The following is a 56,099-nucleotide window of genomic DNA, read 5'->3' on the forward strand; positions in this document are numbered from 1 at the left end:
AAGAGTTGATCTCAGCTGATCACAACATAAACGGAGTGCTCACATCCGTAGCCCAAGCGTTTCCGCTCAAGGCACGGTGAGCTTTCCGAAACGTTAGACAGCTTCATCTCTCACGGTCCAGCCTCTCAGCCGAACCCGCAAGGACTTGAACAAGCCGCCCACGTTTCTCTTTCTCGATATCAACTTGTCAAAGAGCGTGAAGCCTACACCCTAGGGGCGCAACCTTCTGCCGAAAACGCGCCGATGGCCCGGTTGCCCGGCCCATGCAGCCCCGTCCTCAGCGATCGTTCCGCGGCGGCCCCAGTGTGGCAGCGATCCGTGTCGCTGCCGGGAAGTCCGCCCGAGCGGTCCGCGGCGTCTAGAGCCGGCGAACCGTCCTGTCAACCGTCCGATCCGACACCGAAGCGCCGATCCGGTCGACCGTCCCGAGACACGAAGGACAGCGATCGCCCGATCCAGTCGCCCGGATCAGCCGTGCCGCTCAAACAGTCCCGAAACCCTCAGGAGCCCCGAACCACCAGAGAGGTGGACCGCCGCGCCCCGTCGGTGAGGGAGCGTTTACGGGAGCCATCGGGGCCCGTCAATCGAAAAATCGAAAAAGTTCCGCATCTCACCACAACCGGATCACGGCGGTGTGACGGGACGGCAGGGCCTCGCCCGCGAGGATCGGGCACGCATCGCCGCGTCCGCCTCAATCTGGACATGCTGGACCCGGACATCCCAGCCTCCCGGTGCAGGTCGCCGGGTCCAGGCGTTTCTGGTAAGCCTGACGCCGATCTTGGCCGGACCGGATCCAGACATCCGGTCCCGAGCGCCGATGCAGAGGAAGCCCGTGACGCGCGAGCGGCTGAAGATCGGTGGTACATCCGGAGTGCAGAGGCGCTCAGGCAACCTGCCGCGCGGTGTCGAACCGCCGCTCAATCTCCTCGGCGCCCATGCCCCCCAGATCGATCGGCGCGACGTCAATTTGCGCTGGCTCTGCGCCAGCGCGCTCACGGGGATCACCGGGGCGCTCCTGATCGGTGCCGCGATCCACGTCTCGCTGCAGGGCGACGTGTCGCTCGCGGCGATCTCCGACAAACCGGCGCAGATCGCCCGCCCCCAACCGGCCGAGGAGGCCGCGATCGCCCTCGCGCACAAGGGTGACCGGTTGGTGCGCAACCTGATGATCGCTTCGGCCAAGCAGAGCTTTCGTGCCCCGGTGACGGTGCGGCTCGGCGATCGCGAGATCATCAAGGTGAAGCCGTTCGTGCGGATCGCCTCGACGCTGTCGATGCAGACGGGCGTGTTCGCCGCCGACGTGCCGCGCTTCGATCCGATGAAGTTCGTCTCCGACGAGCCGCAGGAGCGCGCCCCCGATCCCGGGACGGCGGACGCGCCGGGTGCCGAGGTCAGCGTCATCAAGCGCGATCTCGGCGATGTTGCCCTCGATCCGAACGCGCCCGCCCTCTCCGACGAGGACGTGACGGCCCAGGTCGAGGAGGAGCGCCGCCTCACCGCGGAAGCCGGCCGGCGCACCGCCCTGCCTCTGGCGCCGCAGATCATGCTCTCGCGCACCTTGCGGCAGGGCTCGGCCTTCCCCGGCTTCGACGACAAGAAGAGCGGGGAGGACGGCAGCCCGTTCAAGTCGATCGAGGTCCTGGTCGTCCCCGAGAACGTCACCAAGCTCGCCAAGGTCGAGCTGCGCTCCGGCGAGGCGCCGCTGGTGGAGGAACGCGACCTCGCCCTGAAGCGCGGCGACACCGTCGAGGCGATGCTCAAGGCGACCGGCCATGCCTCGGACGCAGCCATCGCCGGCATCGTCGCGGCGCTGGGCGGCAAGGCCAAGGTGTCGGGCCTGTCGGAGGGGCAGCAGTTCCGTGTCCAGGTCGCGCCGGGGCCGAAGCCGGGAGACGGGCGGCAGGTGACGCGGGTCGTTCTCTACGGTGAGAGCGGTGTGCAGGCGATCGCCGCGATCAACGACCGCGGCGGCTTCGTCCCGGTCGCGCCCCCGGTCGACGAGACCAAGGCCCGGACTCAGCCCGCCCAGGCGGACACGCAGGACGGCGACGACGAGGAGGACGAGGGCACCGGCCCGCGGCTCTACCAGAGCCTCTACGAGACGGCCGCGCGCCACGACGTACCGCGCCCCACGGTCGAGGATATCGTCCGGGTGTTCAGCTACGATATCGATTTTCAGCGCCGCATCTCGGCCGGCGACGGGCTCGACCTGTTCTACACCTACGATGAGGATGCCGGCCCCGCCGCCGCCGACCGACCGGAACTGCTCTACGCCGCGCTGAATCTCGGCGGAGAATGGCGCAAGGTCTACCGGTTCCAGTCCCCGGACGACGGCTCGATCGATTATCTCGACGACCAGGGGCGGTCGTTGAAGAAGTTCCTGATCCGCAAGCCCATCGCCGACGGCATCATGCGATCGGGCTTCGGCTACCGGCGCCACCCGATCCTCGGCTACGCCAAGCTCCATACCGGCGTCGATTGGGCCAACCCCATCGGCACGCCGATCGTGGCGGCGGGCAACGGCACAGTGATCAAGGCGGAATGGGATTCCGGCTACGGCCGCCGTGTCGAGATCCAGCACATCAACGGCTACGTCACGACCTACAATCACATGTCCCGGTTCGCCCGCGGCGTTTCGGCGGGGGCACGGGTGCGGCAGGGCCAGGTGGTCGGCTATGTCGGCTCGACCGGACTCTCTACCGGCGCCCACCTCCACTACGAGGTGATCATCAACGGCCACTTCGTCGATCCGATGAAGATCCGTGTGCCGCGCGGGCGCGAACTCGACGGACGCCTGCTCGCCGAGTTCAAGCGTCAGCGCGACCAGATTGAGGGGACGATGCAGAAGTCGAAATCGGCCACCGCGATGGCCCAGCGCGACGCGATGCGGTAGCCGACCCTGGCTGCACGCCTTTCTGTCACTGGATGTTGTCGAAAATCTCCATGAGATGGATCGCTCTGATGGCGATCTTGTCCATGTCACATTCGCCGGAGAGCGCTCCGCCGAAAGAGCCACCTCGGTAGACGTGATACGACCAACCGCAGGCGTGTTTCCGGAAGTGCAACCAAGCCTGCTGGGCCTTCTTCAAATCCGCTCTGCCCTCGTCGTCCAAGGCGGCCGATAGCTGACGGTACTGACAATTGAGGATCGTGTCCCAGATCCCGCCTTCGCGGCCGATACAGGCGTTTCTGCCGAGTGTCGTGGCACCGTCCTGCGTGGCACGGTATGGGTCGACAACCAGACCGATGCACCGTCGTCGCTTCACGACCCCGATCTCCTTTTTCAGGCAGGACTCGATCGCGGCCAATTCCTGGGCATTAGGCTCCGACCGCATCCAATCTTCTTCTGCAGCCAGGACACCAGAAGACAATCCTGCCAAAATCAACAGCCATACAACCAATCTCAAAATCAATACCCTTTTACAAGCAGTAACGATATTTAACTTACATCGCCACGCAATAAAGTAGAGACATCAAGCGAAGTGGCGGATCTAAAATCCGAGAGTTTCGAGAACGGTATCGGCGGAGACTCCCTGGCCATGCAGATCGGCCAGCGACTGCGAACCCTTCGACTTGGCGAGCTTCTCGCCGCCCTCGTCACGGATCAGCGGATGATGGTGATAGGCCGGGCTCGGCAGGCCGAGCAGGTGCTGCAACAGCACGTGGAGGTCGGTCGCCGCCTCCAGATCCTGGCCGCGCACCACGTGGGTGATCCCCTGCAGGGCGTCGTCGCAGACCACCGCGAGATGGTAGCTCGTCGGCACGTCGCGGCGGGCGATGACCGCATCGCCCCACCGGGCCGGATCGGCCCGCACTCGCTCCTCGGAACCGTCGAGGGTGAACCGGCGGATGACGAGGGTACCGGGGATGTCCCGGCAAGCCGCCGCCATGTCGAGGCGCCACGTATGCGGCTCGCCCGCCTCGATCCGGGCCTCGGTCGCGCCGCGGGGTAACGCGCGACACGTGCCTGGATAGAGCGGCGCCCCATCGGGGTCGCATCGCCCCCCCTCCCCTCTCGCCCTCCGCTCGGCCACCTCCGCGGCGATGCGGCCCCGGGAGCAGAAGCACGGATAGATCAGACCGCGCGCGGAGAGGCGGGCCCGGGCGGCCACGTAATCCGCGAAATGCTCGGACTGACAGCGAACCGGGGTTTCGAACCGGAGCCCGAGCCAAGCGAGGTCGTCGAGAATACCCTGCACGAATTCCGGGCGGCTGCGGCCGAGATCGATATCCTCGATCCGGAGGAGAAGCCGACCATCGAGGCGCGCGGCGATGCGGGCGTTGGTGAGGGCGGAGAAGGCGTGGCCGAGATGCAGCCGTCCGTTCGGGCTCGGCGCGAATCGCAGGACCGGTCGGCTCACGGCTCTCCGGTGCCGCGCAGGCAGGCCATGGCGCCCGGCGTGCAGGCGATCCCCGGCAACGAACAGGCGAACCCGCTCTCGAGACGGCGGCAGACCTTGCAGCCATCGCCCCACTCGGCGCAGGCCGGGTCCTCGGCGGGGGCAAGGGCAGGAGGCTTCGTCCGGGCAGGCCCGAACGTACCGATCAGCACGGTCGCCGCGATGAGGCCGACGATGCCCCAGACGATGCGCTTGTCGCGGCGGGTGGTCTGCGGATCGGTGAGCGGAAGGGCGGACATGGAGTGGTCGTGACGCGGATGCGGCCGCGCTGTCAACACGGGCCCACGACCCGCTGTTGCCCTGCAACAACGGCAGAGCCCTCCCGCATTTCGTACCCGGCTTACGGGAACCTTCGGCACGCCGATTGCGATGTGCTTGCTCGGCAAACGATCAAGAAACGGCCCGGGAGGCGATGCTCACGACGTCACGGAGCCTCATCGCATGCTCTACGGCCTCTACTTCCTGACCTGCATGGTTTCCAACCCGACCCATTGCGTGATGCGGGTGCACCGCTTCAACGAGGACATCGTCACCCCGCAGCAATGCCTCGCGGTGGCCCAGCCGCAGATGGCAGCGTGGCAGAACAGCCACGGCGACCGCTGGCGGGTCGCCCGCTTCCGCTGCGGCTCGCCGCCGAGGGACGACGGAACGCGGATCTGATCCGCCTCCCGTCGCCCGAGGATCTTAAGCCGAAGGCGCCGACGTCCCCGCGAGCGCGGTCGCAACCGCGCGGGCGAAGGCGACCGGATCGCGCGGCGTGTCGCCGTCCTGAACGCGGGCGAGGTCGAGCAGAGTCCCGGCCTCGGACGTGAGATCGTCGCCGGCCTCGGCCCGGGCGTCGAGCGACCGGATCAGCGGATGGCGCGGGTTGATCTCCAAGATCGGTGCCGAACCGCCGAAGCCGCGGCCGGCCCGGCGCAGCAGGCGCTGCATCTGGAGATCCGGCCCCGAGCCGGAGGCGGCGAGCACCACGGCGCTGTCCACGAGGCGGTCGGTCGTGCGCACATCCGACACGTCGGCGCCGAGGGCCAGCTTGAGCGCGGCCACCAGCTTGTCCGCGGCCGGAATCTCGCCCGCCTCACCCTCGGGCTTGAACTTCGACAGGTCGGCCGCGCCCTGGGTGACCGAGCGCAGCGGCTTGTCGTCGAACTTGCCGAGTTGCTCCGGCCAGAACGCGTCGACGTGGTCGGACAGCAGCAGCACCTCCACGCCGCGGGCGCGAAACCCCTCGAGCTGGGCCGAGTTCTTCAGGGCCTCCACGTCGTCGGCGACGAGGTAGTAGATCGCCTCCTGTTCGGGCTTCATCCGCGACACGTAATCGGGCAGCGAGGTCCAGCCGTCTTCCGTGGACGAACGGAAGCGCAGGAGCGGCGCGATCTCGGCGCGGCGCTCGAAATCCTCATAAATGCCTTCCTTGAGGATCGGACCGAAATTCTCGAAGAATTTCTGGTACTCCTCCGCCTTCTCGGTGTTCTTGGAACGACTCGTCAGTTCGTTGATGACGCGGGTGGTGACAGCACGGCGGATCTTCTGCAGCGTCGGCGTCGATTGCAGCATCTCCCGCGAGACGTTGAGCGGGAGGTCATCGGTATCGACCACGCCCTGGACGAAGCGCAGCCAGTTCGGCAGCAGCTCGGCCTCGTCGGTGATGAACATGCGCCGCACGTGCAGCCGCACCTTGGAGCGGCGGTCGTCCTCCATTGCCATGAACGGCTTCATGCTCGGCACGAACAGGAGGCCGGTGAATTCGAGCGCGCCCTCCGCCCGCCAATGCAGGGTCGCCCACGGCTCGTCGAAGCCGTGGCTGACGGTGCGGTAGAACTCCTTGTACTGCTCGTCCGTGATCTCGGATTTGGGCTTGCGCCAGAGCGCGGTGCCGCGATTGGCGGTCTCTTCCTTGCCCTCCTCGTCGCGGATCGCGATCGGAACGGCGATGTTGTCTGCCCATTTACGGACCACGTGATCGAGCCGGTAGCTCTCCAGGTACTCGTCGGCGTCGTCCTTGAGATGGAGGACGATGTCGGTGCCGGCTTGCTCGCGGCTTGCGGGTTCGAGGGTGTAGCTGCCCTTGCCGTCGGAGGCCCAGGTCCAGGCTTCTTCGGTGCCGGCGCGGCGGGAGGTGACGGTGACGCGGTCGGCAACCATGAAGGCGGAGTAGAAGCCGACGCCGAACTGGCCGATCAGGCTCGGTCGAAGGTCCTCGCCCTCGGTCGCCTTCTCTTCACCTGCCTTGGCTTCGCCCAGGGCCTGCGAGAAGGCGCGGGTGCCGGAGCGGGCGATGGTGCCTAGATTTTGAGCAAGATCGTCCTTCGCCATGCCGATGCCGGCATCGGAAATGGTGAGGGTGCGCGCCGCCTTGTCGGGGGCGATCAGCACCTTGGCATCGGCGGGCAGAGCCAACGCTTCGTTGGTCAAAGCCTCGAACCGCCGCCGGTCCGTCGCGTCGGCGGCGTTCGCCACCAATTCGCGCAGGAAGATCTCGCGGTCGGAATAGAGCGCGTGGACCACAAGGTCCAACAGCCGCCCGACTTCGGCACCGAATTCGTGCCGCTCCACCGTCTCACTCACGCCAATGCCTCCCCTGTTTGGACATGTCCCCGCGAAGCACCCGGTCCGAGAGCCCGGCACCCCGCCGCCCTCTCGAGGCACGGCGGGTCCGGTGAGCGCTTCGCGTGGGACACTCGAAAAAGCGGGGGCGATATGCCCATGACGGCGCGGCAATTCAATCGCCGCGGCGAGGAGGAAGACGGAAAGTTGCGGGGGACGCGCTGTCGTCAGGCGGCGAGCGCCGAAGCCGGGGCCGCCTCGATGCGCTGATGGACCGTATCGAACGCCGCGCGGATGACCGTCACCGCATCCTCGACCGCAATCAGGGTCGCCAGCCGAACATCGCCCGGCATCTCGCCGACCCGGCGGGTGGCGCCGACAACGGCGTGTTCCAGCTTGATCAAGTCTTCTTCGGCCATGGCGCCGGAGAGATCCGCAACACGTTGCAGCGCCGCTTCGAGCGCATGGCGCAACACAAGTGTTCTCACGCGCTCCTGAAGAAGCGCCCGCTCATTCTGCTTCATATTACTGGATGTCCGCCGATTCGCCGCGTTGCATCATGTCATTTGCTCCACGGCTCCACAGTCCCTTTTCCGCCACATCCGGAAAAAGCTGTGCCTCTGGCGGAACCTTCTCCCGCACCGTTCGGGCGAGCGGTTCGGGATCGCGGGGCATTCGGCCACCTAATGCGTGGCGTGCGCGCGGCACGGATGCCGCCGCCCCAGTTGCCGTCGGCGCCGGCGCATGGTCCTGATCCTGCCTAGGGCGCCCCGACCACCCGCAGGAAACCGAGTTCCGTTCATGCCAGAAACCCCCGTCTTCGCCCACGCGGCCGTCGCCGCACCCCACGCGCTCGCGGCCAAGGCCGGCCAGAGCGTGCTGGCCCAAGGCGGCAACGCCATCGAGGCGATGGTCGCCATGGCGGCCGCCATCGCGGTGGTCTACCCGCACATGAACGGCACCGGCGGGGACGGGTTCTGGCTCATCCGTGAGAAGGGCGGGCGCGTCCGCGGCATCGAGGCCTGCGGGCCGGCGGGGGCGCTGGCCACGCGGGCGCGCTACCGGGAGAAGGAAGTCGACGCGATCCCCTCCCGCGGGCCCGATGCAGCGGTGACGGTGGCGGGCACGGTCGGCGGGTGGGACTTGGCCCTGGCCATGGCCCGCGCCTTCGGCGGGCGGTTGCCCCTCGACGCCATCCTGGGCGACGCGATCCGCCACGCCCGCGAGGGCTGCCCGGTCTCGGCCTCGGAGGCGCGCTACGTGCCGAAGGAGCTCGACACGCTCCACGATGCGCCAAATTTTGCCGCCACCTACTTGAACGACGGCAAACCCTACGCCGCGGGCGCGATACGGCGGCAGCCCAAGCTCGCCGACACGCTGGAGCAGCTGGCCCATGCCGGGCTCGCCGATTTCTACCGTGGCGACATCGCCCGCGAGATCGCCGCGGACCTGGAACGCCTCGGCGCGCCGGTCACCCGGGCCGATCTTCAGGCCTACCAGGCACGGGAACGGACGCCGCTCTCCCTGCGCCGCCGCGACGCGACGCTCTACAACTTCCCGCCGCCCACCCAGGGCATCGCCGCCCTGATCATCCTCGGAATCTTCGAACGGCTGAACGTGCGGCAGGCGGAGAGCACGGCGCATTACCACGGGCTGATCGAGGCGACGAAGCGGGCCTTCGCGATCCGCGACCGGTACGTCACCGACTTCGATCGCCTGGCGGGCGATCCGTCCACCTTCCTCGACCCGCACCGTCTCGACCGGGAAGCGGCCCTGATCGACATGAAGCGCGCGGCGAGCATTCCCGTGCGCTCCGGCGAGGGCGACACGGTGTGGATGGGGGCGATCGACGGCGACGGCCTCGCCGTGTCCTTCATCCAATCGGTCTATTGGGAATACGGTTCGGGCTGCGTGCTGCCCTCGACCGGCATCTGCTGGCAGAACCGGGGGATGTCGTTCTCTCTGGACGCGAACGCCGTCAATCCGCTGGAGCCGGGCCGCCGCCCGTTCCACACCCTGATCCCGGCCCTGGCCGCCTTCGACGACGGCCGGGTGATGTCCTACGGCTCCATGGGCGGAGACGGGCAGCCGCAATTCCAGGCGCAGATCTTCTCCCGCTACGCCGATTACGGAATGTCCGTGGCCGATGCGGTCGATGCCCCGCGCCTGCTCTACGGCCGGACCTGGGGGGCAGAATCGCTCTCGGTGAAGGTCGAGGATCGGTTCGATCCCGCCTGCATCGCCGCGCTCCGGAACATGGGCCACGACATCGAGGAGCTCGGCGGCGCGTATATCGACTCGCTCGGCCATGCCGGCATGCTGGTGCGCCATCCCCGGGACGGCCGCATCGAGGCGACCCACGATCCGCGCTCCGACGGGGGCGCCGAGGGTCTGTGACGACAGCGGAATCCGAAGGACCACCCCCTTCGGTGGAACCAGGGCGGAACCCTGGACGACGGCAGGACGGACGACATGGTGACCGGCAACCAGGCACAGATCGATTACTGGAACGGTGAGGTCGGACAGCGCTGGGCGGACAACCACTCGGCGCTGGATACCGCCTTCACCCCCTTCACCCAGGCCCTGTTCGCGGCCGCCGGTCTCGCGCCCGGCGAGCGCGTGCTCGATATCGGCTGCGGCGCGGGCGAGACGTCACTCCTGGCCGCGCGACAGGTCGGGCGCGAGGGTCGCGTGACGGCGGCCGACGTGTCCGGGCCGCTCTTGGAGGCCGCACGGGCGCGGGAGGCGGCGGAGCCGACCGGCGGTGCCTCGATCGAATGGTTGCAGGCGGACGTTCAGAGCCACCCCTTCGAAGAACGGTTCGATCGTGCTCTGTCACGCTTCGGCGTGATGTTCTTCGACGATTCCGCGGCCGCCTTCGCCAATATTCGAGCCAGCCTCGTGGAGGGTGGGCGCCTGCACTTCCTCTGCTGGCGGGCGATGGCCGAGAACGCCTGGGTCGCCCTGCCCCGCGCGGCGGTGATGCCCCTCGTTCCCGAGTCGGAGCCCCCGGCGCCGGACGCGCCCGGCCCGTTCCGCTTCGCCCTGCGGGAGACCGTCCAGGCAATCCTGGCGGAAGCGGGCTTCCGCGACATCGCCATCACGCCGGTCGATCACCCGATGACGATGGGGCCGACGCCGGAGGCCGCTGCGGAATACGCCGTCCGTCGCAGTCCCGTCGCCCGCCTGCTCCAGGGTTGCAACCAGACCGTGCAGGACGCGGCCCTGCGCACCCTCGCCGATCTGTTCGTGCGCCTCTCCGGGAACGGACCGGTCGAACTCGGCGCCGCCTGCTGGCTCGTCTCGGCGCGGGCCTGATCGCCCGATCCGGCGCTTTCGGCCAACCCCTGAGCGGCGCGCCGCCGACCATCCGCCTCCATCGACAGATTGGCACATCCCTTGCGGACGTGCCGGCGCCGTCAAGGAGTGAATGATGGATACGATTTCCAACCGGACCCGCTGGATCCAGCTCGCTTTGGGCTTGATCGTGATGATGACGATCTCCAGCCCGCAATATGTCTGGACCCTGTTCGTCAAACCGTTCCAGGCGACCACCGGGGCGAGCCTGCCCGCGGTGCAGGTCGCCTTCACCATGCTCATCGTCCTCCAGACGTTCTTCTCGCCGGTCCAAGGCTGGCTGATCGAGCGCTTCAGCGCGAAAGTGATGATCGCGCTCGGTGCGGCGCTCTCCGGTCTCGGCTGGGTCGCGGCCTCGAAGGTCGACAGCCTGTGGGGCCTCTACGCCACCTACGGCCTGCTCTGCGGGCTCGGCACCGGCATCGTCTATGTCGGCGTCGTCGGCCTCGTGGTGCGCTGGTTCCCCGAGCGGCGCGGCTTCGCCGCCGGCATCGTCGCGGCGGGCTACGGCATGGGCGCCATCGCCACGACCTTCCCGATCACCGATATGATCGCCGCCTCCGGCTACCGCCACACGCTCCTCGTGTTCGGCGCCATCATGGCCGTCATCGGTGTCGTGGCCGCGCTCGGCCTGCGCAATCCCAAGCCCAGCGAGATTCCGGCCATCCCCGCCGACAAGGTCGCGAGCGCCGCCCGCGACGTGGCCCCCTCGGTCATGCTGAAGACCCCGCTCTTCTGGCTGATGTTCGCCATGATGGCGATGATGTCGACCGGCGGTCTGATGGTGGTGGCGAACTTCGCCTCCTTCGCCAAGGAATTCGGCGTGGCCGACGCGATCGTGTTCGGCTTCGCCGCCCTGCCCTTCGCCCTGACCTTCGACCGCATCACCAACGGCCTGACCCGTCCGTTCTTCGGTTGGGTGTCGGACCATGTGGGCCGCGAGAACACCATGGCGGTCGCCTTCGCCCTCGAAGCGGTGGCGATCTGCATGCTGCTGATGTTCCGCGAGAACGCCTACGCCTTCGCCCTGCTCTCGGGGCTGGTGTTCTTCGCCTGGGGCGAGATCTTCTCGCTGTTCCCCTCCACCCTCACCGACACGTTCGGAACCAAGCACGCCACGACGAATTACGGCTTCCTCTACATGGCCCAGGGCGTGGGCTCGCTGCTCGGCGGCCCGGTCGCGGCGCTGATCCACGACAGTGTGGGCAGCTGGGTGCCGGTCTTCGGCATCGCCATCGGCCTCGATCTCGTCGTGGCGGCCCTGGCGTGGTTCGTCCTCAAGCCTGCCCGTCGCGCCTATCTCGGCGTCGAGGGTCCGGCCGTTCCGGCGGTCGCCGCCCCGCTCGCCGCCCGGCCGGCGGTCTGACACGAGCGCGGGCCGGCTCCGGTACGGAGTCGGCCCGCCGCCTCGGTTCGTCATAAGTCGATTTGACGAGCCGGATCGGTTGCAGGCAGGGAGAGCGACCTTGTCCCACCTCCCCCTCTCCTGAGAAGGACGGCGGGAGGCCCTCAGGCGAACAGACTCCCGCGATGCCCATCCCCGTGCGGCGGCACCGGCCATGACGGCACCGCTCGCCCCCGAGCCCGGCCGCACCCCTTGGCTCACCATCGTCGGGATGGGTGAAGATGGCCGCGCCGGGCTTTCGCCCGCCGCCGCCGCCGCCCTCGACGGGGCGGACATCGTCTATGGCGGCCGGCGCCATCTCGCCCTCGCCGCTCCGCTCTCCGGCGAGGGTCGGCCCTGGCCAAGCCCGATCAGCGACGCCTATCCGGACATCCTGGCGCGGCGCGGGCGGCCCACCTGCCTGCTCGCGACCGGGGATCCGTTCCATTTCGGCATCGGTGCCGAGATCGCCCGGCTGGTCCCGGCCGGCGAGATCCGCGCTTTTCCGCAGCCCTCGGCCTTCAGCCTCGCCGCCGCCCGGCTCGGCTGGTCGCTGCCCGAGACGGCCTGCGTGACCTTGCACGGCCGCGACCTCCTGGGAATCGTCCCCCATCTCCAGCCGGGCGCGCGCATCCTGGCCCTGTCCTGGGACGGATCGACGCCGGGCGCGGTCGCTGGATTGCTGGCCGAGCGCGGAATGGGCGGGTCCCGGCTGACGGTCCTGGAGGCGATGGGCGGCCCCCGCGAGCGCCTGCGCGGCGACGTCGCGGAAAGCTTTGCCCTGACCGAGATCGACCCGCTCAACACCCTGGCCATCGAGGTGGTCGCCCAACCCGATGCCCGGATCGTGCCCGTGAGTCCCGGCCTCGACGACGCGTGGTTCGAGAATGACGGGCAATTGACCAAGGCCGAGATCCGCGCCGTCACGCTCGCGGCGCTACGACCGCGGGCGGGAGAGATTCTCTGGGACCTCGGCGCCGGGGCGGGCTCGGTCTCGATCGAGTGGTGCCTGCGCCACCCGGCCAACCGGGCCGTCGCGGTCGAGCGACGCGAGGATCGGGCCGACCGGATCGCGCGCAATGCCAGGGCTCTGGGCGTCGCGACCCGGATCGTCGTGATGCGCGGCGCCAGCGGAGCGACGCTCACCGAGCTGCCGCCGCCGCAGGCCGTGTTCGTCGGTGGCGGCGTGGCGGAACCGGGCCTGCTCGCCGCCTGCCGCGCCCGGCTGCCCGCGGCAGGCCGCCTCGTCGCCAACGCGGTGACGCTCGAGGGCGAAGCTGCCCTGCTCGCCGCCCACGCAGAGACCGGCGGGCGCCTGCGCCGATTGTCGATCGCCCATGCCGCGCCGGTCGGCGGCCTCACCGGCTGGCGGCCGGCGATGCCGGTCACGCAATGGGTCTGGACCAAGCCGTGAGCGGCGTGGTCGCCGGCATCGGCTTTCGCGCCGCCACCACGCCGGACGAGATCGCCACCCTGCTGCGCCGCGCCCTCGCCGAGGCCGGGCTCGCCCCGGACGATCTCGCCGCCATCGCCACCGCCGCCGACCGGGCGGGCGAGCCGAACCTGCGGGCGGCGGCGGCCGTTTTTCATCTGATCCCGGTCGGTCTCGACGCCGCAGCCCTCGCCGCAGCCGATCCGGCGGGCGTGACCCGCTCGGACCGGATCGTGGCGAGCCGGGGCATCGGCTCGGTCGCCGAGGCGGCGGCCTTGGCCGGCGCCGGACCGAGGGCGCGCCTCCTCCTGGCCCGCATTGCCAGCGCGGGCGCGACCTGCGCGCTGGCCCGGCGCTCCGAATGAACGGGGCATCCGTGCCGCCCTCCCCAACGCCCGGTCGGATGCTGTAAGCGGGCCGTCATGACCGTTCATTTCATCGGCGCCGGCCCGGGTGCCGCCGACCTCATCACCGTGCGCGGACGCGATCTCGTCGCCGCCTGTCCGGTCTGCCTCTACGCCGGTTCGCTGGTCGCCCCCGAGATCCTGTCCTGGTGTCCTGAGGGGGCCCGCATCGTCGACACCGCCCCCCTCGATCTTGATGCGATCATGGCGGAGATCACAGCGGCCCATGCGAGCGGCCGGGACGTGGCGCGGCTGCATTCGGGCGATCTGTCGATCTGGAGCGCGCTCGCCGAGCAGACCCGGCGGCTCGATGCCCTCGGCATCCCCTATACGGTGACCCCCGGCGTCCCCTCCTTCGCCGCGGCGGCGGCGGTTCTGCGGCGCGAACTCACCGTGCCGGGGCTGGCGCAATCCGTCGTGCTGACCCGCACGTCCGGCCGGGCGAGCCCGATGCCCGAGCGCGAGACGTTGGCGGCCTTCGCGGCGACCGGTGCGACGCTGGCGCTGCATCTGTCGATCCACGTCGTCGATGCGGTCGCGGCGGAACTCGCTTCCTTCTACGGGGCGGATTGCCCCGCCGCGATCGTGTTCCGCGCCACCTGGCCCGACGAGCGGGTCCTGACGGGTCCATTGGCCTCTCTGCCCGAGCAGGTGCGGGCCGAGCGGATCGAGCGCACCGCCCTGATCCTGGTCGGTCCGGCGCTCGATCCGTCGGATTTCCGCGAGAGCGCCCTCTACGCCCCAGACTACGATCGCCGCTTCCGGCCCCGCGGTGCGGTGGGCGCCCCGGGAGACGCGCTATGACCGCCCCCGGCCTCCTGATCGCCGCACCGCGCTCGGGTTCGGGCAAGACCACGGTGACGCTCGCACTGATGCGGGCGCTCCGCCGCCGGGGCGTGGCCGTGCGGGGCGCCAAATGCGGGCCGGATTACATCGATCCGGCATTTCACGAGGCGGCGACCGGCCATCCGAGCCTGAATCTCGACAGTTTCGCGATGCCGGACGGCCTGCTCGATGCCTGCGCCGGGCTCAGCGCCCGGGATGCCGCCCTGGTGATCGCCGAAGGCTCGATGGGCCTGCATGACGGGATCGTCGCGGGCGAAGGCCGCACGGGGGCCAATGCCGACATCGCCGCACGCTACGGCTGGCCGGTGCTGCTGGTGCTCGACGTGTCGGGCGCCGCGCAATCGGCCGCGGCGGTGGCGCTCGGCTGCGCCGCCTACGATCCCCGCATCCGTGTCGCTGGCGTGGTTCTGAACAAGGTGGCGAGCCCACGCCATCGCCGCCTCGTCGAGGCGGGTCTCAGCCGGATCGGCATGCGGGTGCTCGGCGCCTTCCCCCGCGAGGCCGGTCTCGTCCTGCCCGAGCGTCACCTGGGCCTCGTCCAGGCCGGCGAGACCGCCGATCTGGAGGCACGCCTGGACCGCCTCGGGGATCTGGCGGAAGCCTCCCTCGACCTCGACGCCATCGTCGCCGCCGCCGGTGGGCAGGCGCAGCCGGGCCGAGGCGCCCTCCCCCGCCCCCCGGCCCAACGGGTCGCGGTGGCGCGGGATGCGGCGTTCTCGTTCCTCTACCCGCACATGCTCGCGGGTTGGCGCGCGGCTGGGGCCGAGATCGTGCCGTTCTCGCCCCTCGCCGATGAGGCGCCCGACCCCTCTTGCGACGCCTGCTGGCTCCCCGGCGGCTATCCCGAATTGCATGCCGGGCGTCTCGCGGCGGCGAACACCTTCCGCGATGGGCTGAACCGGTTCGCGCACACGCGGCCCGTGCACGGGGAGTGCGGCGGCTACATGGTGCTCGGGGAGAGCTTGGAGGATGCCGACGGCGTCACCCATCCGATGACGGGCCTGCTCCCGGTGGCGACGTCCTACGGGAAGCGGCGGCTCCATCTGGGCTACCGGGTGGCCCGGCTCGTCGAGACCGGCCTGCTGGGTGCGGCGGGCACGCGCCTCGTCGGGCACGAGTTCCACTATGCCAGCGAGCTGACCCCGGCGCCCGATGCCGACAATGCCCTGGCGCGGGTGACGGATGCGGAGGGCACGCCCCTGGGCTTTGCAGGCCACCGCCGGGGCCTCGTGACCGGAAGCTTCTTCCACCTCATCGCCGAGACGGATGAAGCCTAGAGCCGTCCGTCGCGAGCGAATTCGGGCGAACGAAGAAAAGGCCGGGGAGCGTCCCCGGCCTTTGGGCCCATCCGCACGAGAAACCCTGTCTCTGGACCGACCGCCTCAGGCGTCGAGGGCCGCGTCCTTCTTCCGATCGAGGCGCGCCGCGCTGCGAACGATCGCCAAGACCTCGCGGCGAAGCTGATCGTCCTCGATCGAGGCGAACGCCCGCAGCAGGTCCACCGCGCCGTGGGCGCGCAGGAAGCCGAACACCTCGGCCTGTTCCTGGGAGGCGGGGCCGTCGTTCTCGTCGAAGAACGCCGAGACCGGCACTTCGAGGAGACGGGCGATCTCGCGCAGACGCCCGGCGCCGACGCGGTTCTGGCCTTTCTCATACTTCTGAACCTGCTGGAAGGTCACGCCGACGGCGGTTCCCAGTGCGGTCTGGCTCAGGCCCCGTGCTTTCCGCAGCGCGGTGATCCGGAGTCCGACGAGACGGTCAACATCGGTTGTCTGTTTCGGCATCATCTTACGGTACGGTCCACTGACGATATCGCGCCCGGTCCAAGGACCTCGGATCGGCCGCGTTCGCATCCCTGCAGCGAATCCGTACGTCTTGCCCTGGTTCTGATTGCCTGAAACAACCCAGGCTTGGACATCGGCAGACAGTTGTATCGCTGTGGGGTAGCTTCTCTCCAGCTTCACCATGAGATGCATGTTGAATGCAAGAGCCTCTTTGCTGTCAGACGGGAGTTTTCAGCAATCGCGTCCTCTGCGTTCACGAAATGTACCTATAGTGAAATCATGCGACGTTGCATGATTTCGCGTGTATCGAGCTTGTTGCGCAGGGCGCGGCGATGCATCGCCACCCCTCAGACCGGACATGGGCTTCTGCCCCCAGGCTAAACTACGTATTGTGGGATTAACGTCGGCGAGGCGGCTTCGCCGACCTGGCACGACAACGGATCGGGAGCTGATCAGGCATGTTCATCGCGATGAACCGCTTCAAGGTGGTCAAGGATTCGGCGCAGGATTTCGAGCAGGTCTGGCTGGGGCGCGACAGCCATCTCGGTGAGATGGACGGCTTTGTCGAATTCCACCTTCTGAAAGGGCCGGAGGCCGAGGATCACATCCTCTACGCGTCCCACACGATCTGGCGCTCGCGGGCCGATTTCGAGGCCTGGACCCGCTCGGAACAGTTCCGCAAGGCCCATGGTCGCGTGCCGGGCACCAAGCCGCTCTATCTCGGCCATCCCCAGTTCGAAGGCTTCGAGACGATCCAGACGGTCGCGCGGCCGGAGGCGGATCAGGCGGCCTGACCCGTCGCACCGCGGCGCGCCTCCGCGCGGGAGCCGTCGTTCTATCTGAGCCGCGGCAGCATCACGGCGAGGAGCCCGATCAGGGGTAGATAGGCGCAGAGCGCGTAGACCTGCTCGATGCCGATGCGGTCGGCGAGTTCGCCGAGCAAAGCCGCGCCCAGGCCTCCCATGCCGAAGGCGAAGCCGAAGAATAATCCGCCCACGAGGCCGACCCGCCCCGGAAGCAGATCCTGCGCGTAGACGAGGATCGCCGGCATCGCCGAGGCGAGGATCAGGCCGATCGGCACCGAGAGCGCCACCGTCCAGAACAGGTTCACGTGCGGCAGCGCCAGGGTGAAGGGCAGCACGCCGAGAATCGAGACCCAGATCACCAGCTTGCGGCCGAAGCGGTCGCCGATGGGCCCGCCGAGCAGCGTACCCGCCGCCACCGATCCGAGGAACACGAACAGGTAGAGCTGCGACTGGGCGACCGGCACACCGAAGCGGTGGATCAGGTAGAACGTGTAGTAGGACGAGAAACTCGCGGTATAGAAGAACTTCGAGAAGATCAGAGCCAGCAGGATCGCGACGGTGGCGACGATCCGCGCCCGGGTCAGGCCCGCCGCGTCGGAACCGACGGTGACGCGCGGGGTTCGCGGCGCCGCCGCAAGCCTGCCGGCATACCAGCGGCCGACGGCCGAGAGCACGGCGATCCCCGACAAGGCGGCGAGGCCGAACCACGCGACGCTGCCCTGGCCGTGCGGCACCACCACGAAGGCCGCGAGCAGCGGACCGAGCGCGGTCCCGGCATTGCCGCCGACCTGGAACACCGATTGCGCCAATCCGTAGCGTCCGCCTGAGGCGAGCCGAGCGACCCGGCTCGCCTCCGGATGAAAGATCGCCGAGCCGAGCCCGATGAGCGCGGCAGCGGCGAGCAGCACCGCATAGGTCGGTGCCAGAGACAGCAGCCCCAGCCCCACCAGCGACACCGCCATTCCGGCAGCCAGCGAGAACGGCATCGGGTTTCGATCGGTCGAGAGGCCGATCGCGGGCTGGAGCAACGAGGCGGTCGCCTGGAACGCCAGGGTCAGCAGGCCGATCTGTCCGAAATCGAGATGAAAGCTCTGCTTCAGCAGCGGATAGATGGCGGGCAGCAGCGACTGTACGAGGTCGTTGAGCAGGTGGGACAGGCTGAGGCCCAACAGCACCGTCAGCGCCGGCCCGGTGGCCCGCACCGGCGTCCCATCGCCGCCGGACGGGACCGACCCGCCCTCAACCGCGCCGGCCTCCAAGGTCTCGGCCCGCATACCGGCTCTCATTCCGCTCTCCGTCCGACGTCCTGCGAGCCCCTTCGCCGGTTCCATGACAGCCCCACTGGGACCGGGCAATCGCCGTCTCGTTTCCGGCCCATCCGATCCGGTGCGCCGCTTGCTCGGAGTCGGTCGAGAATGGGCGGAACCACCGAAAGGTGTTCCGTTCTGAGACAAATCACTCTCCGGGCGGACGCCTTCGCGGTCGCCTCGGACAGCACAGCGCGAGACCGATGTTTCACGAGCGTCCTCCCCAGGTCTATCAGCGTCTTCCCCTCTCGCGGACGCGGCGCGCCGTCTGGACCGCGCTCCTGCCGCGGCGAGAGCGCATGGCCCTGCGGATCGGCATCTCGTCGGCCGTGCTGGCGGCCGATTTCCTGGCCATCATGGCGACCGGCTTTGGCGTCGATGCCGCCTACTACGCCTATAGCAACGACGGCGCCCTGATCCCGCTGGCGTTGAGCCGCAACGTTCAGACAGGCGCATTCCTGGCTCTGGTCATGTTGCTGACCAATCTCGTCCGCGACGAGTACAGCATCGAGAACTGTCTCTCCCGCGCACCGCACCTGCGCCGCACCGCCACCCTCTGGCTGATGGCCTGGGCGATCGCCCTCCTGATCGGCTTCGCGACCAAGACCTCGAACGACTTCTCGCGGGTCGCCTCCGCGGCCTTCTTCCTCGTCGGCCTGCCGGCCGCCCTGCTGGTGCGGGCCGGAATGGTCGCGCTGGTGCGCCGCCACGTGACGCCGGCCTCGGCCTCGGCGAACCGCATTCACCTGGTCGGCTACGAGGAGGATATCGCGGGCTTCTACGCCAGCAACGACGTGGACGCTTTGGGCCTGCGGGTCGTCGGCACGAGCTACCTGCGCCGCTTCGATCCCAATTCCGGCGCAGCCAGCGCCGAAGCGCTTCTCGACGAGGATCTCGACCTCGCCGTCTCGGTCGTGCGCTTCCTGCGGCCCGACGACGTGTTCGTGCTGGTGCCGTGGTCGCAGACTGCCGATATCGAGCGCTGCATCGATGCCTTCCTGCGCGTCCCGGCGGCCCTGCACCTGCGCCCCAGCGTGATGATGGACCGCTTCCCGGACCTTCAGGTCGCTCGGGTCGGCCGCCTGGCAGGCATCAATATCGGACGTCGGCCGCTCTCGGCGGGCGAGGTCATGCTCAAGCGTGCCTTCGACCTCGTGGTCAGCGGAACCGCTCTGGTGCTGCTCGCCCCGCTCTTCCTCGTCATCGCCATGCTAATCAAGCTCGACAGCCCCGGCCCGGTCTTCTTCCGGCAGCGGCGCCACGGCTTCAACCAGGAGGCCTTCGGCGTGTTCAAGTTCCGCAGCATGAAGGTTCAGGCCGATGCGCCGTTCCGGCAGGCCTCCCGTGACGACGACCGCATCACCCGTCTCGGCGCGCTCCTGCGCCGGACCAATATCGACGAGCTGCCCCAGCTCCTCAACGTTCTCCTCGGCGACATGTCGCTGGTGGGGCCGCGTCCCCACGCGCTCGCCCACGACCGCAGCTTCGAGCGGCGCATCGCGCTCTACGCGCGGCGCCACAACGTGAAACCCGGCATCACCGGTTGGGCCCAGGTCAATGGCTTTCGGGGCGAGACCCGCACCGACGCGGCGATGGAAGCCCGCGTCCAGGCCGACCTGCACTACATCGATAACTGGTCGATCTGGCTCGACATCACGATCATGATTCAGACGGTGATCTCGCCGCGCGCCTACCGTAACGCATTCTAAGGCGCATCCCGTCGAAGCGCACACCGGCTCGTCGCAAGAACGCGCGGCATGACCGAAGCGCGAGAAATGCGTCCCGGCCCGAGGAGGCCGGACGCAGCTTCGATGGCCATCGACGGGCCGATCACGCGGTGAGGCAAGACCGGGGGGCGTCGAGGCGCCCCCCGGAGAATCAACCCTCGCGGCGCCGGCGCTCGCGGCAGCTGCCGCACTCGCCCTCGACCTCCAAGATGCGGCTCGTCGGCGTGAACCCGGCCTGGGCCAGGGTCGCGTCCAAGGCGCTCTCGACCGCGGGTGCGGTCATCTCGTCGATGCCGCCGCAGCTGCGGCAGATCAGGAAGACGAGGCTCGCGCCGTCGCCGTGGTCGTGCTCACAAGAGACGAAGGCGTTGCGGCTCGAAATGCGGTGGACGAGTCCCTGCTCGGTCAGAAAGTCGAGGGCCCGGTAGACGGAGACCGCCGCGACCCGCCGCCCCTGCCCGCTCATCCGCTCGGCAATGTCGTAGGCCCCGAGCGGACGGCCCTCCGCCGCCACCACCGCCAGCACATCCCGCCGCAGCGGCGTGAACTGGAGGCCGCGCTCTTGGCACAATCGCTCGGCCCGCTCGGTCGCGCTCTCGGCGCAGCGGCCGCAGCCGTGCCGACCATCGGCCCCGTCGTGGTGGTGATCGTGACCGTGGTCCTGCTGCGCGTATGCGCGCATCCCGGCCTCCCCGTCCGGCCCGATTGAATTCGGGCCATGTTACAGTGTATCAGCCGCACCAAGATAGGCGTCCGCCCGTCATTGGGCAACGATGGCCCGCGTCGTTCGACACCTGCCCATCACCCCGATTTCTCCTTCGGAGATCCCATGAACCGTGCCGGCGGGACCGACCGTCTCCCGCGCCGCTCCCTGTTCCGCAGCGGGGCGTCCGCACGCCTCGCGGCGGCGCTGGCGCTGTCGGCGCTCCTGTGGGCCGTGATTCTGTGGGCGCAGACCGCGTGAGCCAGGGGGAGATCCGCTTCCGGGGCCTGACCCTGGGCTACGATCGGCACCCGGCCGTCCACCATCTCGACGGGGTGGTTCCCGCCGGTGATCTGCTGGCTCTGGTGGGGCCGAACGGGGCCGGCAAGTCGACCTTGCTCAAGGGTATCGTCGGCGAGGTGGCGGCCCTCGACGGCAGCATCGAGACGGGCACGCGGGCGATCGCCTACCTGCCCCAGGCCGCCGAGATCGACCGTACTTTCCCTGTCAGCGTGCTCGATCTGACCGCGATGGGCCTGTGGCGGCCGTTCGGCGCCTGGGCAAGCCTCTCGCGGCACCGGCAGAAGCTTCTCGACGCGCTCGCGGCGGTCGGTCTGACCGGCTTCGAGGATCGGCCGATCGGCACGCTGTCGGGTGGTCAGTTCCAGCGGGCGCTGTTCGCCCGGCTGATCCTGCAGGACTCGCGGTTGATCCTGCTCGACGAGCCCTTCACGGGAATCGACGAGCGCACCACCGCCGATCTGCTCGCCCTGATCCGTGGCTGGCATGGCGAAGGCCGCACCGTCGTCGCGGCCCTTCACGATCTGCATCAGGTGCGTGCGCATTTCCCCTCCACCCTGGTCCTCGCCCGCCGACCGATCGCCTGGGGGCCGACCCCGGAGGTGCTGTCGCCGCCCGTGCTGGCCCGCGCGCTCGCCCTGTCGGAGGCCTGGGACGAGGCCGCCGCGATCTGCCGCCACGAGGCGGGCCCGACCCATGACGGGAGGCACGCGCATGACCCATCCGGGCACGATCACCCGCCAGGGCATGGGCATGCCCATCATCACGCCCATGATCACTCCCATGCCGGCCACGGAGCCGCCCCGTGACGCTCACCGGCCTGTCGGACCTTCTCGTCGGCCCCTTCATCGAGTTCGGCTTTATGCGCCGGGCGCTCGCGGGCTGCCTCGCCCTGTCGCTGTCGGCGCCGCCGCTGGGCGTGTTCCTGATGCTGCGCCGGATGAGCCTGATGAGCGAGGCGATGAGCCACGCGATCCTGCCGGGCGCCGCCGCGGGCTTCCTCGTCGCCGGCCTGTCGCTCCCGGCGATGACGCTGGGCGGGTTGATCGCGGGCCTCGCCGTCGCGCTCGCCGCAGGCTTCGTCACCCGCTCGACGGTCCTGAAGGAGGATGCGAGCCTCGCGGGCTTCTACCTGATCTCGCTCGCGGGCGGGGTGTTCCTCGTCTCGCTGCGGGGCTCGCAGATCGACCTGCTGCACATCCTGTTCGGTACCGTGCTGGCGCTGGACGACGACGCCCTGACGCTGCTCGGCGGAATCGCCAGCCTGACCCTGCTGGCGCTGGCCGCCCTCTACCGACCGCTCGTCATCGAATGCGTCGATCCGCTGTTCCTGCGCACGGTCGGGCGCGTCGGAGGGCCGGTGCATTCGGCCTTTCTGGCGCTCGTCGTCATCAATCTCGTTGGCGGGTTCCAGGCCCTCGGCACACTGCTCGCCGTCGGCCTGATGCTACTTCCGGCCATCGCCGCACGGTTCTGGGCGGCGGATCTCTCCGGACTAATTCCCGTGTCGATGCTGATCTCGATGCTGGCGAGCGTAGCGGGCCTGCTCGTCTCCTATCATGCCGGTATCCGGCTCCCGACCGGACCGGCGATCGTGCTGGCGGCGGGCGCGCTCTACCTGTTCTCGATGCTGGTGGGCCCTCGCGGTGGACTCCTGCACCGACTCGTCCGGCGCCGCCATCTGGAGGCGTGAAGTCCTCTCGCAATCCGGCAGCGATCACCGCCGCTCCCGCGGGTACAGGCTCTACAGAGCGATGGCTGTATTCCCGGAGCCGATCCTCCGGGACGGAGGCCCTACGAGGCGAGGCCCGGGATCGCTTGGCTGAGCCAGCTCAGCGCGCTCATGACGCTGGCGAACAGGGTGTAGACGAAGCCGATCGAGATGCCGACGCCGAGCCCGCCGATGGCGAGGCCGACCACGACGACGAGACCGTCGCGCTCCACCAGTCCCAGGCCGATCAGGGAGACCGCGAGGCCGAGCGGGATCTGACCGAAGAACGGCGGCGCCACGATCAGGGCAAGGGCCAGGGCCAGGATCAGCACGCCCATGCCGCGCATGCCGATGGCGGTCTCGAACACGCTCATGCGCGGCTTCGACCAGCGCTCCAGGCGCCGGAGCAGCGGAACCGCGCGGGTCACGGCCTTGGCCACGGTCTCGCGGGCGACCGATTGGCCGAGAACCCGCCGCGGCAGCCAAGGCGAGGACATGCCGGCCACGATCTGCACGGCGATCAGCAACAGGAGCAGGCCGCAGACCAGCGGGATCGGCGGCGGCATCGGCAGGCAATTGGGAAGACCGAGCAGCACCACGAGCAGCGCGAAGGCGCGGTCGCGCAGCACGGCGATGATGTCGCCGACGGTCAGTCGCTCGCTCTCCTGGCTCGCCAGCAGGGTGAGAACATCGGAGGTGCGGGCAGCGGAGGTCAAACCGGCTCGGCCGTTGGCTTCGGACAGGCGCGGCTCTAGCCCAAGCCGGGGATTCCGCCAAGCGGTTCGGGTGCGCGCGCCGCGCACGGCGTGCGGAGGATCACCCGCGCTGGAATCTGCCCGGATCCCTCTTCTTGAGGTTTAATACTTGCCGCATCAATATACCTAGAGATAAAAACGGAACCAATATCAATAAAAGAACGTTAATTTTCTGGCACATCTAGAGATTGTGACGCACATTCGATCGTCGACCGTGGACATGTGCGACGAAAGATGACGAGCGGCACCGCCCGAGAGTGGGGATCGCGAGGCGACGGCCGCATGGCGACGGTCCGCCGGGATGAGGTCAGGCTCAAACGTCGGTTGCGGATGCGTCTTGCCCCGTTGCGCGCGTCGATCGCCATGGCGACGCTCACTTGGAGTGCGGCCCTTGCGGACGACACGACCCGGCACACGGTCCTGTTCAACAGTCTCGAAGCTGGGCACTCGGCCTTCTCGACCAGCGGCGTCAAGCTCGCCGTCGACCGCTTCGACCGGGACGGCTTCGTGGCTCTGGTGAGCATCGGCACCGGCGGCAGGCTCGAAGGCGGAGGCCGCCTTCCGGTCCTGGCAAGGGCGAGCGCTCTGGGCGCGGCTCTGGGTGGCTACCAGTTCGTACGGCGCTGGGGCGTGGCGACCCTGCTCGCGGGGCCGGAATTGTCTTTCGAGGTGCTGGCCGGACTGGACGGCACGCAACCCCTGCCGCTGCGCAAAGGTCTGCGCCTGCACGGCGAGATCTGGGCACGCCCGACCGAAGCGACACTGGCGACGGCAAGCGTGATCGTGGGTTCGGCCCGGGGCGCTGCCTGGGCTCGGCTCTCCTGGGGCCTGTCCCTGTTCGGCGCTTATTTCGGCCCGGAGGTCATCGGTGCGATCGACCGGACCGGCTATCGCAAGTGGGGTCTCGGGTTGCACGCGACCGATCTTGCGCTCGGCCCATCCCGCTTCCGCCTCTCCGCGGGCTGCCAGTTCGAGGGGTCGGCACAGGAACCTCTCCGTCCCGGCCCGTATGTCGCGTTGGCGATCTGGAATCCGTTGTGAGCGGACGATCAGTTCCGACCTGAATGGTCCGCTTCAGGCCGACGCTCCAGCGAATCGAGAAAGCGCGTCGCGTCCGCCGCGATCTCCGCCCGGCGCTTGGGCCCGAACCGCTCGAGGGTTCGGTAGGGCATGGCCATGCGGGGATTGCCCGAGAGTCGCTCGGCATTCTCGATCAGGAAGTTCCAGTAGAGGTAGTTGAACGGGCACGCCTTGGGGCCGGCCTTGAGCTTCACGTCGTAATGGCAGGCGCCGCAATAATCCGACATCCGGTCGATATAGGCGCCGGAGGCGGCGTAGGGCTTCGAGCCGAGAAGCCCGCCATCGGCCCACAGCACCATGCCGTGGACATTGGGCAGTTCCACCCATTCGTAGGCGTCGGCGTAGACGACGAGATACCATTCCTCGACCTGCCGGGGCTCGATGCCAGCGATGAGCGCGAAATTGCCCAGCACCATCAGCCGCTGGATGTGGTGAGCATAGGCGTGGTCGCGGGTCTGGCCGATGCAGGCCTTGAGACAGGCCAGCTCGGTCTCACCCGACCAGTAGAACCACGGCAGGTCGCGCTCGGCCGAGAGGGCGTTGGAACGCGCGTAATCCGGCATGCGCGCCCAGTAGACGCCGCGCACGTATTCGCGCCAACCGAGGATCTGACGGATGAAACCCTCGGCGCAATTCAGCGGCACGCCGCCTTCGCGATAGGTCCGCTCTGCGGCGGCGCAGACCTCCTCTGCATCGAGCAGACCCGCATTCAGCATCGGCGAGATCAGCGCATGGTAGAGGAACGGTGCGTCTCCCCGCATCGCGTCCTGATAATCGCCGAAGCGCGGCAGTCCTTCGGCGAGGAAGCGGGCCAGCACCTGGAGCGCATCCTGGCGGGTGACGGGCCAAGCGAACCCGTCGAGGCGGCCGAAATGGTCGCCGAAGGCACTTTCTACTAGTTCGATCACCTCCCGGGTGATGGCGTCGGGCGGGAAGCTCAGCCGCTCGGGCGGCTCCAGCGATTTCGGTAGGGCCTTGCGATTCTCGGCGTCGAAGTTCCAGCGTCCGCCCTCGGGCTCGCCGCCCTCCATCAGCAAGCCGGTCCGCTTGCGCATGTCGCGGTAGAAGGTCTCCATCCGCAGGCTCTTGCGACCCTCGGCCCAGGCCTCGAAGCGGGCCCGCGAGCAGAGGAAGCGATTGTCCTCGCGGATCTCCAGCGGGAGGCTCTCCCGCCAATCCTGCATCATTTCCCAGACGCGCCATTCGCCGGGCTCGGTGACGACGACCCGCTCCGGAGCATGGCGCGCATAGGCCCGCTCCAATTCGCCGCCGAAAGAGCCGGTATTGGCAGGATCGTCCAGGCGGACGTAATCGACCGTGACGCCCTCCGCCTCGAGGTCACGGGCAAAGTGGCGCATCGCCGAGAACAGGAAGGCGATCTTCTGCTTGTGATGGCGGACATAGGTCGCCTCGTCCCGAACCTCGACCAGCAGGACGATGTCGGTCTCGGGATCGAGATCGGAGAGCGTCGCGATGCGGCGGTGAAGCTGGTCGCCGAGCAGCAAGCGCAGGGTCTTCACCGCCGCCTCCCTCAGCCCTTTGTGCGCAGGCGGGAGCGCCCGCCATCGACGCCGATCACCTGGCCGGTGACGTAGCCGGCCTGCGGGCTCACGAGGAAGGCCGCGAGTTCGGCTACGTCTTCCGGCTCGCCGAGACGCTGGAGGGCGTGCATGCCGGCGATGCCCGAGGCCAAAGCCTCGTTGCGGGTGATGGCCTCGGCCAAGGGCGTTCGCGTCAGCGAGGGCGCCACCACATTGATCCGGATCGCGGGAGCCAGTTCGGCGGCCAGCGAAAGCGCGAGACCCTCGACAGCGCCCTTGGCCATGGCGACGGAGGCATGGTTCGAGAACCCTTGCGCCGCAGCGACCGTGGAGAACAGCACGATACCGGCGCTCCCCTCCCCCGCCCCGGCCTTGAGGGCACGCGCGGCGGCCTGCACCGCGAGGAAGGCGCCGAGTGCGTTAATGCGGAAATCCGTCTCGATCCGCTCCGGCGAGAGCTTGGCCAGCGGCGCGAGTTGGATCGTGCCCACCGCGTAGACGAGGCCACCGAGACGATCCCCCGCTTCCTCGGAAACGCGGGCGAACAGGGCCGGATCGGTCACGTCGCCGACGGTGAAGCCGGTCTCGCCGAGCTCGGCGGCCTTCTGCTCCAGACGCCCGGCGTCGCGGCCGACGAGGTGGAGCGGCACGCCGCGCGCCCGCAGCAGCCGGGCCGTGGCGCCGCCGATGCCGCCCGTCCCCCCATAGATCACGACGCGATCCATCTCGAGCCCACCTTTCCGGCTTCACCTCTGTCCCGGATCGGCTAGCTAAGGTCCGGCGGCCCGCCGAGGAGTTGGGCCCGCTCGTCCGTCCCCGTCGCCTAAGGTCGCAGGCGCGGCGGCGGACCGCGACCACGCATGCAAGGGTTGGCGAGGCCAGAGATGAAATTCGCCTTTGCCGGGATCGACTTCCTCGGCACCGTCTTCGACGGATTGGTCGAGGCCGGATGGACGCCGGTCAAGCTGTTCACCCGGCCCTGCGATCCGGTTTACGACCACAACGACGTGGTCGTGGCCGAGGCCCGACGTCACCGCATTCCGATCCAGCTGTCGCGCATCCTGCCCGACGACATCGAACGCCTTGCCAAGGAGCACGGGCGCGACATCACGCTCGTCGTGGCGGGCTATCCCTGGCTGATCCGCGGCTGGCACGGTCGCCTGCGTTACGCCTTGAACATCCACCCCTCGCCGCTACCGACGGGGCGGGGGCCTTACCCGCTGTTCCGGGCGGTCCTCGACCGCTACGAGACCTGGGGCGTCACGGCCCACGTGCTCGCCGAACAGGGGTTCGACACCGGCGATATCCTGGCCCAGGACCTGTTCGCGCTCGATCCGCGGGAAAGTCACGAGACCCTGCTGATCAAGTGCCGGTTGGCCGCCCGGCGCCTCGCGGCCGGGCCGATCGGCCGTGAACTGGCCGATCGCTGGCGCCGGCCCGAGCCGCAGGGTGACGGGTCGTACTGGCAGCGGGTGAACGATGCGGACCGCACCCTCGATTTTCGCCAGGACGTTGACACGGTCCTGCGCCGGGTCCGCGCCTTCGGCCGGATCGAGACCATTGCCCGGCTCGGCGACAACCGGGTCTACGTGGCCGAGGCCGAGGGCTGGCGCGAGGCGCACCGCCACGCACCGGGCACGGTGATCCATCGCCACCGCCGCCAAGTCGTCATCGCCGCGAGGGACGGCTACGTGCTGCTCACCCGCTGGAGCCCAGTGCCCCTGGGCGAGGTGCCCCAGATCGGGCGGTGACGCGTGCGACCGAGCGCCGGTGATCTGCGACGATATCGGCCCCGAGGCGGAGAGGCGTGGCGCCCTACCTCCGCGCGAGCCGGCTGAACTCGAAAGACCGAATGGCCGGAACTGGCCGCGTCATGCGATCCGAAGGTTGACCCCATGCCGCCCATGCGCCGCAAAGGCGATCTCCCGCAAAAGATCTGTGCGCAGTGCGGGCGCCCCTTCGCGTGGCGCAAGAAGTGGGAGCGGGTCTGGGACGAGGTCCGTTACTGCTCCGACCGATGCCGATCCGAAGCCAAGCGCAAGGACCCGTCGCGCAATCTGGCTGGAAGCGGGACCGACCGTTGAGGTCGGCCATTCCTTCAAACGAGGCAGAGGCCGCGAAACGCCGCCTCAGCGACGACGGAACTGCTGACCACCGCGCTGCGGCGGGCGGGGACCGGTCGGACCGCGCTCGTCCTTATGGCGGAAGACCAAGCGCCCCTTCTCGAGGTCGTAGGGCGACATCTCGACAGTGACGCGGTCTCCGGCCAGGGTCTTGATGCGGTTCTTCTTCATCTTGCCGGCCGTGTAGGCCACGATCTCGTGCCCCTGGTCCAGCTGAACCCGGTAGCGCGCATCCGGCAGGATTTCGACGACCAAGCCGTCGAACTGCATCAGTTCCTCTTTCGCCATGCACTTGTCTCCGGCCGGGCCGCCTGCACGGGCGCACCGGCAAATCGATAAAAGGGTATCGTGCAGAACGCGCAGCCCTACGGGTCCGATCCGCCGAGCGCGGTGACTCGGAGGTGGCACGCGGCGCGGCCGGGCGTCAGGTGCCGCTCGCGAAATGCCCGATGAGGCAGGTCGTCGTCCCGGCATCGGCCGGGGCGGCGGGCGTTTCGCGAAAGGCACCAGTCCTGCGACTTAAGCGTCGAAGGGCCTTCGCGCAAGAATATGCGGCGCCGCATGACGGCTTATCGCCAGCGGAAAGCGCGTCACAGCGGATTTCACAGCCTCAGGGCGCGGTTTCGGTGCCCGCATAGTCGATCCGGCCATCGGAGAGCTTTCGCCACGTCGCCACCGCGAAGGGCGGCCGGACGAGATCGCCGCGGGCGTCGAAAGCGACCTCGCCGAGGACGCTGCGCGTCGTGGCTCCGCCGTGGAGATAGGTCGCGACCTTGGCCGGATCGGTCGAGCGCGCACCCTCCGCCCCCTGCCGGATCACCTCGAAGGCGGCGTAAGCGGCGCCCGCGAACAGGTCGGCCTCCGGCGTGCGCGGCGTGCGTGCGCCGCCCCTGGATTCGGGCAGGCGCGGTGGCGCGGGCGCCAGGGTCATGAGCGTCCCCTCCGCCGCAGCGCCGGCCACCTGCGCGAAATCCTTGTCGAGGAGGCCATCGCTGCCGATCAGCGTCGCGTTGAGGCCCGCTTCGCGCATCGCTCGGATCAGAAGGGCCGCCGGGGCTTGGAGACCGCCGAAATAGACCGCTTCGATCCCCAGAGCCCGCAGCTTGGCGACGAGGCCCGCCACCTCGCGATCCTCCCGCGACACCCCCTCGAACAACCGCTCGCGACCGCCGCCCGCTTTCAACGCCCGGGCGGCTTCGTCGGCGAGCGAGCGGCCGAAGCTCGTCTTGTCGTGGACGATGGCCACCGGCCGATCACGGAAGCGCTGCGCGAGCAGCGTACCGCCGATAAGACCCTGCTGCGCATCGCTGCCGGCCAACCGGAACAGCAGGCTCGCACCCCGACGGGTCAACGGTGCCCAGGTCGCTCCGGGGGTGATGGAGACGATGCCGGTCTCCTCATAGATTGGGCTCGCCGCAGCCGCGGCCCCGGAATTGAGATGGCCGACGACGAAGCGCACATTGGCGCCGGCAAGCTTTCGGGCCGCGGCGACGGCCTGTTTCGGGTCGCCCGCATCGTCCTGCACGACGAGTTGGATCTTCTGGCCGAGCACGCCACCCGCGCGGTTGATCTCGGACACGGCCTGTTCGGCTCCGAGCCGCGCGCCCTGCCCGAACCCCGCATCGGGGCCGGAGAGCGGCAGCGCCAGTCCGATCCGCAGAGGTTCGGCGGCCTGCGCGCCTCCCATGAGGGCCAGCAGGGCGAGCGCCGGCCATGCGATCCGTCCCATCGTCACAGCGGCGTTCCATCCTCAAGCAGCGCAGCGTCCTTGATAAGGCCCGGCGACGTCCTGGCAAACAGGGGGCATGGGGATCGGGAGCGGGACCGGAACCCCGCCGCATTGCGGAACGGACGCGGGCCCCTACCTCTCGGGAACGGGACGCCCGGGGGCGAGCGGATCCGCTTGCGCATTGTCCGACGAGGGGGATGCCGGTTCGTCGGAAGAATGCGCGTCGAAACACTGATTGAGCGGCGTGATCCGACCCGACGTGGCGGGGCGCGGCTCTGAGCCCGGGACACCACCATGCTCTCCACCGAGGACGATATCCTGCGCGCCGCCGAGGCGTGGCGGCACGAGGGCCGCAGCGTCGCCCTTGCCACGGTCATCGAGACCTGGGGCTCGGCCCCCCGGCCGGTCGGCAGCCATCTTCTCATCGACGCGGATGGGCTTTTCCTCGGGTCGGTCTCCGGCGGCTGCGTCGAGGGTGACGTCATCACCGAAGCGCTCGACGTGATCGGCGACGGCCGACCGCGCACGCTCGAATTCGGCGTGGCCGACGAGACGGCGTGGCGGGTCGGCCTTTCCTGCGGCGGCCGCATCCGCATCTTCGTCGAACGGGTCGATTGAGGTCTCCCCATGCGCCTCGACACTCTGACGGCCCTCAATGCGGAGCGCGCTGCGCGCCGTCCGGTCCTGCTCGTCACCGATCCGGCGGACGGACGCCAGCGCCTCGTGCGCGATCATGAGATCGACGCCGATCCGCTCGCGCCCTTTCTGCGCGAGTGCCTCGCGAGCGGGCGCAGCGGCTTGATCGCGGACGCGGAGGGGCGCTCCCTGTTCATCGCCGTCCACGCGCCGCCGGTGCGGGTCGTCGCGGTGGGGGCGGTGCACATCACCCAGGCCTTGGTCCCGATCGCGGCCCAGCTCGGGCTCGACCTCACCGTGATCGACCCACGCACGGCCTTCGCGGCGCCGGAACGGTTTCCCGGCGTCCGGCTCATCGCCGAATGGCCCGACATGGCCTTGGAGGCGGTCGGGCTCGATGCCTACACGGCGTTGCTGGCCCTCACCCACGATCCGAAGATCGACGACCCGGCGCTCATCACCGCTTTGCGGGCGCGATGCGCCTATGTCGGTGCCCTCGGCTCGCGCAAGACCCATGCGCGCCGCGTCGAGCGATTGAGACAAGCCGGCTTCGACGAGGACACGATCGCTCGCATCCACGCGCCAATCGGGCTCGATATCGGTGCCGTCTCCCCCGCCGAGATCGCCCTTGCCATCCTGGCTCAGCTCGTCGCGACCCTGCGGCAAGGCCGGATCGCCGCGCGGGCGGGAGCCTGATCCATGCGCTTCGGACCGGTCGCCACGCGCGACAGCGCGGGACTGATCGCGGCCCATACGGTGCGCGCGGAAGGCGCGACCCTGCGCAAGGGCCGGCCGATTCCAGCGGAAGAGGCGCGCCTCCTCGCCGAAGCGGGCATGGGGCAGATCGTGGCCGTGCGGCTCGATCCGGACGATGTCGGCGAGGACGAGGCCGCCGCCCGCTTGGCGCACCATCTCGCGGGCGCTGGTCTCACGCCGGAGCCGGCCTTCACCGGCCGCTGCAACCTCGTGGCCACGGCGGCGGGCGTGCTTCTGGTCGATCCGGCCGGGATCGACGCCGTCAATCTCGTCGACGAGGCGATCACGGTGGCGACCCTGCCGGCCTATCGACCGGTGGCGGCGGGCGAGATGGTCGCCACCATCAAGATCATCCCCTACGCGGTAGCGGGCGCGAGCCTGGAACGGGCGCTGGACGCGGCGCCGCACCCCCCTCTCCGGCTCGCGCCCTATCATCGGCGCCGGATCGGCGTCGTCTCGACTTTACTGCCGGGGCTCAAACCCACCACCATTGCCAAGACCCTGCGGGTGCTCGCCGACAGACTCGCGCCGGCGGGTGCCGGCATCGTGGCGGAGACACGGGTTCCCCATGCGGCCGGCGCCGTCGCCGAAGCGCTCTCACGCTTGGCGGCCGAAGGCTGCGACCTTGCGGTGGTGTTCGGCGCTTCCGCCATCGCCGACCGCCGCGACGTGATCCCGGCGGGACTCGAGGCGGCGGGGGGCCGGGTCGAGCAGTTCGGCATGCCGGTCGATCCGGGCAACCTGCTTCTGCTCGGCACGCTCGGAGACATGCCCGTGATCGGTGCGCCGGGCTGCGCCCGCTCGCCCAAGGAGAATGGATTCGATTTCGTCCTGCACCGTCTGCTGGCCGGATTGTCCGTGACGCGGGCCGACATCGTGCGGATGGGCGTCGGCGGGTTGCTCGGCGAGATTCCGCTCCGTGGCCAGCCGAGGGCGGCGGCGCATGAATCCTGATCCACGCGTCGGCGCGGTGATCCTCGCCGCCGGACTCGGGAGCCGGTTCGGTCCGCAACCGAAGATGCTGGCCCACTTCGCCGGCAAAGCGATGGTGCGGCACGCGGCGGACGCTGCCCTGGCCTCTTTGGCAAGGCCGGTCGTGGTCGTCCTGGGCGCCCACGCGACCGAGATTCGAGCCTCGCTCGCCGGTCTCGATTTGATCCTCGTCGAAAACCCCGATTTTGCCGTCGGGCTCTCGACATCGCTGAGGGCCGGGCTGGCCGCCCTCCCGCCGAGCACCGAGGCCGCGCTGGTGCTTCTGGGTGACATGCCGCGCATCGAGGCGGCCCATCTCGACGACCTGATCGCGGCGTATCGAAGAGCCGATCCGCGCCCGAGCGCGGTGGTGCCGGTGCATGGCCACCGTCGCGGCAATCCGGTGCTCCTCGACCTGACCTTGCTGGCGGACGATCTCGCCGGCCTTACGGGCGACCGCGGCGCGGGCCTGATCCTGAGCGGGCGGAACGACGTGCTGGAAATTCCGGGCACCCCGGCCACTGCCTTCGATGTCGACGAGCCAGGTCGATTATCGGCGCAAACTTAGCTTTCGGCGACGCCGGAACAGCGACCGCCAAAGAGCATGGGATTCGTTCACCGATCCGGGGTGAGCGGAAGGACCAACTCGGATCGGATGAGCTGCATCGAGCACTCAGCCCGGTCTTCGGTTCACCGGGCCGAGGAGGCTACGGACCCCGGCTTACTCGACGACGATTTCGCCCTTCATGGCGATCGAGTGCGGGGTGCAGATATACTTGTAGGTGCCGGCATCGTTGAATTGCAGGGCGTAGGTCTCGTTCTGGCTCAACATCGGCCCCTGGGCCTTGTCCCAGCCCTTGGCGGGTCCGCCCCGGAGCTGCACGTTATGGGCAACCTCGTCGATGTTCTTCCACCGCACGATGGTACCCCGCTTCACCTTCACGGTGGTGGGGGCATACAGCATGTCCTTGATGTCGATCTCGGTGATCGATCCGCTCGCGGCGGAGGGGTTAGCTACGATCTCGACCGGATCGGCGTGGGCAACCGCCACGGGAAGAACGGCCAGACACGCGGCCAAAACATATGCTCGCATTTTACTTTACAGCTCCCTAGACACTCGTAGATTTACCACGTCTGTGCTTCACAGGCCTCCGAATGAAAACTCCTCAGAGGACCGCTTTGGTCTTCACGTGCTCGACCTCGAACATCATTTTGAACATTACTGATGAATTTGCAGAGCAGTACAATCGCTACCAATAGGCACGGAAGGGCAGTCATCACATCAAGTGCGAAGAATATGTCAATCCAAGACACCTCAAAACGCAAAACAATGCCCTCGCTTGGGATCAGGCGGCCAGAATAGCGAGAGCGAGAGAAAGATCAAACATTATCTTTATTACTTATACTTATTTTAAACTCGCTACAAGCCCATCATACGGGATTTTTTGTATTTCTAAATCTATAATATTTGCATTACCGAACTTACACAGGAAACGTAACTGGAGCAACGCCTACGCGGTTCTGCAGAGGACTGACCCAAATCGCGCATCGATTTAAGCGTAAAAATCTTATCAAATTACGTTCAATATATTTCGCCATTTAAACACGCAATACTAAAGCACGTTCAGCGAAGCGTTGAGCCTAATGCGAATAATTGAAATTTTGGACGCACGAGAAAAGAAGACAATGCGGCCCATGAAGCGGCCGAGCGGGATCAGAGCCAAGCCCCAAAAACCACAAGCAGCAGGTGCGATTGCGAAACTCGGAGGACGCCCTCCACAAACGTCGATTCGATGCGGATGCCTCGCGATCGAAATCGCGAGGCATGGCAACGAAGTCATCCGGCGAGCCCCACCCCAGGCGATTACCGGACGCAGGCGCGCGAAATCTCGTCGCAAACGACAGATTGGTGGGATGATCGCTGCTATCCGATGCCTTCCTTCGCCAGCCGGGCCCAGGGCAGCAGCGCACCGTCAAGATCGACCTTCAATGACGACAGACCCGTCGCCCCTTAAGACGGAAGGCAGAACAACAAGCCTCTCTTAAAATCAACAAACCTTCTGATCGATCACCTGGACTGCGATCGCATGTCCAGTCAAAGAGGTCGATGTGCCGCCGATAAAAAGCTTTGTGAAGACGGGCAGGAAGGGCAAGTATGTCGTTGAGATTATGACAACGATGGCAATATCACCATCACCAAGCACACTCTTGGCGCTCGTCATGATTTCACTGTCGAGATAAGTGCCGTTCCCAGCGCAGACGCGAATCCCACCATCGATCTTATTGATTTGCATAATCGTCAACTCCAACGATGAGAATCGGATCAGCACATTCGCTTTGCGGGCCCTGTAATCCTTCATGAAATCTTTCACGCACCCGTCACGACCGGACGGACACGAAACGATGGCTGTTGCGATCTGGGTCGTCGATCGCTCGATCTCGCGATTGAGGCCAGATATATTTGAGAGATCGAAACCCGCTGCGGCGATCATCATCAGCAAGACCATCAGGAACGCGAACTCGATAGTCACGCTTCCGTTTTGATCGTCGCGCAAACGACGCGGAATTCGAAGAAGCCTCTGCATGTCACGGCCTCCGAAAAACGACGGATGCATTGGCCCACCCCTGGGGCAAGGCGGGGAAAATGCGCGGCGTCGGTATGGCGGCCCGCAAAATCATCACATTCATCGATTGACCGACCGTGAAGATCCGTCCCGTCACCTCTGTTTTCGCGGTCGGGACTTCCGACAAGGGCAACATCTCGACCAACAGCTGCTCCACACAGGTGGACTTCTTGATAAAGGGGATCTTGTCGCAAACTTCGCTCTTGTAGCCGGATTGATCCCCTGAGAGGATCAGGGCCGGCGGCGTCGCGGCCGTATCGAACAGAGTATTACTCAAGATCGACTGGACATATTGGTGCAAGGCAATCTGCAAACACATCATGATGATGGCAATCAGCGGCCACAGCACCATGGCGAATTCGACCGTTGTCGCCGCACGCACATCGTGCGTGAAACGTCGAACTGTATGGCGAGAAAAGACGAGAGTCGGCATCACTCAGGTCGCCGGACAGAAATTTTCGCAGATCCGGAGATTGTCGATCAATCCGCCATATGTATCCTCCCGGCCTGCGGCGCGCCACGTGAAGAGATACTCACCAGCGGTCGAGATGGTTACATTGATGACACGTTCCGTCCACTCGTTCGATAGGACGCAAACGTCGATAAGATCATCAACATTATATTTTATTTTCTGTTCGTCTTTTGTATTGTCAAATTTACTGAAATATATCTCGATACGATTAGTTTGCCCATCCTTCGTGTAATAGGCGACATCCTTGTCTTTCGCCCCGCAGATGACCTTGTTTCCGAGCGAGGAATCCCCCCTACGAGAAACGTACCAGTAGCGAATTTGATACGTTCCGGGCCTTGCATTCACTTTATGAGATAGCGTGGAATTCGATCTGCAACTCTGATTGCCTTTGTTCGTTGGCGTCTTACAGTCGCTATCGAGTTCAGCGAAGTAGGAACCGAACAACACCCTGCTCACAGCGATCGCTCGCTGACTATCGATCTCGACACCGGCGCCTTCAGTGGTCCAGCCATTCCACGAATTCTTGTTGTTGTAGCCCCCGAAAACACCCCAGCCTGATCCGGTTGCGGCGACATCGTGGTTTCCTTCGAAAGATTCGCGAAAGACGACGGCGGGCTTATTCGGATCGAGGGGGAGTTTGTCGGCCGGCATGACCGCGCAATCTTGAGACGCGGAAAAACTCAGACTGTTCGTTCCGAGAAGCCGCGCGAAGACCAACGGCATCGTCCGCTGAGCTTCCACATGAACGTTGGAGTCCGTATTCACGGTCGTTGGCAGATCACCATCCAAAATATTCTTTGCCTTGAAGTTTCTCGCTGCAATGCTCGCAACTTCGCTGGGGTATGTTGAAATCTTGATGCCATTATTTATATCATCATACTTCCTTTTGTTGACATAAAGTGCTGCCTGCTTGCACGACAGCTCGACGGCGCTCGCGAGTTGCTGCCGGAAGGTCACGGCGCGCGTGAGTTCGATCGCTCCACCGGTGCCGATGAGTATGGCCGGCAGCACCAGGGCCACGACGACGACGACCGTCCCACCTTCGTCCTTCCGGAACATGCAACCCTCGCCTCTCTATCAAAAGATAGGTTTAGGCTCCGGTTGCTAACATATTTTAAAAATCAGCCGCGCGAGCGGGTTAACGTGCGTCGCTCAGATGCCCGAACTTGACTTCGGAACCGTAGCGTTAATGCTTCCTGACCCGTTGTTTGAGCAAGCGTCATCGCTGCATTGATCTGAGGGCCAATTGGCACTTGCCCTCCATTGATGAGACGTGTTCGCGCCATTCACTGCGCGCAACCAACGCCGGATGCGGAGCTAGCAGTGTTCGAGAGGCCCACGGGGCGCCGAGACCCCTGCCATGGTTCGAGGACGCGGTTCGTTCGTCCCGAGCCGGGTCACGCGGCCCGCACCGAGCGCGTTCCGAACGAAGCGCGACGCTCCCGGTCAGGCGGTTCCGGCGCCGTCAGCGCCCGAACCGCTCGAATTTCGGGAAGCTCCGGCTCATCAGGGTGCCGGCCTCCGCGCGGTGGCCGATCCACTTCTCCAGCATCGCGGCGTTGGCGATCTTCGCTTGGCCCGATCCGTCGCGCCACGGCAGGCCCTCGGCCAGGGAGAAGACGCAGGCATCGGCGAGCCGGCTCATGCGGCAGCGCTGCAGCCGTACGCCCTTGCCGCGGGCGAGTTCGGTGAGTTCCGAGGCTGGGAAGATCAGCATCAGCTTGTCGGAGGAGCAGACGGCGACGTGGTCGCCCTCTGCCGGCACCAGCAGGACGGCCTTCGCGCCCTCGTCCAATCCCAGGATCGCCTTGCCCTTCCGGGTGTTGGCGACCAGCGCGTCGGAGGGCGCGATGAAGCCGCGCCCATCCGAGCCCGCCACCAGCAGCTTGCTTTCCGGCTTGTAGGGGAGCGCCGCGACGATCTCGGTGCCGTCGTCGAGATCGACCATCAGCCGCACCGGATCGCCGAAGCCGCGCCCGCCCGGCAGCTTCGACGCCTCGATGGTGAAGACCTTGCCGTTCGAGGCGAGCAGCAGGATCTTCTGCGTCGTCTCGCTGGGGAAGGAGACCTTCAACGTGTCGTCGCCCTTGAAGGCGACGCCGGAGAGATCGGCGACATGGCCCTTGAGCGCGCGGATCCAGCCCTTCTCGGACAGGATCACGGTGATCGGCTCGCGCTCAACCATGGCGGCGGTGAAATCGATGCCGGCCGTGTCCGGCGGGTTTTCCAGCGTGGTGCGGCGGCGGCCCAGCTTGGTGTCCGGCCCGAACGTCTTTTTCACCGCGCGGATCTGCTTGGTGATTTCGGTCCATTGCAGCTTCTCGGACGCCAGCAGCGCCTCAATGCCTTCCTTCTCGGCGCTCAGCGCCTCGAACTCGCGCTTGAGTTCCATCTCCTCCAGCTTGCGCAAGCTGCGGAGGCGGGTGTCCAGGATGGCGTTGGCCTGCACTTCCGTCAGTTCGAACCGGGCCATCAGCGCGGCCTTCGGCTCATCCTCCTCGCGGATGATGCGGATCACCTCATCGAGATCGAGATAGACGATGAGCAGGCCGCCGAGGATTTCGAGGCGCCGGTCGATCTGGCCGAGGCGGTAGGTCGAGCGCCGCTGCAGCACGACGCGGCGGTGATCGACCCATTCGCGCAGACACTCGGCGAGCCCGATCACGCGGGGGACGACACCGCCGACGAGGACGTTGAGATTGAGCGGGACCCGCGCCTCCAGCTCCGAGAGCCGGAACAGCGATTCCATCAGCATCACCGGATCGACCGAGCGCGAGCGCGGCTCCAGCACCACGCGAACATCCTCCGCGGATTCGTCGCGCACATCGGCGAGCAGCGGTAGCTTCTTCTCCTGCAGGAGATCGGCCAGCTTCTCGATGAGCCGGGCCTTCGGCACGCCGTAGGGGATTTCGGTGACGACGATGTTCCAGGTGCCGCGGCCCAGATCCTCCTTGGCCCAGCGGGCGCGCACGCGGAAACCGCCGCGGCCGGTGCGATAGGCCTCGCGGATCGTCTCCGGGCTGTCGATCAGGATGCCGCCGGTGGGGAAATCCGGGCCCTGCACGAAGGAGCAGAGCTGCTCGGATGTCGCCTCGCGATTCTGGATCAGGTAGAGCGCCGCGTCGCAGAGTTCGGCCGCGTTGTGGGGCGGGATCGAGGTCGCCATGCCGACGGCGATGCCCTGCGAGCCGTTGGCCAGCAGGTTCGGGAAGGCCGCCGGCAGGACGACGGGCTCGTCCTTCTCGCCGTTATAGGACGGCCGGAAATCGACGGTGTCCTCGTCGATCCCGTCGAGCAGGAGGCGGGCGACTTCCGTGAGCCGCGCCTCGGTGTAGCGGTAGGCGGCGGGACCGTCGCCGTCGATATTGCCGAAATTGCCCTGACCGTCGACCAGCGGATAGCGCTGGGCGAAATCCTGGCTGAGGCGCACCAGCGCGTCGTAGATCGCCTGATCGCCGTGGGGGTGGAAGTCACCCATCACGTCGCCGACGATCTTCGCGCATTTCTTGAAGGCTGCGGTCGGGTTCAGCCGCAGCAGGTTCATGCCGTGCAGAATGCGCCGATGCACCGGCTTCAGGCCGTCGCGGGCATCCGGCAGCGCGCGCTGCATGATCGTGGAGAGCGCGTAGGCGTAGTAACGCTCTTCCAGCGCCGTCTTCAGTTCGACGCTCTCGATGCCGTCGCCCGGCGGCGGCAGGACGGGCTGGCCCATCGTTCACTCCAAAACCTGTCGGACCGGACGGCGGTTACGCCGTCCGTCCCCGCGACGGCGGCGATCGATCGCCGGACCCATCGCAGTGCAAAGGGAATCAGCAGGAACATAACACGAACATCGTCACCCCTGGCCAGTGCCATGTGCGACGAATCGTGCCCGCTCCTCCGGCGGCGCCAGCGCCCGCGGGCGCCAGACGTGCTGATCGAGGAAATACCCCGTCAAGGTAAACCCCTCCCGAACGTCGTGGGCATCGGGCGTGCGCCAGCCGCTGCCGGGCTGGTTGCGGTCGCGCAGGAAGGGCGGCAGCGCCAGCAAGCGGTCGCGATACGGCTCCCCGGCCGAGGCACTGACGGCGCGCCCGCTCTTGGGCGAGACGTAGACCAGGGCATCGTTGGCTCCCGTGGCGGCACAATGCGACAGGTCGAGCCCGAATCCGAGACCGGCCAGCACCGCGAGCTCGAACCGCACCATCAGGGCGGGAGCGATCTCGGTCTCGTCGAGATGCTCGATCAGCACCTGGGCCGCCGCGTAGAGGTCGGGGTGGGGATCGCGCTCCGGCAGCAGGCGCAGCAGCGCGCAGAGATGGCCGATGCCGTAGAGCGCCAGCCCCGAGCCCATCAGCCGCGAAGCGGCGGGTCGCAGCGGCTCGATCGTGTAGGCGCCGAGCGACCCGTCGAGCCGCGCCCGCCAGGTCGCCCGCACGGTGTTGCCGGGTTGGAGCACCGGCTGCATCCGCCGCGAGCGCCCCCCATGGACAAGGCCGAGATGCCGCCCACGCTCCGGCGTCATCAGTTCGAGCACGACCGACGTCTCGCCGTGCCTGCGCAGGCCCAGCACGAGGCCCTCGTCGATCCATTGCATGAGGAGAAGATAGGGATTTTCTCGCGCCTTGGGATGGTGTGCGTCGTCATCCCGGGGCCGCGCAGCGGGAACCGGGACCCATCCGTGACAGGCGTCGGACGCTCCATGTCGCAGCCCGTCGTCGATCACGGTTCGCTTGCGGCGCCCGGAATGGCGGCCGATGGATTGCACCGCCAGGGATGTTTCCCGTCCTGATAGAAATGGCTACGCTTCGCCCCGACGGGGAGATTCGGCGATGCGCAGCGGCGGTAGGGTATGGGGCGCGGCTTGGCTCGCCGCCGGTCTTGGTGCCTGCACCACGGCCACCCCAACGCCCCCTCCGCTCAGCGCATCCCCCGGCACGTTGCGCGAGCGCATCGCCGCGCTGGCCCTGAGGCAGGTCGAATTCGGCTCGGTCTCGCTGCTGCCCGTGCGGCTGGAGCATAGCCGGCTGGCCGGCCCATTCGAGGATGGCGGGCGGCGGCTCTACTGCATCAAGAGCCGCATGTTCGGCCGGACCTTCGGCAAGCCGGAACGGCCGAAGCTGGTTTTGCGCGACGATAACGGCGCGCTCAGCGTGCTGCGCGACGAGGACGAGGTGTGCGAGGGGCACCGCAGCGAGCCGTTTCCGGAATTGGACACGGCGGCATAGGGCTCAACGTCGCTCTCACCCATTCCGCTCTGCCTGAGCCGAGCAGCCGAAGGCGGAGCCTCGAAGGTGGGCTCCAGGGATCGCGCGATAGGCCCGAACCCTCCTTCGAGGCCGCTGAGGCAGTGCCTCAGGATGAGGAGGATGGGCGGCAGCGAGGGTTGCGCTGTGCCTCTCGGAATGGTCCGCTCCCGGCCCATGCCACCCCGCTCGCTCGCCCTCTCCCTCGACCTCATCACCCGCGCCCATCCGGAGAAAGTCGCGGACGACCCGACCGCCCTCGCCCTCCTCAGCGACGAGGACATGGCGCCCGACCTCGCCGCGATGCTGGCGCGACGGCTCTCGCCCGAGGGCGGGTTGTGGGTCTTCGCCTACGGCTCGCTGTTATGGAGCCCGGAATTCGTCTTCACGGAGAAACGCGTCGGCGCGGTGCGAGGCTGGCACCGGCGGTTCTGCCTGTTGCAGCATCGGTTCCGCGGCACACCCGAGCGGCCGGGCCTCGTGCTGGCGCTGGAGCGCGGCGGCCTGTGCCGGGGCGTCGCGTTCCGGCTCGACGAGGCCGACCCGCATGCCACCCTGATGCCGGTCTGGCGCCGCGAGATGAAGGGAAAGGGCTACGAGGCCCGTTGGGTGATGGTCGCGACCGAGGAGGGGCCGCTGTCGGCGCTCACCTTCGTGGCGAACCGCCGGAGCGCACGCTATACGGGCCGCCTTCCGGACGAAGCCTTGGCGGACATGATCGCGGCGGCCTGCGGCAATCTCGGGCCGAGCGCCGAATATCTGTTTCGCACGACGCAGGCCTGCGCCGAGCTCGGCATCCGCGACCGGCACCTCTGGATCCTGCAAAAGCTCGTTGCCGAGCGATTGCACCGGCGGGCCGCGGACGGCCCGCCGGTATGAGGGCCTACGGCCCGTCGATCATTGCCCGTCGATGCGCGCGCCGAGCAGCGCGATCGCGCGCTGATACACGCCGGCCGCGTTCCAGCCTTGGATGGCAGCGAAGTTCGGCTCGCCGGGCTGGTAGCCCGCGCCGCGCTGCCAGCCATGGCCCTTGAGGAAGTTCGCAGTGGAGTTCAGCGCGACCGGGGCGCTGTCGAGGCTACCGCCCACGCCGTAGGTCAGGACGTTCTTCGGCAGGAACTGGGTGTGGCCGACCTCACCGTGGGCAGCGCCGCGGGTGGACGGTGTGATGACGCCGGCATCGACGAGCTTGAGCGCGGCGTAGAGCTGGTCGGTGAAGAATTCCGAGCGGCGACAATCGTAGGCCAGCGTCGCCACCGCCGAGAGCGTGTTGACGTTGCCCTTCACGGCACCGAAGCCGGTCTCCATGCCCCAGATCGCGATCAGCGGGCCGGGGGGCACGCCGTAGCGCTGCTCGATCGAGGCGAAGAGCGCCGCGTTCTGTGCTTTGAGGGCGCGCCCGCGCGAGACGATGGTGTTGCCGCCGCGCTTGGCCAGGAACTGGTCGAGGGACAGCTTGAAGCTCTTCTGGCCACGATCGGCCGAGATCGTCGCCGTGGAGTAGGAAGTGCCCTCGAGCGCCTGAAGGCTCGCCGCGCTCGCCCGGCCGCGGGCCTCGGCGGCGAACTGGTCCTTCCAGGCCTCGAACCCGGCGGCAGAGTTGCCGCATTGCGCGGCCTGCGCCCCGCCGGCGAGGGCTGTCAGCCCGGCCGCCACGAGCATCCTGAACCCGCGTCTGGTCATCAACGTCAATCCTCCAGGCGGCACTTCCGCAGCGCCGCGACCACTTTGAACAGCTCGGCCGTTCCGTCGAGCAAGTGGACATTCTCGATCCAAAGTCGAGCCCCACCGGCCGCGGTTGACCGTGGACCGAGCACCGGAGAATCATTGAGCTGTGGCACTCGTAAGGCCAAGCTCGGGCCTTCTACGCTTCGAAGACACACTCGATACACCGTGCGCATCGAAACAGGGCGGGCGGCGGCCGGGACAGCGGAGATGTCAGTTCATCTCCACCTGCACCACGCCCGGGACCGCCCGCAGCGCACCGGCGACCTGGGGCGTCGCCTGATACTTGCCGGGGAGCTTGACCTCGACCTCCCGATCGCCCCCGTCGAGGATCAGGATCAGCGAGACCTCGCCCTCACCGCGCAGCGACAGCTGCTTGTGCACCGAGCCGATCGGGCGGTCGTCGCGGAGATAGATGCGCATGCCCTTCTGGTGACGGGCGGCGGCCTGGTCGAGGGGCTCGGCCGTGGTGATCCGGGCGCGCACATCCTCCCCCTCCGCATTCGCCTGGAGGGTGAGCACCAGGGGGCGGCCCGGCTCGAGGATGTCGCGGTACTGGTTGAGACCCTCGGAGAAGATGATCGCCTCGAAATGCCCGGTCTGGTCCGACAGCGTGACGATGCCGAGCTTGTTGCCGCTCTTGGTGCGCCGCTCCGAGCGGTCGAGCACCGAGGCCGCGACCCGCCCGACGCTGGCGGAGCCGGCCCGGACCGCCCGGCAGAAATCCGCCCAGGACTGCACCCGCAGCTTCTCCAGGATCTGCCCGTATTCGTCGAGCGGGTGGCCGGAGAGGAAGAAGCCGACCGCGTCGCATTCGCGCTTCAGCTTGTCGGTGAGCGTCCAGAATTCGTGCGGCGGGATGCGCAGGCCCACATCCGCCGAGGCGACGCCGCCGAACATGTCGGCGATCCCCGAGGTCTCGGCCTCGGCCGCACCCTGCGCCATCTTCATCATCGGCTCGACGGCGGCCCAGGCCCGCGCCCGATCCGGCTCGATGCAGTCGAGGGCGCCCGCCGCGATCAGGTTCTCCAGCGTCCGCTTGTTGACGTGGCGCGGGTTGAGACGGCGCGCGAAGCAGGCCAGATCCTTGAACGGACGGTCGCCGCGGGCGGCGACGATCGATTCCACCGCCGAACGCCCCACGCCCTTGATGGCCGCCAAGGCGTAGAGGATCCGCCCCTCCTTCACGTCGAACACGACACCGGAGGTGTTCACGGAGGGCGGCTCGACGGTGATCTTGAGACGCTGCGCGTCCTGACGGAATTCGGCGAGCTTGTCGGTGTTGTCGAGGTCGAGCGTCATGGCTGCGGCCAGGAACTCGACCGGGTGGTTCGCCTTCAGATAGGCCGTCTGGTAGGTCACCAGGGCGTAGGCTGCGGCGTGGGATTTGTTGAAGCCGTAATCGGCGAATTTCGCCAGAAGGTCGAAGATTTCATTGGCCTTCGCCTGGGCAATCCCGCTCTCCAGGCAGCCCTTCACGAAGCGGTCGCGCTGGGCGTCCATCTCCGCTTTGATCTTCTTGCCCATGGCGCGACGGAGCATGTCGGCTTCGCCCAGCGTGTAGCCGGCCAGAACCTTCGCGACCTCCATCACCTGCTCTTGGTAGACGATGATCCCGAAGGTCTCCCGCAGGATCGGCTCCAGCATCGGGTGCGGATACCAGCTCGCCTCGTTGCCGGCGTCACGCCCGAGCTTGCGCTCGCAATAGACCGGGATGTTGGCCATCGGGCCCGGCCGATAGAGCGCCACCAGGGCGATGATGTCCTCCAGCCGGTCGGCCTGCATCTCGCAGAGGGCCTTGCGCATGCCGGCGGATTCCACCTGGAACACGCCGACCGTCTCGCCCCGGCCCATCGGCTCGTAGGTTTTTCCGTCGTTCAGTGGAATCTGGGCCAGATCGACCTCGATGCCGCGCTGCTTCAACAGGTCGGTGCAGCACCGCAGCATCGTGAGCGTCTTGAGGCCCAGGAAGTCGAACTTCACCAGCCCCGCCTGCTCGACCCATTTCATGTTGAACTGGGTCACCCGCATGCCCGTCTTCGGGTCTCGGTAGAGCGGCACCAGCTCTTCCAGCGGGCGGTCCCCGATCACCACGCCGGCGGCGTGGGTCGAGGCGTGGCGGTGAAGGCCCTCCAGCTTCTTCGAAATCTCCATGAGCCGGGCGACGATCGGCTCCTCCTCGATCGCCTGCTGGAGCTTCGGCTCTCCCTCGATCGCCTGGACCAGCGTGACGGGGTTGGCCGGGTTCTGCGGCACCAGCTTGGTCAGCTTGTCGACCTGCCCATAGGGCATCTCCAGCACGCGGCCGACATCGCGCAGCACGCCGCGGGCGAGCAGCGTACCGAAGGTGATGATCTGCCCGACCTGACGCTCGCCGTAGCGCTGCTGCACGTAGCGGATCACCCGCTCGCGGCCCTCGACGCAGAAATCGATGTCGAAATCCGGCATCGAGACGCGCTCGGGATTCAGGAAGCGCTCGAACAGCAGGCCGAACCGGAGCGGATCGAGATCGGTGATGAGGAGCGACCACGCCACCAGCGAGCCCGCGCCCGAGCCGCGGCCGGGACCGACCGGAATGTCGTGGTCCTTGGCCCATTTGATGAAGTCCGAGACGATCAGGAAGTAGCCCGGGAACTTCATCTTGACGATGACGTCGAGCTCGAACTTGAGACGCGCGCGGTAATCGTCCTCCGTGAACCCGGGGGCCGTGCCGTGCTGCTTCAGCCGCAGGTCGAGCCCGGCCTCGGCCTGGCGGCACAACTCGGTCGGCTCGTCGGCGGCGACCGCCTGCACCGGCGCGTCCGCGGCCTCGGCCAGGATGTCGGCCATCGGCGCCGTCTCACCCGCGGCAACCGTGGCGAAGTTCGGCAGAATGGGCTTGCGGGTGCGCGCCCGGTAGGAGCAGCGCATGGCGATCTCGACGGTCGCGGCCAGCGCATCCGGAAGATCGGAGAACAGAGCCATCATCGCGGCGCGCGTCGTGAAGGCGTGGCGCGGCGTCAGCCTCCTGCGGCGCTCGTCGGAGACGAGGCGGCCTTCCGCGATGGCGAGCAGCGCATCGTGGGCCCCGTAATCGTCGGGCTTGGCGAAGTAGGGCTCGTTGGTCGCCACCAGACCGAGCCCGTGGCGGTCGGCGAGCCGCAGCAATTCACGCTCGACGGCCGGTCCGTCGTCGAGGCCGTGACGTTGGATCTCGACATAGAGCCGGTCCTCGCCGAACGCGCCTTTCAGAACCTCGAGGCGACGCGCCGCCTGCTCGGCGCGGCCGGCACGCAGGCTGGTGTCGACCGGCCCCGAGAAGCCGCCGGTCAGGCCGATCAGCCCCTCGACATTGCCGTCGAGGGCCGAGACGGCGAGATTGGGGGCAGCCCCCAGCGGCCCGTCGAAATAGGCCCGGCTCGCGAGCCGCAGCAGATTGCCGTAGCCGGTCTCGTTCTGGGCCAGCAGCACGATGTTGGCGCAGCCCGCCTGGGGCATGCGCGCCATCGGATCGGGCGCCTCGAAGCAGACGGTGAGCTGCAGGCCGGCGATCGGCTGGATGCCGGTGCCGGCGGCCTTCTCCGAGAATTCGAGGGCGCCGAACAGGTTGTTGGTGTCGGTGAGCGCCAGCGCCGGCTGACGGTCGGCGGCGGCCGCCTTCACGATGTCGGCGACCTTCACGCCGCCTTCGAGCAGCGAGTAGGACGAGTGGACGTGGAGGTGGACGAAGCCGACTTCTTTGAGAATGCGCGCCATCGCGTTGCTGCGGACCGACCTTGCCTCGGGGCCGGACAGGATCCGGGCGCGGGGTTAAAGAGTCGAGTGGCGCCACGGTGACTCCGGTGGACGGAATGGCCAGTTCCACCATTCACGCCGGCCCGTCGCGCTCCGCCATGTCCACGCTGCGGGGATCGTTGGCAGATAACCGCTGCATCTTCGCTGTGGACACCGACACGACGCGCGGAACAAAGCGAGACCGCCTTAATGAATCGGTGCCAAGGCTACCGCCCACAGCGCAACCGCGCCGAACAGCATGCCGAAGGCGGTGAACTCGACGAGGTTGGTGAGGAACCCGCGCTTGGCCATCTGGTCGCTCCCTGGTGATGAAGCGAGTTTTGTTCTTGTTTTGTTCTTTGTAAAGCCCGCGAGGGCGGTCGAAAACGGATCGTGGTAAAGAAATCCTTGTTTCGGCCGGGGTGTGGCGCCGACGTCACCCCACCTGCTCGATCATCCCGTCGCGGATCGTGACGCGCCGGTCCATCCGGGCGGCCAAGTCCATGTTGTGGGTGGCGATCAACGCGGCGAGACCGGAGGCCCGCACCAGCTGGAGCAAGATGCTGAAGACCCGGCCCGACGTCTGTGGGTCGAGATTGCCGGTCGGCTCGTCGGCAAGCAGGAGACGCGGGCCGTTGGCGACGGCGCGGGCGATGGCGACGCGCTGCTGCTCGCCGCCGGACAGCTCGGCCGGGCGATGCGGCAGGCGTTCCTTGAGGCCGAGGAAGCTCAGGAGTTCGGCCGCACGGGTCTCCGCCTCACGGCGGCCGAGGCCGCGGATGAGTTGGGGCAGCACCACGTTCTCCAGCGCCGAGAACTCCGGCAGGAGATGGTGGAACTGATAGACGAAGCCCATCTCCTCGCGCCGCAACCGCGTCCGCTCGCCGTCGGACATCGAGGCGGTCGGCTGGCCGCCGATATAGACCTCGCCGCCATCGGGCCGCTCTAGGAGGCCGGCGATGTGGAGCAGGGTCGATTTGCCCGCGCCGGAGGGCGCCACCAGCGCGACGAGCTCCCCCGGCCAGATGGCGAGATCGGTGCCGCGCAGGATCTCCAGCGCCCCCTCCCCCTGCGGGTAGCGGCGCTCGACGCCCGAGAAGAACAGGGCCGGCACCGGCTGCGCGGCGTCGGCTTGCGACTGTGCCATGGAGAGTCCGTACCCTGGGATACCGTCAGCCGTAGCGCAGGGCCTGCACCGGATCGAGCCGGGCGGCGCGCCAGGAGGGATAGAGCGTCGCGGCGAGCGACAACAGGATCGAGGTGACGACGATGACGGCGACCTCGGTCGTGTTCATCTCGGCCGGGATCTCGGCGAGGAAGCGCACGGTCGGGTCCCAGGCACCGGGAAACAGCGTGCGCTGGATCGGCTTGATGTTGAGGGTGAACAGCACGCCGCCGACGAGCCCGATCGCCGTGCCGACGAGGCCGATGAGGGCCCCGTTGATCAGGAAGACCCGCATGATGGTGCCCGGCGTCGCGCCCATGGTGCGCAGGATCGCGATATCGGAGGATTTGTCGCGAACGAGCAGGATCAGCCCCGAGATGATGTTGAGCGTCGCCACGATGACGATGAGGTTGAGGATCAGGAACATCACGTTCCGCTCCACCTCGAGCGCGCCGAAGAAGGTGCGGTTGGTCTGCCGCCAGTCGGTCAGGAGGATCGGGCGCTCCGCCGCCATCTCGAGGGGCTCGCGCATCTCGGCCACCGTTTCGGCGTCGTCGAGATAGATCTCGATCACGCTGACATCGCCGTCGCGATTGAAGAAGGCCTGTGCCTCGGTGAGCGGCATGAAGGCCATGGTCGTGTCGAAATCGGTCACGCCGATCTCGAAGATCGCCTTCACCGTGTAGGCCTTGGAGCGCGGCGCGGTGCCGAACGGCGTGCTCGCCCCCTTCGGCGTCTGAAGCGTGACCTGATCGCCGGCCTGAAGCCCGAGGGAATCGGCGAGGCGCCGGCCCAAGGCCACCCCGGTTCCGTCGTCGAAGCCCTCCAGCGTGCCGCTCTTGATCGCGGTGGAGACCGCGGGGACCTTAGCGAGATCCGCCTCGCGCACGCCGCGCACCAGCACGCCGGAGCCGCCATAGGGCGAGGAGGCGAAGGCCTGTCCCTGCACCATCGGCACGACGGCGCGCACGCCCGCGACCTTCTCCAGCCGCTCGGACAGATCGACGTAGTCGGTGAAGAGCTTGTCGATCGGCGCGGCGAAGACGTGGCCGTTGAGACCCACGATCTTGGAGCGCAGTTCCGTGCGGAAGCCGTTCATCACCGAGAGCACGATGATGAGGGTGGCGACCCCCACCGCGATCCCGAGCACCGAGAACAGGGCGACCACCGAGACGCCGCCGCCCCGGCGCCGGGCACGGAGATAGCGACCGGCGATCAGCCACTCGAAGCCCGCGAAGGGCCGCGTCGAGGCGCTCGCCCGCGCGCTGCGCAATCGGGCCAGCGCGCCCTTCCAGTCGCTGAGCGCGAGCGCCATCGTGTCCGCCTCAGATGCGCCGCAGCCGGGCCGGGAGATCGACCGGATCGAGCGTCTCCCGCTCACCGGTGGCGCGGCGCTTCAGCTCGATCTTGCCGTCGGCGAGCCCCTTCGGACCGACGATCACCTGCCAGGGCAGACCGATCAGGTCGGCGGTGGCGAATTTCGCGCCGGGCCGGTCGTCGCGATCGTCGTAGAGCACGGAGAGCCCGGCGGTTTCGAGCGCCGCCTGAATCTCGGCACAGGCCGTGTCACAGGCGCCATCGCCGACCTTGAGGTTGATCAGCGCCACGTCGAAGGGGGCGATCGCATCCGGCCAGATGATGCCCGCCTCGTCGTGGCTCGCCTCGATGGTTGCGGCCACAAGCCGGCTCGGACCGATGCCGTAGGATCCCATATGCACCGGCCGCTCCTGACCGTCGGGGCCGGTGACGACCGCCTTCATCGGCGTCGAGTACTTGGTGCCGAAATAGAAGATATGGCCGACCTCGATGCCGCGGGCGGAGAGCTGCGCGGCCTCCGGCACCTCGGCGAAGGCTGCGGTGTCGTGCATCTCGTCGGTGGCGGCGTAATGCGAGGTCCAGGAATCGACCACGCCCTGGAGCCCGGCGACGTCGTCGAAATCGACCGACGGCGGGGGCACCGGCATGTCGAGATAGGCGCGGTCGCAGAACACCTCGCTCTCGCCGGTATTGGCCAGGATGATGAACTCGTGGCTCAGATCGCCGCCGATCGGACCGGTATCGGCCCGCATCGGGATCGCACGCAAGCCCAGCGTCTCGAAGGTGCGGAGATAGGAGACGAAGACCTTGTTGTAGGAGTGGCGCGCCGCGGCCTGGTCGAGGTCGAACGAGTAGCCGTCCTTCATCAGGAACTCGCGCGAGCGCATGGTGCCGAAGCGCGGACGGACCTCGTCGCGGAACTTCCACGAGATCTGGTAGAGGTTCTTCGGCAGGTCCTTGTAGGAGCGGGCGCTGGCGCGGAAGATCTCGGTGACGACTTCCTCCGCCGTGGGCCCGTAGAGCAGTTCACGCTCGTGGCGGTCCTTCAAGCGCAGCATCTCCTTGCCGTAGGCCTCGTAGCGGCCGGACTCGCGCCACAGGTCGGCGGCCTGGATCGTCGGCATCAGGATCTCGATCGCGCCCGCGCGGTCCTGCTCGGTGCGGATCACCTTGCAGACCTTGTCGAGAACCCGCAGCCCCAGCGGCAGCCACGCGTAGATGCCCGCGGCCTCCTGGCGGATCATGCCGGCGCGCAGCATCAGGCGATGCGAGACAATCTCGGCTTCCTTGGGCGTCTCGCGCAGGATCGGCAGGAAGTAGCGGGAGAGACGCATCTTTCGACCTTGAACGGCTGGCGCAGGCCGGCGGCGGGAAACGGGCCGGTGCGCGAGGCACACAACACATTGCGCCTGCAAAATACAAGCGCCAGGGAAGCACAGGCCGCCGCAGCTTCCGATGCCGACGGGCGTACCGTTTGGCTTCGTCGATCTCTGCGTGGAGATGGCGGCGGATGCGAAGTTCGCTGCGCCGATCGCAGTCGAGGCGGAGATCAGGGGGCGGTTTGCAGCAAGGTTTGCAAAAAAGCGCCGCGAACCGTCTCCGGCCTGATGACAAAGGGAAATCTTCTTCCTATAAGCACCCCGCGATGGTCGCCGCCCAACGAGGCGGCGCACGGTCCGAGTCTCGGGAGGAACAAGCAGCCGCCGCGCCGCAAGAAATGCGCGAGATAAAGCTAGGCTGCAAAACACTAGATTGTTTCAAAGCAAGGCCTCGTGCCTTGCTTTTTGTTTTTTGGACATCTGACACGATCCGCTCCGTGTCGCAGCCTCTACCCTCGCTCTACTCCGCTGCGACGGCGCTCGGACGGCCGAGGGCGTCGCGGGCATGGGCCAGGGCGAAGGCCGCGATGCAGAGATAGCAGAGCGCGGGGGCGCCCAGGGCGATAGCGAGGCCGTAACCGTCGGCGAGCGCCCCGGTCAGCACCGGCACGATCGCGCCGCCGACGATCGCCACGCAGACGATGCCGGCGCCCTGTGCCGTGCGCTCGCCGAGCCCCTCGATCGCCAGTGCGAAGATCGTCGGGAACTGGATCGCGTTGGCCAGGCCGACCGCGATCAGCGCCCAACCCGCGAGCATGCCCGAACTGGTCGCCGACAGGGCCGTGAGCCCCGCGGCGGCCAGCGCGACGGCGCAGAGCGCGGCTCCCGGCCGGACAGCGCGCAGAACGAAGGAGCCGACGATCCGCCCGGCCAGCGCCCCGCCCCAGTAGAAACTGAGCAGATGGCCCGCCGTCTCGGGGCTAGCCCCGAGCACCCGCGGCTGTTCGAGATAGCTCACCATCAGCGTGCCGATGGCCACTTCCGCGCCGACATAGAGAAAGATCGCTAGTGCCCCGAAGGCGAGGCGCGGCCGCCGGAGAAGATCGAGCCCGAGCCCGCCCGAGCCGGCGCTCTCCCCGGCATCCTCTTCGCGGACCCGGCGGCGCAGGATCCAGAACAGTACGGCGAGGGCCACAAGGCCGGCGGCGATGACGAGGAAGGGCGTGCGCACCACGTCCGCCTCGGCCTGCCGAGCTGCCGCCAGCGCCGCCGCATCCGTGCCCGAGGGCGTGACGGTATGGGAGAGGATCGCCCAGGCCCCGATCACCGGACCGACGGTGGTGCCGAGGGCGTTGAAGGTCTGGGCGAGCGTCAGCCGGCTCGAGGCCTGAGCCGGGTCGCCGAGGCCGGCCACCAGAGGGTTGGCCGCCACCTGCAATACGGCAATGCCCGAGGCCATCACGAATAGGGCCAGCAGGAACATCGGGAACAGGCCGATCCGCGCGGCGGGCGCGAAGAGCAGGCAGCCCGCCGCCATCACGACGAGGCCGACGACCAGACCGCGCATGGAGCCGATCCGCGTCACCATCGCACCGGCCGGCAGCGAGATCAGCGCGTAGGCGGCGAAGAAACAGAATTGGGTGAGCGTCGCCTCGGTGTAGCTCAGCGTGAACAGGCTCTTGAGCTTGGGCGTGACGATATCGACGAGGACGGTGGCGAGACCCCAGGCGAAGAACAGGGCGAGCATGAAGGGCAGAAGCCAGCCATTGCCGCCCGTGCCGGCCTTGCTGTCAGCGGGCGCGCGCGGCCCTGCCACCATCCCGGCCATGGCGTGTCTCCCTATCGGCCCGCATGGATACCGGGGCCGTCGAGACAGGGTGCGGATCCCCTCAGGCGCCTGTCAACGCGGCGCTGCGTCCGGCCGCGAATCTTTCGGGTGTCAGGTCGCTCACAGCCGCGCGAGCGGGAAAATCAGCATCGCGGCCACGAAAGCCCCGCCGGCCAGCAGCGTGGTCAGCAATGCCTTCTCCCGCAGGCGGGGCAAGGCCGGCGCGCCGGGATCCTGCCCCGGCACCAACCGCTGCGGATCCGCCTCGGCCGCGTTGCCGAGGGGTAGGATCGCGAACAGGAAGGTCCACCACAGCACGAAGTAGAGGGCGAGCGCCCCGAACACGGTGAGGGCAAACCCCTTCACGGCGACCGCCACCAGGATCGCGACGAGGGCTGCCACCGTCAGCACGGTGAGCGGGGTCGAGGCGGCGATGGTGCGAAGGGGGGTCATGGATGGCCGTTATTCTTGACGGATCGCGCACCGCGCGGATCCCTGCCTGCCGACGGGAGGGATTTCGGAGCGAGCCTTAGGAGCGAGTCTTGGACTTGCCTGATCGGCTTTTCCCATCCACCGCCCACATCCTGAGGTGCCGCGAAGCAGTCTCGAAGCAGGTCGCCGGAAGGCTCGCGATCCCTGGAGCCTCCTTCGAGGGCCCACCGAGGCGGGCGCCTCGGGATGTGGGCGGGAATCAGGAAAGCCGCGTGTCGACACGGCAGAGAAAGCCCCGTCGGGCAGGCCTCAGACCTGCTCCAACTCGACGAGGGTCCCCAGGAAGTCCTTCGGGTGGAGAAAAATCACCGGCTTGCCGTGCGCACCGATCTTCGGCTCGCCGGTGCCGAGCACGCGGGCGCCGGCCGCCTTCATCTGATCGCGGGCAGCGATGATGTCGTCGACCTCGTAGCAGACATGGTGGATGCCGCCGGCCGGGTTCTTGTCGACGAAGCCCTGGATGGTCGAGTTCTCGCCCAACGGCGACATCAGCTCGACCTTGCTGTTGGGCAGTTCGACGAAGACGACGGTGACGCCGTGCTCCGGTTGCGGCAGCGGCTCCGTCACCTTGGCGCCGAGCGTGTCGCGATAGACCGCGGTCGCCGCGTCGAGATCCTTCACCGCGATGGCCACGTGATTGAGCCGTCCGATCATTGTTTGCTCCTCCCTACCCGCTGCGTTCCCCTCCCCCTCGTGGAGAGGGGGTTAGGGGTGGTGCGGAAGGTACCGCTCCGGCTTCATCCTGTACCTCCCCACTTTTGGATCCTCCCCACCCGGATTGGTCCGCCCTATGGCAGCAACTCGGTGCGGATCCCGAGCGAGCCCGGGATCCGTGGCGAGGAACGAGGGCTCAGACCTCGACCACCTGCACGTGGCAGGCGGGCTTCTTGCCCCAGGCTTCGTTGACGGCGGAGCGCACGGCCCGGTCGACCGCGTTCTCGACGGCTTCCGAATCCTTCATCTTGCCGCGCGACAGGCCGCTCAGGGTGCGGTTGACCGTATCGACCACGGTGTCGAGCAGGGGCTCCCCATCGCGACCGCGATTGGGCAGACCCATGATGTCGACCGCCGGCTCGCCGACCACCGCGCCGCGCTCGTCGATGGCGATGGCCACCGAGACGATGCCGGTCTGGGACAGCTTGCGGCGCTCGGGGATTGCCCGGTCCTTGGCGTCGATCAGGACGTTGCCGTCCTTGTAGAGCCGGCCGGCGCGGACATGCTCGACCACCTCGGGCTTGCCCGGGGCGAGGCGCACGACGGCACCGTTGCGCGCCTTCACCACCGTCTCGACGCCTTGAGAGCGGGCGAAGCGCGCGTGCTCGTCGAGATGCAGTGCCTCGCCGTGGACCGGCACCACCGCCTTCGGCCGGGTCCAGCTGTACATGGCCACCATCTCCTCGCGCCGGGGATGGCCCGAGACGTGGACGAGTTCGGTGCGGTCGGTGATGACCTCGATGCCGGCCTCGATCAGGTCGTTGATGATGGCGCCGACATCGCGCTCGTTGCCGGGGATCGCGCGGGACGAGAAGATCACCCGATCCCCGGCGGTCAGCGAGATCGCCGGATGGTCGTCGCGCGAGACCCGCGACATGGCCGCCCGCGGCTCGCCCTGCGAACCGGTGAGCAGGCAGACCACCTTGTCGCGGGGGATGTGGCCGTAGGATTCCGCACCGCGGAAGTCCGGCAGGCCGTCGAGATAGCCGCATTCGCGGGCGACATCGATGACCCGGTCCATGGCCCGGCCGACCGCGATCACCTCGCGACCGCAAGCCTGGGCGGCTTCCGCCACGGCGCGGATGCGGGCGACGTTCGAGGCGAAGGTCGTCACCGCCACGCGGTGGGGCGATTCCTCGATGATGCGCCGGAGCGTGGCCGAGACTTCGGACTCGCTCGGCGAGCGGCCCTCGCGCAGGACGTTGGTGGAATCGCATACCAGCGCCAGGATGCCCTCGTCGCCGAGTGCGGTGAACGCCTCCGGCGAGGTGGTGTCGCCGGCCACCGGCGTGTCGTCGAGCTTCCAGTCGCCGGTATGCACCACGAGGCCGAACTCGGTGCGGATCGCCACCGCATTCGATTCCGGGATCGAATGGGCCACCGGCACGAACTCGATCTCGAACGGACCGACGGTGACCCGCTTGCCCGGCTTGATCTCGCGCAGATCGACCTTGGGCGCGCCGGGCTCGGAGAGGCGGCGGGTCTCGAGAAGCTGCTTGGCGAACCGCGTGGCGTAGACCGGCGCCTTCAGGCGCGGCCACAGTTCGGAGATCGCGCCGATATGATCCTCGTGCGCGTGGGTGATGAAGATGCCCAGAAGATCCTTCTTGCGCTCCTCGATGAAGGCAAGGTCGGGGAACATCAGATCGATGCCCGGCAAACCCTCCTCACCGGCGAAGCCCATGCCGCAATCGACCATGATCCATTTGCGTGCCCGCTCGGGTCCGATCCCGTAGAGGCCCGCATTCATGCCGATCTCGCCCACGCCGCCGAGCGGCACGAAGACGAGCTCGTCCTGCCGTGTCGTCATCTTGTCGTCTATCCAGTCTCAGGCCGCCGTCGCGGCACTTCCGAAATGCACCTCGCCCGCCGTCACGGTTCGTCGTGTTCCGTCCGGGGCGAGGATCACAAGCCGCCCCCCCTCGTCGATCGTGTCGAAAACACCGGACAGCGTCGTCTCGGCGGTTCGCACCGACACGGGGGCACCCACCCCCGCCGCGCGCTCCAGCCAGAGCTGCCGGATTTTCGGAAATCCGCGCCCCTTGTTCCAGATCTGGGCCGCTTCGACAAATCGTTCGGTCAAGGATTCGAGCAGTCTGGGCGCATCGACCGCATGCGCGGGGCGAAGGGCCGCGGCCGGGTAGGGCAGATCGTCGGGGGCGGCCGCAACGTTCACGCCGAAACCGATGACGACCGCACGCCGCCCGCTGGGGAGTTGCTCGGCCTCCAAGAGGATCCCGGCGAGTTTTTTGCCGTTCATGAGGACGTCGTTGGGCCATTTCAGGCGGAACGAAGCTTCGCCTGTCCCTCCCATACCCCCATCCTGAGGTGCGAAGCGAAGCGCAGCCTCGCAGGAGGGCTCCAGCGGATCGGGCGATCCCTGGAGCCCTCCTTCGAGGCCCGCTGAAGCGGGCACCTCTGAATGAGGGTGGGGGTGGGAGGAGCGGCACACATCCCGGATCGCATCGACCAGCGCCACCCCGGCGACGAACCCCAGGGTCGCGACCATCTCCGGCGCCACGCCCTGGACCGGCCAGAGCAAGCTCGCGAAAAGATTGCCCTCGGGCGACTGCCAGACGTTGCCGCGCCGGCCCCGGCCCGCCTCCTGCAGGCGGGTCGCGACCCAGAGCGGGCCGGTCTCGCCCTCGCGGGCGCGGGCGAGAGCCTCGGTGTTGGTCGAGCCGAGGCGGTCGTGGCTATGCAGGCGGTGGCCCTCCGCGCGGGCCGCCGGGCTGAGCCGGAAGGTCATGCTTCTCAGAACAGGGACTTCGCGGCGCTGCCCGCCGCCGCCACCAGCGGCGCCGGGATGAGGAAGAACAGCACCACGACGACGCTCGATGCAGCGAGCACGATGGCCGAACCCGGCGGGATCCGCTCGTATGGAGCCTGCGCCTCGTCGAAATACATCACCTTGACGAGGCGCAGGTAGTAGAAGGCACCGACCACGGAGGTCACCACGCCGATCACCGCCAGCGTCACCAGCCCCGCCTTGATGGCGGCGGCGAAGACGTAGAACTTGGCGAAGAACCCGGCGAGCGGCGGGATGCCGGCCAGCGAGAACATCATCGCGGCGAGGCTGAAGGCCAGCCACGGATGCGTGCGCGAGAGCCCGGACAGGTCGTCGATGGTCTCGAACATCCGGTCCTTGCGCCGCAGCGAGAGCAG

The 56,099-nt window shown here is 67.8% G+C and carries 53 protein-coding genes (1 of these 53 running past the window's edge); 23 read left to right on the top strand and 30 right to left on the bottom strand.

What is annotated here, in order from left to right; translation table 11 throughout:
• The first annotated feature begins 832 nt into the window (after positions 1–832).
• Positions 833–2,893 carry a M23 family metallopeptidase gene (locus MFF26_RS19505; RefSeq protein ID WP_238308453.1) on the top strand — a complete coding sequence of 687 codons (2,061 nt, stop codon included), beginning with the start codon at positions 833–835 and terminating at the stop codon, positions 2,891–2,893.
• Positions 2,894–2,918: 25 nt separating this feature from the next.
• On the opposite strand, the gene MFF26_RS19510 is transcribed toward MFF26_RS19505, so the two are convergent.
• From MFF26_RS19510 to MFF26_RS19520, 3 genes are all read right to left on the bottom strand, one after another.
• The gene (locus MFF26_RS19510) at positions 2,919–3,401 is read right to left on the bottom strand and encodes a lysozyme inhibitor LprI family protein (RefSeq protein ID WP_137828706.1); all 483 of its coding nucleotides are present in this window, start codon (positions 3,399–3,401) and stop codon (positions 2,919–2,921) included.
• Between the two features lie 90 nt (positions 3,402–3,491).
• On the bottom strand, positions 3,492–4,361 hold the full coding sequence (gluQRS, locus tag MFF26_RS19515; protein WP_137828707.1) for a tRNA glutamyl-Q(34) synthetase GluQRS: 870 nt from the start codon (positions 4,359–4,361) through the stop codon (positions 3,492–3,494).
• Positions 4,358–4,639: a hypothetical protein gene (locus MFF26_RS19520; protein ID WP_137828708.1), complete on the bottom strand. Its 282-nt coding sequence runs from the start codon at positions 4,637–4,639 to the stop codon at positions 4,358–4,360. The genes gluQRS and MFF26_RS19520 overlap by 4 nt, the downstream gene beginning before the upstream one ends.
• Positions 4,640–4,841: 202 nt before the next feature.
• Between MFF26_RS19520 and MFF26_RS19525 the strand changes: the two genes are divergently transcribed.
• Positions 4,842–5,060, top strand: coding sequence for a hypothetical protein (locus MFF26_RS19525; RefSeq protein ID WP_137828709.1), 219 nt, complete (start codon positions 4,842–4,844; stop codon positions 5,058–5,060).
• 24 nt (positions 5,061–5,084) lie between these two features.
• Here MFF26_RS19525 and htpG read toward each other — a convergent pair whose 3' ends face one another.
• Together htpG and MFF26_RS19535 are read right to left on the bottom strand one after the other, a co-directional pair.
• A complete protein-coding gene (gene htpG / locus MFF26_RS19530) occupies positions 5,085–6,968 on the bottom strand; it encodes a molecular chaperone HtpG (protein ID WP_238308431.1) in 1,884 nt (627 codons plus the stop codon).
• 206 nt (positions 6,969–7,174) lie between these two features.
• Positions 7,175–7,471, bottom strand: coding sequence for a hypothetical protein (locus MFF26_RS19535; protein WP_137828711.1), 297 nt, complete (start codon positions 7,469–7,471; stop codon positions 7,175–7,177).
• A 277-nt stretch (positions 7,472–7,748) separates the two neighbouring features.
• Between MFF26_RS19535 and MFF26_RS19540 the strand changes: the two genes are divergently transcribed.
• From MFF26_RS19540 to MFF26_RS19570, 7 genes are all read left to right on the top strand, one after another.
• A complete protein-coding gene (locus MFF26_RS19540) occupies positions 7,749–9,344 on the top strand; it encodes a gamma-glutamyltransferase family protein (protein WP_238308432.1) in 1,596 nt (531 codons plus the stop codon).
• A 75-nt stretch (positions 9,345–9,419) separates the two neighbouring features.
• Entirely contained in the window at positions 9,420–10,265 is an 846-nt protein-coding gene (locus tag MFF26_RS19545; RefSeq protein ID WP_137828713.1) for a class I SAM-dependent methyltransferase, read from the top strand.
• Between the two features lie 115 nt (positions 10,266–10,380).
• Positions 10,381–11,670, top strand: a complete 1,290-nt coding sequence (gene oxlT, locus MFF26_RS19550) for an oxalate/formate MFS antiporter (RefSeq protein WP_137828714.1) — start codon at positions 10,381–10,383, stop codon at positions 11,668–11,670.
• A 193-nt stretch (positions 11,671–11,863) separates the two neighbouring features.
• Entirely contained in the window at positions 11,864–13,102 is a 1,239-nt protein-coding gene (gene cbiE, locus MFF26_RS19555) for a precorrin-6y C5,15-methyltransferase (decarboxylating) subunit CbiE (RefSeq protein ID WP_137828715.1), read from the top strand.
• On the top strand, positions 13,081–13,485 hold the full coding sequence (locus tag MFF26_RS19560) for a cobalamin biosynthesis protein (protein ID WP_137828716.1): 405 nt from the start codon (positions 13,081–13,083) through the stop codon (positions 13,483–13,485). The genes cbiE and MFF26_RS19560 overlap by 22 nt, the downstream gene beginning before the upstream one ends.
• A 57-nt stretch (positions 13,486–13,542) precedes the next feature.
• Positions 13,543–14,328, top strand: a complete 786-nt coding sequence (cobM, locus tag MFF26_RS19565) for a precorrin-4 C(11)-methyltransferase (RefSeq protein WP_137828717.1) — start codon at positions 13,543–13,545, stop codon at positions 14,326–14,328.
• Positions 14,325–15,647 carry a cobyrinic acid a,c-diamide synthase CobB gene (locus MFF26_RS19570; protein ID WP_137828718.1) on the top strand — a complete coding sequence of 441 codons (1,323 nt, stop codon included), beginning with the start codon at positions 14,325–14,327 and terminating at the stop codon, positions 15,645–15,647. Before cobM ends, MFF26_RS19570 begins: the two co-directional genes overlap by 4 nt.
• A gap of 105 nt (positions 15,648–15,752) precedes the next feature.
• On the opposite strand, the gene MFF26_RS19575 is transcribed toward MFF26_RS19570, so the two are convergent.
• A complete protein-coding gene (locus MFF26_RS19575) occupies positions 15,753–16,157 on the bottom strand; it encodes a helix-turn-helix domain-containing protein (protein ID WP_137828805.1) in 405 nt (134 codons plus the stop codon).
• A gap of 455 nt (positions 16,158–16,612) precedes the next feature.
• On the opposite strand from MFF26_RS19575, the gene hmuQ reads away from it, so the two are divergent.
• Positions 16,613–16,948, top strand: a complete 336-nt coding sequence (gene hmuQ, locus MFF26_RS19580) for a heme-degrading protein HmuQ (protein WP_137828719.1) — start codon at positions 16,613–16,615, stop codon at positions 16,946–16,948.
• A gap of 41 nt (positions 16,949–16,989) precedes the next feature.
• On the opposite strand, the gene MFF26_RS19585 is transcribed toward hmuQ, so the two are convergent.
• Positions 16,990–18,234 (bottom strand): MFS transporter, encoded by a 1,245-nt coding sequence (locus tag MFF26_RS19585; RefSeq protein ID WP_373324506.1) that lies wholly within the window; start codon positions 18,232–18,234, stop codon positions 16,990–16,992.
• Positions 18,235–18,470: 236 nt separating this feature from the next.
• Between MFF26_RS19585 and MFF26_RS19590 the strand changes: the two genes are divergently transcribed.
• The gene (locus MFF26_RS19590) at positions 18,471–19,976 is read left to right on the top strand and encodes an undecaprenyl-phosphate glucose phosphotransferase (RefSeq protein WP_137828720.1); all 1,506 of its coding nucleotides are present in this window, start codon (positions 18,471–18,473) and stop codon (positions 19,974–19,976) included.
• Between the two features lie 169 nt (positions 19,977–20,145).
• Here MFF26_RS19590 and MFF26_RS19595 read toward each other — a convergent pair whose 3' ends face one another.
• Positions 20,146–20,676, bottom strand: coding sequence for a Fur family transcriptional regulator (locus tag MFF26_RS19595; RefSeq protein ID WP_137828721.1), 531 nt, complete (start codon positions 20,674–20,676; stop codon positions 20,146–20,148).
• A 147-nt stretch (positions 20,677–20,823) separates the two neighbouring features.
• Here MFF26_RS19595 and MFF26_RS26520 point away from each other — a divergent pair, with 147 nt between their 5' ends.
• From MFF26_RS26520 to MFF26_RS19605, 3 genes are read left to right on the top strand one after another with little or no spacing between them, the layout of a single operon-like run.
• Positions 20,824–20,958: a hypothetical protein gene (locus tag MFF26_RS26520; protein WP_281405163.1), complete on the top strand. Its 135-nt coding sequence runs from the start codon at positions 20,824–20,826 to the stop codon at positions 20,956–20,958.
• Positions 20,955–21,806 carry a metal ABC transporter ATP-binding protein gene (locus MFF26_RS19600; RefSeq protein ID WP_238308434.1) on the top strand — a complete coding sequence of 284 codons (852 nt, stop codon included), beginning with the start codon at positions 20,955–20,957 and terminating at the stop codon, positions 21,804–21,806. The genes MFF26_RS26520 and MFF26_RS19600 overlap by 4 nt, the downstream gene beginning before the upstream one ends.
• Positions 21,807–21,859: 53 nt before the next feature.
• Positions 21,860–22,690 carry a metal ABC transporter permease gene (locus MFF26_RS19605; protein ID WP_137828807.1) on the top strand — a complete coding sequence of 277 codons (831 nt, stop codon included), beginning with the start codon at positions 21,860–21,862 and terminating at the stop codon, positions 22,688–22,690.
• A gap of 101 nt (positions 22,691–22,791) precedes the next feature.
• Here MFF26_RS19605 and MFF26_RS19610 read toward each other — a convergent pair whose 3' ends face one another.
• Positions 22,792–23,424 (bottom strand): exopolysaccharide biosynthesis protein, encoded by a 633-nt coding sequence (locus MFF26_RS19610; RefSeq protein WP_281405164.1) that lies wholly within the window; start codon positions 23,422–23,424, stop codon positions 22,792–22,794.
• A gap of 384 nt (positions 23,425–23,808) precedes the next feature.
• Here MFF26_RS19610 and bcsS point away from each other — a divergent pair, with 384 nt between their 5' ends.
• Entirely contained in the window at positions 23,809–24,504 is a 696-nt protein-coding gene (bcsS, locus tag MFF26_RS19615) for a cellulose biosynthesis protein BcsS (protein WP_238308435.1), read from the top strand.
• Between the two features lie 8 nt (positions 24,505–24,512).
• On the opposite strand, the gene MFF26_RS19620 is transcribed toward bcsS, so the two are convergent.
• Both MFF26_RS19620 and MFF26_RS19625 read right to left on the bottom strand, forming a co-directional pair.
• Positions 24,513–26,063, bottom strand: a complete 1,551-nt coding sequence (locus tag MFF26_RS19620; RefSeq protein WP_137828724.1) for a cryptochrome/photolyase family protein — start codon at positions 26,061–26,063, stop codon at positions 24,513–24,515.
• 11 nt (positions 26,064–26,074) lie between these two features.
• The gene (locus MFF26_RS19625; protein WP_137828725.1) at positions 26,075–26,809 is read right to left on the bottom strand and encodes an SDR family NAD(P)-dependent oxidoreductase; all 735 of its coding nucleotides are present in this window, start codon (positions 26,807–26,809) and stop codon (positions 26,075–26,077) included.
• A 159-nt stretch (positions 26,810–26,968) separates the two neighbouring features.
• Between MFF26_RS19625 and MFF26_RS19630 the strand changes: the two genes are divergently transcribed.
• Entirely contained in the window at positions 26,969–27,835 is an 867-nt protein-coding gene (locus tag MFF26_RS19630; protein WP_137828726.1) for a methionyl-tRNA formyltransferase, read from the top strand.
• A gap of 144 nt (positions 27,836–27,979) precedes the next feature.
• Positions 27,980–28,168 (top strand): DUF2256 domain-containing protein, encoded by a 189-nt coding sequence (locus tag MFF26_RS19635; protein ID WP_171015437.1) that lies wholly within the window; start codon positions 27,980–27,982, stop codon positions 28,166–28,168.
• A 45-nt stretch (positions 28,169–28,213) separates the two neighbouring features.
• Here the strand turns inward: MFF26_RS19635 and infA are convergent, their stop codons facing one another.
• A complete protein-coding gene (infA, locus tag MFF26_RS19640) occupies positions 28,214–28,495 on the bottom strand; it encodes a translation initiation factor IF-1 (RefSeq protein WP_056239380.1) in 282 nt (93 codons plus the stop codon).
• 322 nt (positions 28,496–28,817) lie between these two features.
• The gene (locus MFF26_RS19645; RefSeq protein WP_137828727.1) at positions 28,818–29,936 is read right to left on the bottom strand and encodes a branched-chain amino acid ABC transporter substrate-binding protein; all 1,119 of its coding nucleotides are present in this window, start codon (positions 29,934–29,936) and stop codon (positions 28,818–28,820) included.
• A 294-nt stretch (positions 29,937–30,230) separates the two neighbouring features.
• Between MFF26_RS19645 and MFF26_RS19650 the strand changes: the two genes are divergently transcribed.
• The 4 genes from MFF26_RS19650 to MFF26_RS19665 are packed head-to-tail and all read left to right on the top strand — an operon-like array spanning position 30,231 to position 32,868.
• Complete coding sequence (locus MFF26_RS19650) at positions 30,231–30,554, top strand: XdhC family protein (RefSeq protein WP_137828728.1); 324 nt, start codon at positions 30,231–30,233, stop codon at positions 30,552–30,554.
• Between the two features lie 9 nt (positions 30,555–30,563).
• Entirely contained in the window at positions 30,564–31,268 is a 705-nt protein-coding gene (locus MFF26_RS19655; RefSeq protein WP_137828729.1) for an XdhC family protein, read from the top strand.
• Between the two features lie 3 nt (positions 31,269–31,271).
• On the top strand, positions 31,272–32,282 hold the full coding sequence (locus MFF26_RS19660) for a molybdopterin-binding protein (RefSeq protein ID WP_137828730.1): 1,011 nt from the start codon (positions 31,272–31,274) through the stop codon (positions 32,280–32,282).
• Positions 32,272–32,868 (top strand): nucleotidyltransferase family protein, encoded by a 597-nt coding sequence (locus tag MFF26_RS19665; protein ID WP_137828731.1) that lies wholly within the window; start codon positions 32,272–32,274, stop codon positions 32,866–32,868. The genes MFF26_RS19660 and MFF26_RS19665 overlap by 11 nt, the downstream gene beginning before the upstream one ends.
• Positions 32,869–33,021: 153 nt before the next feature.
• On the opposite strand, the gene MFF26_RS19670 is transcribed toward MFF26_RS19665, so the two are convergent.
• The 6 genes from MFF26_RS19670 to recO all read right to left on the bottom strand — a co-directional run bounded on the left by MFF26_RS19670 (position 33,022) and on the right by recO (position 39,972).
• A complete protein-coding gene (locus MFF26_RS19670; RefSeq protein WP_171015438.1) occupies positions 33,022–33,351 on the bottom strand; it encodes a plastocyanin/azurin family copper-binding protein in 330 nt (109 codons plus the stop codon).
• A gap of 997 nt (positions 33,352–34,348) precedes the next feature.
• Positions 34,349–34,885, bottom strand: a complete 537-nt coding sequence (locus MFF26_RS19675; RefSeq protein WP_137828733.1) for a TadE/TadG family type IV pilus assembly protein — start codon at positions 34,883–34,885, stop codon at positions 34,349–34,351.
• 1 nt (position 34,886) lies between these two features.
• Positions 34,887–35,357, bottom strand: coding sequence for a TadE/TadG family type IV pilus assembly protein (locus MFF26_RS19680; protein ID WP_137828734.1), 471 nt, complete (start codon positions 35,355–35,357; stop codon positions 34,887–34,889).
• Between the two features lie 3 nt (positions 35,358–35,360).
• Entirely contained in the window at positions 35,361–36,455 is a 1,095-nt protein-coding gene (locus tag MFF26_RS19685; RefSeq protein ID WP_137828735.1) for a hypothetical protein, read from the bottom strand.
• 406 nt (positions 36,456–36,861) lie between these two features.
• A complete protein-coding gene (gene parC / locus MFF26_RS19690) occupies positions 36,862–39,108 on the bottom strand; it encodes a DNA topoisomerase IV subunit A (protein WP_137828736.1) in 2,247 nt (748 codons plus the stop codon).
• 123 nt (positions 39,109–39,231) lie between these two features.
• On the bottom strand, positions 39,232–39,972 hold the full coding sequence (gene recO / locus MFF26_RS19695; protein WP_137828737.1) for a DNA repair protein RecO: 741 nt from the start codon (positions 39,970–39,972) through the stop codon (positions 39,232–39,234).
• A gap of 235 nt (positions 39,973–40,207) precedes the next feature.
• On the opposite strand from recO, the gene MFF26_RS19700 reads away from it, so the two are divergent.
• Positions 40,208–40,603 carry a hypothetical protein gene (locus tag MFF26_RS19700; protein WP_137828738.1) on the top strand — a complete coding sequence of 132 codons (396 nt, stop codon included), beginning with the start codon at positions 40,208–40,210 and terminating at the stop codon, positions 40,601–40,603.
• A gap of 195 nt (positions 40,604–40,798) precedes the next feature.
• Complete coding sequence (locus tag MFF26_RS19705; protein WP_137828739.1) at positions 40,799–41,500, top strand: gamma-glutamylcyclotransferase; 702 nt, start codon at positions 40,799–40,801, stop codon at positions 41,498–41,500.
• Between the two features lie 18 nt (positions 41,501–41,518).
• On the opposite strand, the gene MFF26_RS19710 is transcribed toward MFF26_RS19705, so the two are convergent.
• The 11 genes from MFF26_RS19710 to nuoN all read right to left on the bottom strand — a co-directional run.
• Entirely contained in the window at positions 41,519–42,304 is a 786-nt protein-coding gene (locus MFF26_RS19710) for a lytic murein transglycosylase (RefSeq protein WP_137828740.1), read from the bottom strand.
• A 255-nt stretch (positions 42,305–42,559) separates the two neighbouring features.
• Entirely contained in the window at positions 42,560–46,081 is a 3,522-nt protein-coding gene (gene dnaE, locus MFF26_RS19715; protein ID WP_137828741.1) for a DNA polymerase III subunit alpha, read from the bottom strand.
• 454 nt (positions 46,082–46,535) lie between these two features.
• Positions 46,536–47,246, bottom strand: coding sequence for an ABC transporter ATP-binding protein (locus MFF26_RS19720; RefSeq protein WP_137828742.1), 711 nt, complete (start codon positions 47,244–47,246; stop codon positions 46,536–46,538).
• A gap of 25 nt (positions 47,247–47,271) precedes the next feature.
• Positions 47,272–48,579: a lipoprotein-releasing ABC transporter permease subunit gene (locus tag MFF26_RS19725; protein ID WP_137828743.1), complete on the bottom strand. Its 1,308-nt coding sequence runs from the start codon at positions 48,577–48,579 to the stop codon at positions 47,272–47,274.
• Between the two features lie 10 nt (positions 48,580–48,589).
• Positions 48,590–49,915: a proline--tRNA ligase gene (gene proS / locus MFF26_RS19730; RefSeq protein WP_137828744.1), complete on the bottom strand. Its 1,326-nt coding sequence runs from the start codon at positions 49,913–49,915 to the stop codon at positions 48,590–48,592.
• Positions 49,916–50,420: 505 nt separating this feature from the next.
• A complete protein-coding gene (locus MFF26_RS19735) occupies positions 50,421–51,728 on the bottom strand; it encodes a sugar MFS transporter (protein ID WP_210236192.1) in 1,308 nt (435 codons plus the stop codon).
• Between the two features lie 120 nt (positions 51,729–51,848).
• Positions 51,849–52,181: a DUF1467 family protein gene (locus tag MFF26_RS19740; protein ID WP_137828745.1), complete on the bottom strand. Its 333-nt coding sequence runs from the start codon at positions 52,179–52,181 to the stop codon at positions 51,849–51,851.
• 288 nt (positions 52,182–52,469) lie between these two features.
• Positions 52,470–52,874 carry a methylmalonyl-CoA epimerase gene (gene mce / locus MFF26_RS19745; RefSeq protein ID WP_091942038.1) on the bottom strand — a complete coding sequence of 135 codons (405 nt, stop codon included), beginning with the start codon at positions 52,872–52,874 and terminating at the stop codon, positions 52,470–52,472.
• A 196-nt stretch (positions 52,875–53,070) separates the two neighbouring features.
• Positions 53,071–54,744: a ribonuclease J gene (locus tag MFF26_RS19750; protein WP_137828746.1), complete on the bottom strand. Its 1,674-nt coding sequence runs from the start codon at positions 54,742–54,744 to the stop codon at positions 53,071–53,073.
• An 18-nt stretch (positions 54,745–54,762) separates the two neighbouring features.
• Entirely contained in the window at positions 54,763–55,683 is a 921-nt protein-coding gene (locus tag MFF26_RS19755) for a biotin--[acetyl-CoA-carboxylase] ligase (protein ID WP_137828747.1), read from the bottom strand.
• A 5-nt stretch (positions 55,684–55,688) separates the two neighbouring features.
• On the bottom strand, positions 55,689–56,099 hold the end of the coding sequence (nuoN, locus tag MFF26_RS19760; protein ID WP_137828748.1) for an NADH-quinone oxidoreductase subunit NuoN. The gene runs 1,029 nt beyond the window's last position; 411 of the gene's 1,440 nt are visible here — the last part of the coding sequence; the start codon falls outside the window, past its right edge — the gene reads right to left on this strand; the stop codon is at positions 55,689–55,691.

The organism is Methylorubrum suomiense, from assembly GCF_022179765.1.
Taxonomy (GTDB): Bacteria; Pseudomonadota; Alphaproteobacteria; order Rhizobiales; family Beijerinckiaceae; genus Methylobacterium; species Methylobacterium suomiense.

What these genes read in the sequence shown, in the direction of transcription:
- hmuQ (WP_137828719.1), top strand. Translation starts at nt 16,613, where the DNA reads ATGTTCATCGCGATGAACCGCTTCAAGGTGGTCAAGGATTCGGCGCAG.
- recO (WP_137828737.1), bottom strand. Translation starts at nt 39,972, where the DNA reads ATGCAATGGATCGACGAGGGCCTCGTGCTGGGCCTGCGCAGGCACGGC.
- MFF26_RS19735 (WP_210236192.1), bottom strand. Translation starts at nt 51,728, where the DNA reads ATGGCCGGGATGGTGGCAGGGCCGCGCGCGCCCGCTGACAGCAAGGCC.
- MFF26_RS26520 (WP_281405163.1), top strand. Translation starts at nt 20,824, where the DNA reads ATGAACCGTGCCGGCGGGACCGACCGTCTCCCGCGCCGCTCCCTGTTC.
- MFF26_RS19525 (WP_137828709.1), top strand. Translation starts at nt 4,842, where the DNA reads ATGCTCTACGGCCTCTACTTCCTGACCTGCATGGTTTCCAACCCGACC.
- MFF26_RS19725 (WP_137828743.1), bottom strand. Translation starts at nt 48,579, where the DNA reads ATGGCGCTCGCGCTCAGCGACTGGAAGGGCGCGCTGGCCCGATTGCGC.
- cobM (WP_137828717.1), top strand. Translation starts at nt 13,543, where the DNA reads ATGACCGTTCATTTCATCGGCGCCGGCCCGGGTGCCGCCGACCTCATC.
- MFF26_RS19740 (WP_137828745.1), bottom strand. Translation starts at nt 52,181, where the DNA reads ATGACCCCCCTTCGCACCATCGCCGCCTCGACCCCGCTCACCGTGCTG.
- MFF26_RS19655 (WP_137828729.1), top strand. Translation starts at nt 30,564, where the DNA reads ATGCGCCTCGACACTCTGACGGCCCTCAATGCGGAGCGCGCTGCGCGC.
- MFF26_RS19595 (WP_137828721.1), bottom strand. Translation starts at nt 20,676, where the DNA reads ATGCGCGCATACGCGCAGCAGGACCACGGTCACGATCACCACCACGAC.
- MFF26_RS19625 (WP_137828725.1), bottom strand. Translation starts at nt 26,809, where the DNA reads ATGGATCGCGTCGTGATCTATGGGGGGACGGGCGGCATCGGCGGCGCC.
- oxlT (WP_137828714.1), top strand. Translation starts at nt 10,381, where the DNA reads ATGGATACGATTTCCAACCGGACCCGCTGGATCCAGCTCGCTTTGGGC.
- MFF26_RS19710 (WP_137828740.1), bottom strand. Translation starts at nt 42,304, where the DNA reads ATGACCAGACGCGGGTTCAGGATGCTCGTGGCGGCCGGGCTGACAGCC.
- MFF26_RS19720 (WP_137828742.1), bottom strand. Translation starts at nt 47,246, where the DNA reads ATGGCACAGTCGCAAGCCGACGCCGCGCAGCCGGTGCCGGCCCTGTTC.
- MFF26_RS19665 (WP_137828731.1), top strand. Translation starts at nt 32,272, where the DNA reads ATGAATCCTGATCCACGCGTCGGCGCGGTGATCCTCGCCGCCGGACTC.
- dnaE (WP_137828741.1), bottom strand. Translation starts at nt 46,081, where the DNA reads ATGGCGCGCATTCTCAAAGAAGTCGGCTTCGTCCACCTCCACGTCCAC.
- MFF26_RS19605 (WP_137828807.1), top strand. Translation starts at nt 21,860, where the DNA reads ATGCGCCGGGCGCTCGCGGGCTGCCTCGCCCTGTCGCTGTCGGCGCCG.
- MFF26_RS19635 (WP_171015437.1), top strand. Translation starts at nt 27,980, where the DNA reads ATGCCGCCCATGCGCCGCAAAGGCGATCTCCCGCAAAAGATCTGTGCG.
- proS (WP_137828744.1), bottom strand. Translation starts at nt 49,915, where the DNA reads ATGCGTCTCTCCCGCTACTTCCTGCCGATCCTGCGCGAGACGCCCAAG.
- MFF26_RS19705 (WP_137828739.1), top strand. Translation starts at nt 40,799, where the DNA reads ATGCCACCCCGCTCGCTCGCCCTCTCCCTCGACCTCATCACCCGCGCC.
- MFF26_RS19685 (WP_137828735.1), bottom strand. Translation starts at nt 36,455, where the DNA reads ATGTTCCGGAAGGACGAAGGTGGGACGGTCGTCGTCGTCGTGGCCCTG.
- cbiE (WP_137828715.1), top strand. Translation starts at nt 11,864, where the DNA reads ATGACGGCACCGCTCGCCCCCGAGCCCGGCCGCACCCCTTGGCTCACC.
- MFF26_RS19660 (WP_137828730.1), top strand. Translation starts at nt 31,272, where the DNA reads ATGCGCTTCGGACCGGTCGCCACGCGCGACAGCGCGGGACTGATCGCG.
- MFF26_RS19755 (WP_137828747.1), bottom strand. Translation starts at nt 55,683, where the DNA reads ATGACCTTCCGGCTCAGCCCGGCGGCCCGCGCGGAGGGCCACCGCCTG.
- infA (WP_056239380.1), bottom strand. Translation starts at nt 28,495, where the DNA reads ATGGCGAAAGAGGAACTGATGCAGTTCGACGGCTTGGTCGTCGAAATC.
- MFF26_RS19585 (WP_373324506.1), bottom strand. Translation starts at nt 18,234, where the DNA reads ATGCGGGCCGAGACCTTGGAGGCCGGCGCGGTTGAGGGCGGGTCGGTC.
- MFF26_RS19630 (WP_137828726.1), top strand. Translation starts at nt 26,969, where the DNA reads ATGAAATTCGCCTTTGCCGGGATCGACTTCCTCGGCACCGTCTTCGAC.
- parC (WP_137828736.1), bottom strand. Translation starts at nt 39,108, where the DNA reads ATGGGCCAGCCCGTCCTGCCGCCGCCGGGCGACGGCATCGAGAGCGTC.
- MFF26_RS19750 (WP_137828746.1), bottom strand. Translation starts at nt 54,744, where the DNA reads ATGACGACACGGCAGGACGAGCTCGTCTTCGTGCCGCTCGGCGGCGTG.
- MFF26_RS19545 (WP_137828713.1), top strand. Translation starts at nt 9,420, where the DNA reads ATGGTGACCGGCAACCAGGCACAGATCGATTACTGGAACGGTGAGGTC.
- MFF26_RS19535 (WP_137828711.1), bottom strand. Translation starts at nt 7,471, where the DNA reads ATGAAGCAGAATGAGCGGGCGCTTCTTCAGGAGCGCGTGAGAACACTT.
- MFF26_RS19680 (WP_137828734.1), bottom strand. Translation starts at nt 35,357, where the DNA reads ATGCCGACTCTCGTCTTTTCTCGCCATACAGTTCGACGTTTCACGCAC.
- MFF26_RS19560 (WP_137828716.1), top strand. Translation starts at nt 13,081, where the DNA reads ATGGGTCTGGACCAAGCCGTGAGCGGCGTGGTCGCCGGCATCGGCTTT.
- MFF26_RS19590 (WP_137828720.1), top strand. Translation starts at nt 18,471, where the DNA reads ATGTTTCACGAGCGTCCTCCCCAGGTCTATCAGCGTCTTCCCCTCTCG.
- MFF26_RS19570 (WP_137828718.1), top strand. Translation starts at nt 14,325, where the DNA reads ATGACCGCCCCCGGCCTCCTGATCGCCGCACCGCGCTCGGGTTCGGGC.
- MFF26_RS19700 (WP_137828738.1), top strand. Translation starts at nt 40,208, where the DNA reads ATGCGCAGCGGCGGTAGGGTATGGGGCGCGGCTTGGCTCGCCGCCGGT.
- MFF26_RS19675 (WP_137828733.1), bottom strand. Translation starts at nt 34,885, where the DNA reads ATGCAGAGGCTTCTTCGAATTCCGCGTCGTTTGCGCGACGATCAAAAC.
- MFF26_RS19650 (WP_137828728.1), top strand. Translation starts at nt 30,231, where the DNA reads ATGCTCTCCACCGAGGACGATATCCTGCGCGCCGCCGAGGCGTGGCGG.
- MFF26_RS19540 (WP_238308432.1), top strand. Translation starts at nt 7,749, where the DNA reads ATGCCAGAAACCCCCGTCTTCGCCCACGCGGCCGTCGCCGCACCCCAC.
- MFF26_RS19645 (WP_137828727.1), bottom strand. Translation starts at nt 29,936, where the DNA reads ATGGGACGGATCGCATGGCCGGCGCTCGCCCTGCTGGCCCTCATGGGA.
- MFF26_RS19575 (WP_137828805.1), bottom strand. Translation starts at nt 16,157, where the DNA reads ATGATGCCGAAACAGACAACCGATGTTGACCGTCTCGTCGGACTCCGG.
- MFF26_RS19520 (WP_137828708.1), bottom strand. Translation starts at nt 4,639, where the DNA reads ATGTCCGCCCTTCCGCTCACCGATCCGCAGACCACCCGCCGCGACAAG.
- mce (WP_091942038.1), bottom strand. Translation starts at nt 52,874, where the DNA reads ATGATCGGACGGCTCAATCACGTGGCCATCGCGGTGAAGGATCTCGAC.